General features: G+C 68.2%; 41 protein-coding genes. 21 read left to right on the forward strand and 20 right to left on the reverse strand.

Annotated elements, in window-relative coordinates; all coding sequences use genetic code 11:
- The first annotated feature begins 101 nt into the window (after positions 1-101).
- Positions 102-338 carry a chaperonin gene (locus tag D7X55_RS02340; RefSeq protein WP_120547079.1) on the forward strand — a complete coding sequence of 79 codons (237 nt, stop codon included), beginning with the start codon at positions 102-104 and terminating at the stop codon, positions 336-338.
- A 52-nt stretch (positions 339-390) separates the two neighbouring features.
- Complete coding sequence (locus D7X55_RS02345; RefSeq protein WP_120547078.1) at positions 391-2,013, forward strand: phospholipase D-like domain-containing protein; 1,623 nt, start codon at positions 391-393, stop codon at positions 2,011-2,013.
- Here the strand turns inward: D7X55_RS02345 and D7X55_RS02350 are convergent.
- The 3 genes from D7X55_RS02350 to D7X55_RS02360 all read right to left on the reverse strand — a co-directional run bounded on the left by D7X55_RS02350 (position 2,010) and on the right by D7X55_RS02360 (position 5,203).
- A complete protein-coding gene (locus D7X55_RS02350) occupies positions 2,010-3,374 on the reverse strand; it encodes a hypothetical protein (RefSeq protein ID WP_120547077.1) in 1,365 nt (454 codons plus the stop codon). The genes D7X55_RS02345 and D7X55_RS02350 overlap by 4 nt on opposite strands.
- A 106-nt stretch (positions 3,375-3,480) precedes the next feature.
- Complete coding sequence (locus D7X55_RS02355; protein WP_120547076.1) at positions 3,481-4,095, reverse strand: hypothetical protein; 615 nt, start codon at positions 4,093-4,095, stop codon at positions 3,481-3,483.
- A gap of 148 nt (positions 4,096-4,243) precedes the next feature.
- Entirely contained in the window at positions 4,244-5,203 is a 960-nt protein-coding gene (locus D7X55_RS02360) for a hypothetical protein (protein WP_120547075.1), read from the reverse strand.
- Positions 5,204-5,430: 227 nt separating this feature from the next.
- On the opposite strand from D7X55_RS02360, the gene D7X55_RS02365 reads away from it, so the two are divergent.
- The 5 genes from D7X55_RS02365 (at position 5,431) to D7X55_RS02385 (ending at position 11,671) form a co-directional block, all read left to right on the forward strand.
- Entirely contained in the window at positions 5,431-5,811 is a 381-nt protein-coding gene (locus D7X55_RS02365) for a BlaI/MecI/CopY family transcriptional regulator (protein ID WP_120547074.1), read from the forward strand.
- Between the two features lie 5 nt (positions 5,812-5,816).
- The gene (locus D7X55_RS02370; RefSeq protein WP_121722093.1) at positions 5,817-8,033 is read left to right on the forward strand and encodes a M56 family metallopeptidase; all 2,217 of its coding nucleotides are present in this window, start codon (positions 5,817-5,819) and stop codon (positions 8,031-8,033) included.
- A gap of 86 nt (positions 8,034-8,119) precedes the next feature.
- The gene (locus D7X55_RS02375; RefSeq protein WP_120547072.1) at positions 8,120-9,835 is read left to right on the forward strand and encodes an aldehyde dehydrogenase; all 1,716 of its coding nucleotides are present in this window, start codon (positions 8,120-8,122) and stop codon (positions 9,833-9,835) included.
- 50 nt (positions 9,836-9,885) lie between these two features.
- Positions 9,886-11,058 (forward strand): tetratricopeptide repeat protein, encoded by a 1,173-nt coding sequence (locus D7X55_RS02380; protein ID WP_121722094.1) that lies wholly within the window; start codon positions 9,886-9,888, stop codon positions 11,056-11,058.
- 64 nt (positions 11,059-11,122) lie between these two features.
- The gene (locus D7X55_RS02385; protein ID WP_121722095.1) at positions 11,123-11,671 is read left to right on the forward strand and encodes a hypothetical protein; all 549 of its coding nucleotides are present in this window, start codon (positions 11,123-11,125) and stop codon (positions 11,669-11,671) included.
- Here the strand turns inward: D7X55_RS02385 and D7X55_RS02390 are convergent.
- From D7X55_RS02390 to D7X55_RS02405, 5 genes are all read right to left on the reverse strand, one after another.
- Positions 11,658-12,719 carry an SDR family oxidoreductase gene (locus D7X55_RS02390; RefSeq protein ID WP_121722096.1) on the reverse strand — a complete coding sequence of 354 codons (1,062 nt, stop codon included), beginning with the start codon at positions 12,717-12,719 and terminating at the stop codon, positions 11,658-11,660. The two genes, D7X55_RS02385 and D7X55_RS02390, sit on opposite strands and share 14 nt — an antisense overlap.
- Positions 12,720-12,742: 23 nt before the next feature.
- Positions 12,743-13,270: a hypothetical protein gene (locus tag D7X55_RS02395; protein ID WP_121722097.1), complete on the reverse strand. Its 528-nt coding sequence runs from the start codon at positions 13,268-13,270 to the stop codon at positions 12,743-12,745.
- 427 nt (positions 13,271-13,697) lie between these two features.
- Complete coding sequence (locus D7X55_RS42800) at positions 13,698-16,625, reverse strand: hypothetical protein (protein ID WP_147470006.1); 2,928 nt, start codon at positions 16,623-16,625, stop codon at positions 13,698-13,700.
- Positions 16,626-16,849: 224 nt separating this feature from the next.
- A complete protein-coding gene (locus D7X55_RS02400; protein WP_120547068.1) occupies positions 16,850-17,986 on the reverse strand; it encodes a cyclic nucleotide-binding domain-containing protein in 1,137 nt (378 codons plus the stop codon).
- On the reverse strand, positions 17,983-19,572 hold the full coding sequence (locus tag D7X55_RS02405; RefSeq protein ID WP_120547114.1) for a sodium:proton antiporter: 1,590 nt from the start codon (positions 19,570-19,572) through the stop codon (positions 17,983-17,985). The genes D7X55_RS02400 and D7X55_RS02405 overlap by 4 nt, the downstream gene beginning before the upstream one ends.
- Before the next feature lie 115 nt (positions 19,573-19,687).
- Here D7X55_RS02405 and D7X55_RS02410 point away from each other — a divergent pair, with 115 nt between their 5' ends.
- Positions 19,688-20,458 carry an ABC transporter ATP-binding protein gene (locus D7X55_RS02410; RefSeq protein WP_121722098.1) on the forward strand — a complete coding sequence of 257 codons (771 nt, stop codon included), beginning with the start codon at positions 19,688-19,690 and terminating at the stop codon, positions 20,456-20,458.
- Entirely contained in the window at positions 20,455-21,258 is an 804-nt protein-coding gene (locus D7X55_RS02415) for an ABC transporter permease (RefSeq protein ID WP_121722099.1), read from the forward strand. Before D7X55_RS02410 ends, D7X55_RS02415 begins: the two co-directional genes overlap by 4 nt.
- Here D7X55_RS02415 and D7X55_RS02420 read toward each other — a convergent pair.
- Positions 21,255-22,436, reverse strand: coding sequence for a sorbosone dehydrogenase family protein (locus D7X55_RS02420; RefSeq protein WP_121722100.1), 1,182 nt, complete (start codon positions 22,434-22,436; stop codon positions 21,255-21,257). The two genes, D7X55_RS02415 and D7X55_RS02420, sit on opposite strands and share 4 nt — an antisense overlap.
- Before the next feature lie 166 nt (positions 22,437-22,602).
- Between D7X55_RS02420 and D7X55_RS02425 the strand changes: the two genes are divergently transcribed.
- Together D7X55_RS02425 and D7X55_RS44430 are read left to right on the forward strand one after the other, a co-directional pair.
- The gene (locus D7X55_RS02425; protein ID WP_120547064.1) at positions 22,603-23,181 is read left to right on the forward strand and encodes a type 1 glutamine amidotransferase domain-containing protein; all 579 of its coding nucleotides are present in this window, start codon (positions 22,603-22,605) and stop codon (positions 23,179-23,181) included.
- Positions 23,182-23,593: 412 nt separating this feature from the next.
- Positions 23,594-24,493, forward strand: coding sequence for a hypothetical protein (locus D7X55_RS44430; protein WP_121722101.1), 900 nt, complete (start codon positions 23,594-23,596; stop codon positions 24,491-24,493).
- An 8-nt stretch (positions 24,494-24,501) separates the two neighbouring features.
- Here the strand turns inward: D7X55_RS44430 and D7X55_RS02435 are convergent, their stop codons facing one another.
- A complete protein-coding gene (locus D7X55_RS02435; protein WP_121722102.1) occupies positions 24,502-25,428 on the reverse strand; it encodes a DUF1684 domain-containing protein in 927 nt (308 codons plus the stop codon).
- 75 nt (positions 25,429-25,503) lie between these two features.
- Here D7X55_RS02435 and D7X55_RS02440 point away from each other — a divergent pair, with 75 nt between their 5' ends.
- Complete coding sequence (locus D7X55_RS02440; protein ID WP_121722103.1) at positions 25,504-26,346, forward strand: 2-oxo acid dehydrogenase subunit E2; 843 nt, start codon at positions 25,504-25,506, stop codon at positions 26,344-26,346.
- Positions 26,347-26,375: 29 nt separating this feature from the next.
- Positions 26,376-26,606, forward strand: coding sequence for a hypothetical protein (locus D7X55_RS02445; protein ID WP_120547061.1), 231 nt, complete (start codon positions 26,376-26,378; stop codon positions 26,604-26,606).
- A gap of 15 nt (positions 26,607-26,621) precedes the next feature.
- On the opposite strand, the gene D7X55_RS02450 is transcribed toward D7X55_RS02445, so the two are convergent.
- Positions 26,622-27,371 (reverse strand): SDR family NAD(P)-dependent oxidoreductase, encoded by a 750-nt coding sequence (locus D7X55_RS02450; protein ID WP_121722104.1) that lies wholly within the window; start codon positions 27,369-27,371, stop codon positions 26,622-26,624.
- Between the two features lie 106 nt (positions 27,372-27,477).
- Here D7X55_RS02450 and D7X55_RS02455 point away from each other — a divergent pair, with 106 nt between their 5' ends.
- Together D7X55_RS02455 and D7X55_RS02460 are read left to right on the forward strand one after the other, a co-directional pair.
- The gene (locus D7X55_RS02455) at positions 27,478-28,083 is read left to right on the forward strand and encodes a TetR/AcrR family transcriptional regulator (protein ID WP_233609492.1); all 606 of its coding nucleotides are present in this window, start codon (positions 27,478-27,480) and stop codon (positions 28,081-28,083) included.
- A 90-nt stretch (positions 28,084-28,173) separates the two neighbouring features.
- A complete protein-coding gene (locus D7X55_RS02460) occupies positions 28,174-28,722 on the forward strand; it encodes a hypothetical protein (protein ID WP_121722105.1) in 549 nt (182 codons plus the stop codon).
- Between the two features lie 52 nt (positions 28,723-28,774).
- On the opposite strand, the gene rsgA is transcribed toward D7X55_RS02460, so the two are convergent.
- A complete protein-coding gene (gene rsgA / locus D7X55_RS02465; protein ID WP_121722106.1) occupies positions 28,775-29,866 on the reverse strand; it encodes a ribosome small subunit-dependent GTPase A in 1,092 nt (363 codons plus the stop codon).
- Between the two features lie 345 nt (positions 29,867-30,211).
- Here rsgA and D7X55_RS02470 point away from each other — a divergent pair, with 345 nt between their 5' ends.
- Positions 30,212-30,949, forward strand: a complete 738-nt coding sequence (locus tag D7X55_RS02470; protein ID WP_120547056.1) for a MerR family transcriptional regulator — start codon at positions 30,212-30,214, stop codon at positions 30,947-30,949.
- A gap of 67 nt (positions 30,950-31,016) precedes the next feature.
- Here D7X55_RS02470 and D7X55_RS02475 read toward each other — a convergent pair whose 3' ends face one another.
- Positions 31,017-31,760: a hypothetical protein gene (locus tag D7X55_RS02475; RefSeq protein WP_147442657.1), complete on the reverse strand. Its 744-nt coding sequence runs from the start codon at positions 31,758-31,760 to the stop codon at positions 31,017-31,019.
- Positions 31,761-31,841: 81 nt separating this feature from the next.
- Between D7X55_RS02475 and D7X55_RS42805 the strand changes: the two genes are divergently transcribed.
- The 4 genes from D7X55_RS42805 to D7X55_RS02495 all read left to right on the forward strand — a co-directional run bounded on the left by D7X55_RS42805 (position 31,842) and on the right by D7X55_RS02495 (position 42,946).
- Complete coding sequence (locus D7X55_RS42805; protein WP_147470007.1) at positions 31,842-32,204, forward strand: hypothetical protein; 363 nt, start codon at positions 31,842-31,844, stop codon at positions 32,202-32,204.
- A gap of 130 nt (positions 32,205-32,334) precedes the next feature.
- Positions 32,335-33,210, forward strand: a complete 876-nt coding sequence (locus D7X55_RS02485) for a hypothetical protein (protein ID WP_120547053.1) — start codon at positions 32,335-32,337, stop codon at positions 33,208-33,210.
- A gap of 224 nt (positions 33,211-33,434) precedes the next feature.
- Complete coding sequence (locus tag D7X55_RS02490) at positions 33,435-40,853, forward strand: HAMP domain-containing protein (RefSeq protein WP_121722107.1); 7,419 nt, start codon at positions 33,435-33,437, stop codon at positions 40,851-40,853.
- Between the two features lie 119 nt (positions 40,854-40,972).
- A complete protein-coding gene (locus D7X55_RS02495) occupies positions 40,973-42,946 on the forward strand; it encodes an ATP-binding protein (RefSeq protein ID WP_120547051.1) in 1,974 nt (657 codons plus the stop codon).
- Here the strand turns inward: D7X55_RS02495 and D7X55_RS02500 are convergent.
- The 6 genes from D7X55_RS02500 to D7X55_RS02525 all read right to left on the reverse strand — a co-directional run bounded on the left by D7X55_RS02500 (position 42,943) and on the right by D7X55_RS02525 (position 47,878).
- Positions 42,943-43,869 carry a type VI immunity family protein gene (locus D7X55_RS02500; RefSeq protein WP_120547050.1) on the reverse strand — a complete coding sequence of 309 codons (927 nt, stop codon included), beginning with the start codon at positions 43,867-43,869 and terminating at the stop codon, positions 42,943-42,945. The two genes, D7X55_RS02495 and D7X55_RS02500, sit on opposite strands and share 4 nt — an antisense overlap.
- Positions 43,866-44,585 (reverse strand): hypothetical protein, encoded by a 720-nt coding sequence (locus D7X55_RS02505; protein ID WP_120547049.1) that lies wholly within the window; start codon positions 44,583-44,585, stop codon positions 43,866-43,868. Before D7X55_RS02505 ends, D7X55_RS02500 begins: the two co-directional genes overlap by 4 nt.
- Positions 44,586-44,683: 98 nt before the next feature.
- Positions 44,684-45,607 carry a DUF3396 domain-containing protein gene (locus D7X55_RS02510; RefSeq protein ID WP_233609493.1) on the reverse strand — a complete coding sequence of 308 codons (924 nt, stop codon included), beginning with the start codon at positions 45,605-45,607 and terminating at the stop codon, positions 44,684-44,686.
- On the reverse strand, positions 45,604-46,326 hold the full coding sequence (locus tag D7X55_RS02515) for a hypothetical protein (RefSeq protein ID WP_121722108.1): 723 nt from the start codon (positions 46,324-46,326) through the stop codon (positions 45,604-45,606). Before D7X55_RS02515 ends, D7X55_RS02510 begins: the two co-directional genes overlap by 4 nt.
- Positions 46,327-46,424: 98 nt before the next feature.
- The gene (locus D7X55_RS02520) at positions 46,425-47,363 is read right to left on the reverse strand and encodes a type VI immunity family protein (protein ID WP_233609494.1); all 939 of its coding nucleotides are present in this window, start codon (positions 47,361-47,363) and stop codon (positions 46,425-46,427) included.
- A complete protein-coding gene (locus D7X55_RS02525; protein WP_233609495.1) occupies positions 47,360-47,878 on the reverse strand; it encodes a hypothetical protein in 519 nt (172 codons plus the stop codon). The genes D7X55_RS02520 and D7X55_RS02525 overlap by 4 nt, the downstream gene beginning before the upstream one ends.
- A gap of 444 nt (positions 47,879-48,322) precedes the next feature.
- Here D7X55_RS02525 and D7X55_RS02530 point away from each other — a divergent pair, with 444 nt between their 5' ends.
- Positions 48,323-50,110, forward strand: a complete 1,788-nt coding sequence (locus D7X55_RS02530) for a DUF4157 domain-containing protein (RefSeq protein WP_158626301.1) — start codon at positions 48,323-48,325, stop codon at positions 50,108-50,110.
- 7 nt (positions 50,111-50,117) lie between these two features.
- On the opposite strand, the gene D7X55_RS02535 is transcribed toward D7X55_RS02530, so the two are convergent.
- The coding region (locus tag D7X55_RS02535) for an EamA family transporter (protein ID WP_147470008.1) at positions 50,118-50,510 on the reverse strand (393 nt) is incomplete at its 5' end.

Below are 50,510 nucleotides of genomic sequence, written 5' to 3' on the forward strand. Positions count from 1 at the left end.
AGATGTGTAAAAGAGACAGGGCAGGGGCAGCACGGCAGGACGGGCGGTACGGGGCGGTACGGCACACCACACAGACACTTCATCCTCGGAGAACGAAGACCATGGCGACCAAGACCCAGAAGCAGACCATCCAGCGCAAGGCCCGTCAGGTGAAGGCGAAGACGGTCAAGGCCGTGTCCAACGCGGGCAAGCAGGCCAGGCGCGTGCAGGTGACGCTCGGCGACCTGATCGCCGCGGCCTTCGACACCGTGGGCGGCGAGGCTCGCAAGGTGGCCAAGGTTGTTTCGTCCACCGACATGACGCTGGCGACCGGCAAGCACATTGTCTTCGTGGGGTGATGCTTCCGCCGGCCGGGCGCGGACGACATCAGGGAATCCACTCCAGGGCCAGGTGAGCGACGTGAAATCCATTCTCATCCCCGGACGCAACTGCTGGACGCGTTCGGAAACGCATGACGCGGGCGTGCTGGTGGACGCCCGGGCTTATTACCGGGAGCTGTACAGGGCCATCCGGAAGGCCCGCCGCTCCATCGTCATCACCGGTTGGCAGTTCGACAGCGACGTGACGTTGCTGCGCGGTGAGGACCTGGAGGAGGCGAACGGCGGCGAAGTCCGGCTGCTGCCGCTGCTGGATCAGATGTGCCGGGAGAACCCGGAGCTGCACGTCTACATCCTCGCGTGGGACTTCAGCATGCTGCTCGCCATGGAGCGCGAGTGGATGCAGAACGTGCTCTTCAACTGGACGACGAACGAACGGCTGCGCTTCCGCTTCGATTCCTCCAGTCCGCTGTACGGCGCGCATCACCAGAAGCTCGTCGTCATCGACGGCGTGATGGCGTTCACCGGCGGCATGGACGTGTGTGACTGCCGCTGGGACGACCGGGACCACCCCGCGCGCTCGAAGCTGCGCTGCGACTCCGGCCGCGACCCGCACGGGCCGTACCACGACGTGCAGACGGTGCTGACAGGCCCCGCGGTGAAGCCGCTCGCGGAGCTGTTCGAGGCGCGCTGGGCGCACTCGGGTGGAGGGGAGATCCACCTGGAGCCCGTGCACCGCGACGACCTGACTTTCGAAGCGACGATGCCCGCGCCTCCGGGCCCGGTGGCCATCAGCCGCACGTTTGGAAAAACCATCCTGCCGCCTCAGGACGAGGTGCAGGAGATCCGCGCGCTGTACGTGGACGCCATCGCCGCGGCCGAACGCTTCATCTACATCGAGAACCAGTACTTCTCCTCACGCGCCATCTACGGCGCGCTCGTCAAACGCATGCGCGCGGCCGGACGGCCCCGGCTCCAGGTGATGCTGGTGCTGCCCCGTCAGCCAGAGGCGCTGCGCGAGCAGATCGCCATGGGCGTGGCCCAGGTGCGCCTGCTGCGCGCGCTGCGCGAGGTGGCCTCCGAAACGGGCCACGGCTTCGCGGTGTACGGCTCGGCGGCCACGGACGAGGACGGCTCGGACGTGTTCACGTACATCCACTCGAAGGTCCTCATCGTGGATGACACGTTCATGACCATCGGGTCCGCGAACACCACCAACCGCAGCCTGGGGTTGGACTCGGAACTCAACCTGAGCTGGGAGGCTCGGGCGCCCGGGGACGAGGTGTCGCGCGCCATCCGCCGCGTGCGCGTGTCGCTGATGGCGGAGCACGTGGGCCTGGCCGGCGTGGCCGCGCTGCGCCCGCTGGTGACCGCGACGCACCTGGTGGAGACGCTGGACGCGCTGGCCCAGGCGGGACAGCACCGGCTGCGGCCGCACCCGCTGGAGACGGTGTTCGACCAGAACCCCCTCTTCAAGCCGCTGGAGCCGGAGGAGTTCCTCATCGACCCGGAGGAGTCGGTGCTGGACGAGTCCCTCTTCGAGGCCCTGCACAAGGGCGACGACGGCCTCTTCGCCTCGGGCGTGCGCCTCTTGTCCCGGCTGCTCGTGGGCAAGTCGTGCGAGGCCGCGCGGCGGCACAGCGCCATCCTGCCCTGCGCTCCGGTGCAGGAGGAGGAGGGCGGGGCCTTGAGCTAGCGGCGGGCGAAGTCCACGCCCACGCCAGCACCCGCGCTCACGCCGCGCACCAGCGTGCCGTCCGGCTGCGGGAAGGTCACCGTGCTGCCGGCACCCCAGACGTACATGGCGGGCAGCACGCGCTGGCGGAACTCCGCCGCCACCGAGTAGCGGGGCTTGTCTCCCAGGCCCACCACCACCACGCGCGCGATGCCTCGCGACTCGCCGCCCGGGCTGCTGAAGCTCAGGGACAGGTCGCCGTCCGCGCGGCCGAAGGCGGAGTACTCCACGGCGCCGCTGGCCACGACCTCCGCGGAGTCCGGCCCGTCGCCTCGCGCCACGGACAGCTCCAGGTAGCCGGAGAAGTCCTTGGGCACGCGCTGGTCGGACTGGGGCTCCTCGGAGAGGCCCACGGCGGAGAAGCGCGCCAGCTCATAGCCCGCGCCGAAGTAGCCGAAGCGGAAGCCGCCGCCCTGCCGGCGCCCCTGCGCGGTGACGCTGATCTGCGTGCCCTTGAAGTTGCCCTCGAACGCGACGCCCAGCAGGGCGCCCAGGTCCTGCGCACCGTCGTTGAGCCGCGCGCCGCCGGCGACCAGGGCCCACGAGCGCAGCCGCTCACCCTTGTACATGGCGAACTCGCCGCCCACCGACGCCACCGTGGCCGCTGGCGTGACGCCGCCGGCCTCGCCGAAGTCGTGCGCCGCGGACGCGCGCACCAGGTAGCGGTCGAAGTTGCCCTCGCTGTCGCTGGCGATGCGGCCGATGTCCAGCAGCAGCTCGCCGGAGAACACGCGCGCCGCGAGCACGTCGCTGGCCAGGAGCTGCACGCGCGCGGGCCCCGCGGTGAACGACAGCGTGCCGCCCGCCGGGTGGTAGTTCGGGTTGAGCTGGTTGTCGTAGCGGTTCACCAGGTAGCCGCGCCCCAGCGACTCCTCCAGGAACGGCTGCACGCGCAGGCCGAAGCGGCCGGACTCGTCGCCAATGCGCAGCAGGCGCACCACCTGTCCGTAGTCGCTGCGCTCGTCCCAGTCCTCGCGCCGCAGCCACGCGCCATAGTCCTGGTCCTTCTGCTTCGGCGCGTTGTCCAGCAGCCGGAAGCGCAGCGGCGCGCCCAGCATGAACGCGAAGTCCTCGCCGCCATCCACGCCCAGGGACGGGTACGCGTAGCCGAACAGGTCCTGCTCTCCGCCCCGCGTCCCGGACGGGAAGCTCAGCGGCCCCACCTCCAGGAGCGCCCGGAACCCGATGCCGCCCTCCGACGAACCCCCCGAACTCCCCGGCGCGGAGTACGACTCCTGCGGCGGATCATTGGGGACCTCCTCGATGGTGGAGGACTGGGAGTGAAGCAGTGCGAGGAGGGCCGCGAAGGGAGCACCAGTCATTGGTGCTCACTCTAGTTGGCGAGCCGCGCAGTGGACAGACGAATACCCGGGACGGCCCGCGCGGAGCGGGCTTTCCCGGGTATCCGCCCTCGCGTGGGGGCGATGACTAGTTCGTGGGATCCGGCGTGGCGCCCGACTCCACCTTGGAGCTGTCCGTGCTGGAGTCGTCCGTGTCGGCGTTGAGGGCGCCGGACCCGGTCTCGCCGCTCACGTCCTTCACGTCGCTCTTGCCCTCGGTGGCGGTGCTGCCGGAGCCGCCGGTGCCGCCGAGGTTGCCCTCGGTGCCCAGGTTGCCCTTCTCATTGGAGTCGCGGTTCTGGTTCACCGCGCCGGACGGGGACTGGGTGTCACCCAGCTCCGTGGGCGTGTTCTGCTGCACGTCCCACTTCTGGCCGTCCTTGGTCTTCACGGCCTCGTCCGGGGCGCCGGAGCCGCCGGTGGCCTCGCCCTCGTAGACGGTGGGCGCGTTCATGCGGTCGCGCTTCTCCAGGTCGCTGACGTTGCCCGTCTCACCGGGCAGCTCCTGGTTGGCGGAGTCAGAAGACGAGGAGTCGATGGACGAGGAGTCGAGGCTCCCGCTGGTGTCCGTGGTGCTGCCGGCGCTGCCGGAGCCGCCGATGGCGCCTGCCTCGGGCGACGAGGCCTCGCGGGTGTTGGCGTTGTGGCTGGCGCAACCGTACAGCGACAGGGCGGCGATCGCCGCGAACAGAGGGAGCTTCATGGGAAATCTCCGTGTGTGTCGGGTTTGAAGTCGGCTTCCAGAAATCTGGTTGCCCTTCCGACAGAGACAAGGACACACACGGTCCGCTGCCCCCCGACCCTTACCTGAGCGGCCGGGCAGCCGGGCGCTCAGGTGCCGGTCAGGTGACTCAGCCCTTCCGCTTCTTCTTCACCGAGGAGGTCCCGGTGTCGAGCGCGTCCGCCTTGCGCTTGTCGCCCGCCACCGCCGCCTCCTTGCTGGAGGACATGGCCTCGCCCTTGTCGTTCTTCGTGAAGAGGCGGTCCTCCTTGAGCAGCCGGTCCGGGCCGAAGGTCTGGTGCGCGTCGAAGAGGCGCTCGGCGCGCTTCGTGGGCTTGCCGTTCGCGTCCAGCGGCGTGTCGAAGCCGGTGCTGATCTTCGTGTTCTGCGTCCGGTTGCCCAGGCGCAGGTTGCCCGGCGCGTCGAAGGTGTCCTTCAGCACGTTCTTGTAGGCCCCGAAGCGCTTGTCCTGATCAGGCCCCTGCATGGCGGTGAGGGTGTTCTTGAGCGTCTCGTTGCGCTTGCCGGTGACCTGCGCCGGGGTCAGCTCTCCGTGGCGCTCCTCGAGCGTGGCGCGCGAGTAGCCCTGCATGCGGCCCGCGCCGGCGGCCTGCTGCGCCAGCCCCTTGCGCAGCTGCTTCTGGGCGTCGGCCACCTCCGCGGGGTCGGTGGCCGTCTTCAGCTTCTGCTGCGCGGCCTGGGTGTTCTTCACGCCCTCCTGGAACTGGAGCGTCTCGTGGTTGAAGACGTTCTGGCCGGTGCCGGAGGCGATGACGTGGTTGATGCTGGAGGCGGGCGCCTTGTTCTTCGGGCTCGTGGAGACCAGGGCCTCCTGCTCCGTCAGGGGCCGCCCGGACTTCTTCGCCGCGTTCGTGTACGTGGTGTGGGAGTCGCTGTACTGGGTCAGGCGCTCCAGCGCGTTCTGCGGCGTCTTCTCCGTGCCGTGCTTGCCGTAGTGCTGGAGCAACTGCTGCTTCTGCTTGTCGTTCAGGTCCGCGGTGGGGCCGTACTTCACCTGCTCGCCCACCTTCGTGGAGTTGTTGCCGACCTTGAACTGCGTCTGTCCCAGCTTGGGGCCAATGCCTCGCATGCGTCGCCTGCCTTCTATCGACGGGGCCCGGCCGGAGGGTGCGGCGGGTACACGTCATGGGGGAAGGGGCAGACTAGGGAAGCCGGGAGCGCCTGTCTTTGAGGAAGATCCCTGACGCCTCCAGGTGCCATCTCTTGAATTCTGAGCTGCTGGCACCCGCTTGACTACGGCTGTAGTCAGTCGTACCTTGCTTCTGACTACAGCTGTCGTCACGAAGGGCAGGGCGCATGAAGAAGCCGGTGGGAGAGCAGGAGCTGGCGGTGCTGCGGTACGTGGCCGAGCACGGGCCGGCGACGGTGGGCGAGGTGGCGGAGCGCTTCGGTGAGGCTCAAGGGCTGGCACGCTCCACCATCCTGACGGTGATGGAGCGGCTGCGGCTGAAGGGGCACCTGACGCGCTCGAAGGTGGACGGGGTGTTCCAGTACGCCTCGCCGGTGGCGCCGCAAGAGTTGTTGCGCGACGTCGTAGGGAACTTCGTGCAGCGCACGCTGAGCGGTTCGCTGTCGCCGTTCGTGACCTACCTGTCGGAGACGGAGGACGTGTCCGACGAAGAGCTCAAGCAGCTCCAGGACGTCGTGGCGCGCCTGCGCCAGAAGCGGAAGGAGTGAGTCCCGTGACGCCTCTCGTGACCTCGCCGTGGTGGTCGTCGTGGCCGGAGTCGGTGTGGCGCGCCTCGTGGCAGGGGGCGCTGTGCGCGCTGGCCGTGTGGCTGCTGGCCCGGACGCTGCCGCGCCTGCCCGCGGCCCTGCGCGCCGGCCTGTGGTGGCTGGTGGCGCTCAAGTTCGTGCTCACGCTGGGCTGGCCCAGGCCCATGCCGCTGGCGCTGTTGCCCGTGGATGCTGCCCCCGTGCAATTCCAGACGGTGCGTGCTCAATCCCAGACGCCGGAGACGGTGGTCGTGATGCGCACGGCGCCGGATGCGGTCGTGCGGACGCGGCTGTCTCCGCAAGGACAGACACCGGCCCCGTCGATGGGGGCGCGGGTGGCCTCCCTCCGCTCGCACCCGTGGACGGTGGGCGGTGTCTGGGCGCTGCTCGTCCTGTGGGGCGCGGGCGTGGCGTGGAAGGTGCGGGGGCACGTGATGGCATGGCGCCAGGTGCGGGGCATGCGGGAGCGCGCGCGGCCCCTGCGTCACCCGGTGCTGGAGGAGGAGGCGGAGTTCCTGGCGAACGAGGCGGGTTTGAGCCGTCCTCCCACGCTGCTCGTGTCGGACGAGGTCGTGAGCCCGCTGGCCGCGGGGCTGGTGTCGCCCGTCGTCGTGCTGCCCGCGAAGGCGCTGCGCGAGCTGCCGGAGGACTCGCTGCGCATGGCGCTGGCGCATGAGATCGCGCACCTGCGGCGCGGGGACCTGTGGCTGGGCTGGGTGCCGGCGCTGGCGGAGACGGTCCTCTTCTTCCACCCGCTCGCGCGCCAGGCGGCCCGGGAGTACGCGCTCGCTCGAGAAGAGGCGTGTGACGCGGAGGCGCTGCGCCTCACCGGCGCGGAGCCCGCGGACTACGGCGAGCTGCTCATCGCCTTTGGCATCACCCGGCCCCCGGGCAGCGCAGCGGCGCTCGGGGCGTCGGCCCACCTTCACGCGCTGCACAGGAGGCTCCGCATGCTGGAACATGTCGACGTCGTCCCCACCCAACCCCGCCGGTGGCTGAAGGGGGCGCTGTTCGCCCTCGGCGCGGTGGTCCTGATGCCCTTCCAGGTCGTCGCCAAGGCGCCCGCGGAGAGCACCGCCCCGGCCACGAAGGATGCGGCCCCCGCGTCCAAGCCCACCGTGACGGAGCACACCGCGCAGGCCTCCAACGCGAAGCCGTCGCCCGCGTCGAAGCCCACCGTGACGGAGCACACCGCGAAGGCGCCCGGCACGCCCGCGAATGCGCCGCCGCTGCCCGCGCTCCCCGCGCTGCCCCCTCCCACGCCGGGGAAGGCGACCACGCAGAGCACCACCCTGCACGTCGCGCCGCCTGCGGCGCCCGTGCCGCCCGCGCCTCCGACGCGTGGCGCGCTGCCTCCGGTGCCTACCGCGCCGCCCGCGCCTCCGACGCGTGGCGCACTGGCTCCGGTGGCGCCCGTGCCTCCGGTGGGTGGCCGGGTGGCTCCGGCGCCCATGGCCCCCATGCTCGCGGCCGCGCCGCGTCCCCCCGCGCCTCCCGCTCCGCCGGACCTGGACATCGAGGACGGCGACTCCTTCGCGTACCTCTCCGACGGCCGCACGATGATGGCCGGCTCCACGGACGACCTGTTCCTGGCGCGCACCTTCAAGCAGACGGGCAAGGACCTGCTCTTCGTGCGCCGCGACAACAAGCCCCTGATCATCCGCGACGCGAAGACGCTGGAGCAGGTGCGCAAGCTGATGGAGGACGACCGCAAGCTGGGCGACGCGCAGGGCGCGCTCGGTGAGAAGCAGTCGGCCCTGGGCGAGCAGCAGGCGGCGCTGGGCCAGAAGCAGGCGGACCTCGCCTACCCCATGTCGCAGATCGCCGCGAAGCACGCCGCCATCGCGTCCAAGCGCGCGGAGATCGCCATGGAGCGCGCCCGGCTCCACTCGCTCGCGGACGGCCCGGAGCGCGACCGCAAGGAAGCGGAGCTCGACAAGCGCGACGCCTCCTTCGACCAGGAGCTGGAGGGCCTGGACAAGCAGCAGGAGGAGCTCAGCAAGAAGATGGAGGCGCTCGGCGAGGAGCAGGAGAAGCTGGGGGAGAAGCAGGCCGAGCTCGGCGAGCAGCAGGCGAAGCTGGGCGAGCAGCAGGCGGCCAGGAGCCGCGAGAACATGAAGAAGGTCATGGCCGTCATCGACGAGGCCATCCGCAAGGGCCTGGCCGAGCCCCTGCCCACCTGAGGACGGAGGGCGCGGCCCACCGGTGACGGCGCACGCGGGGGTTCCCTATACCGGGACCCGGTGTGAAGCCTGTCTCGGAGGTCGCCATGTCCGCCGCCGTCCCGCAGCACACGTCACGCACCACCATCGACATCCTGGTGCGCCGGGTCCGTCAGGGCTCGAGCGCGTGGGCGAAGCTTTCCCTGCCGGAGCGCATCCGGCTGCTGGAGGACCTGCGCCAGGCGTATGTCGGCATCGCGGAGCCCAGCGTCCGGGCGGCCTGCGAGGCGAAGGGAATCGACCCCGGCGGGCCACTCGCGGGTGAGGAGTGGCTCGGCGGGCCCATGGTGGTGGTGCGCAACCTGCGGCTGCTGTCGGAGTCGCTGAAGGACATCCAGAAGCACGGCGTGCCCGTCATCCCGCGCAAGCACCTGCGCACGCTGGAGGACGGGCGGCTCGCCGCGAGGCTGTTTCCCCGCGACCGGCTGGAGGGGATGCTGCTGCCCGCCACCACGGGCGAGGTCTACTTCCAGCCCGGCGTCACCGCGGACAACCTGCGCGACCACCAGGCGTCCTTCTACAAGAAGCCCCACAAGGGCCGGGTCTGCGCGGTGCTGGGCGGCGGCAACGTCAACTCCATCCCGCCGCTGGACTGCCTCTACAAGCTCTTCGTCGAGGGCACCGCCTGCGTGCTCAAGATGAACCCCGTCAACGCGTACCTGGGCCCGTTCCTGGAGCAGGCCTTCGCTCCGCTCATCGCGCGCGACGCGCTGGCCATCATGTACGGTGGCGCGGAGGAGGGCGCGCAGCTGGTCCACCACGACGCGGTGGACGAGGTGCACATCACCGGCAGCGACAAGACGCACGACGCGCTGGTGTGGGGCCCGCCCGGCCCGGAGTCCGACGAGCGCCGCCGGAAGAACGAACCACTGCTCGCGAAGCGCGTCTCCAGCGAGCTGGGCAACATCTCCCCGGTGGTGGTGGTGCCGGGGCCGTACTCGGACGGCGAGCTGCGCTTCCAGGCGGATGACATCGCCGGCATGGTCGCCAACAACGCGTCCTTCAACTGCAACGCGGCGAAGCTGCTGGTGCAGCCCAAGGACTGGGCCCAACGCGGCCCGCTGATGGACCGCATCCAGATGAGCCTGGGCCAGGCGCCCGTGCGCCGCGCGTACTACCCGGGCGCGCAGGAGCGCTGGCGCCAGTTCACCGACGCGCGCGCGAACCTGCGCCTCGTCGGCAACCCCGGCGAGGGCGACCTGGCCTACGCGCTGATTCCAGACGTGGATCCGTCCAAGACGGACGACCGCGTGTTCCACCACGAGCCCTGGTGCACGGTGCTGTCGGAGACGGGCCTGCCGGGCTCCGACGAACCGGTGGCCTTCCTGGAGGCGGCGGTCGCGTTCCTCAACGAGAAGGTGTGGGGCACCCTCAACGCGATGCTCATCGTCCACCCGAAGACGATGCGCGACCCGAGGGTGCGTGAGGCGGTGGAGAAGGCGGTGCGGGACCTGCGCTACGGCACGGTCGCCCTCAACACCTGGCCCGCGGCGGGCTACGCGCTGGGCAGCATGCCCTGGGGCGGCCATCCGTCCGCGTCGCCCCGGGACATCCAGAGCGGGCAGGGCTGGGTGCACAACACGTTCATGCTGGAGTCCATCGAGAAGTCCGTCCTGCGCGCTCCGCTCACCTCCCTCATCCCGCCCCCGTGGGTGCCAGGTCATAAGAGCATGGCGACGCTGTCCCGCCGGTTGATGGAATTCGAGCAGTCCCCGTCCTGGTGGAAGCTGCCCGGTGTCGCCCTGGCCGCGCTGCGCCGCTAGGGGCAGGCGGGGAGGCGGGGAATCGGGAGGCTCGTGGTAGGTAGGGGGCCATGGCATCCAGGTACGCGCAAGAGGGTGGGCAGTCGCTCCAGCAGGGTCAGCCCGCGGAGGCGGTGAAGGCCTTCCAGAAGGGCCTCTCCATTGATCCGAAGGACGTGGACTGTCTGATGGGCCTGGTGCGCACCCACCTGAGCACCGGCGCCGCGAAGGAGGCGGAGAGCGCCGTGACGCGCCTGTTGCAGGTGCAGCCGGACAACACGGAGGCGCAGGCGCACCTGGCCATGCTCAAGGCGCAGGCCGGGGACCCGGTGGCGCTGGTGACGCTCAAGGCGCTGGCCGCCGCGCCCACCGCCGGCTACTTCGAGCGCTTCAACCTGGGCACGCTGCTGGCCGAGCGCGGCGACCTGGCGGGCGCGAAGGCCGCCTTCGAGGCCGCGCAGGTGGTGGCGCCCCACAGCGTCTACCCGCACTTCGAGCTGGGCCGCATCGCGATGCTGCGCAAGGACTCCGCCGCGGCGGCGGTGCACTTCCAGCAGGCCGCGGCGCTGGCGCCCCAGGAGGCGCTGCCGCACCTGATGCTGTCGCGCGCGCACGCGGCGAACGGCGCCATCGGGGCGGCCATCGCGGCGTCCACGCGGGCCCTGGAGCACGCGCAGGGCCGCACGCGCGTGGCGGTGTTGCAGGACCTCTTCCGCCTCTACCTCCAGGCCAGCAGCAAGGACGCGGCCCGCCGCACCATCCTGGAGCTGCGCGAGCTGGACCCCTCGCAGGTCCGCTACGTCCACCTGCACGGCCTGGCCTGCATGCTGGCCGGTGAGCTGGAGGAGGCGAAGGCGCTCTTCGCGGAAGCGCTCCAGCGCGCGCCGAACCAGTGGGACATCCGCCACTCGCTGGCGCAGGCGCACGAGGCGCTGGGCGAGCGCGCCGAGGCCCGCAAGCTGTTGGAGGAGATTGTCGCGGTGGTGCCCCAGGAGCCCGGCCCCACCAACGACCTGGTGCGCCTGTTGATGGGAGACCAGGACCACGCGCGCGCCCGCGTGCTGCTGGAGCGGGTGCTGGAGGCGAACCCCCAGGACGCGCTCACGCACCTGAACCTGGCGCGCGCTACCCAGCCGTTCGACCGGGCGGAAGCCACCAGGCACGCCCGGCAGGCGCAGTCGCTGGGCGCGGACGCCGCCGTGAAGGACCAGGCGGCGCAGCTGCTGACGGAGCTGAGCGGCTGACGCACCCCGTCTTCCCCCAGCCCGGGGCCGTGCCTACCTTCAGGCCCGGTCCAAGGGGGGCGTGATGCGCAAGGCGGAGCAGGCACTCATTGAACAGCTGGAAGCGCGCTTCCGGGAAGTGACGCGGCTGCTCTACACGACGTCCATCCCCGCGCCGGTGCTGGACGCGGAGCTGATGCCGATGATCGCGGAGGACGTCACCTTCACGGACCCCTGGCAGAAGGGGGGCGGCAAGGAGACGTACCGCAAGGGCGCGGCGGGCTTCCACTGCATGTTCCGCTTCGACTTCGACATCTACCAGCTCAACGTCCAGCTGGAGCCGGACGGCAAGAGCGGGCGGGCCATCGTGGACGGGGTGATGAACCTCAAGCAGTTCGCGTGGCTCTACACGTACCCGCTGCGCACCATCCTCGTTTACGACTTCACGCTCCAGCGCGGCGAGGACGGCGGCGAGGTGCTGCCGCTCATCCACGCGCACGAGGAGATGTGGAGCTTCGGCGACATGATCGCCAACGTGCCCGGCGTGGGCGCGCTCTACGAACGGTTCCGCAACGCCTTCAGCGTGGGCTTCCTGGCGGCATCCGCGGTGTGCGGGCGCCTCAAGCGGGGATGAGCCTTTCCGCCTGAAGCTGCTTCATCAGCGCGACCATGGCCTCCGTGCTGTCCAGGTGCATCTCCTGGAAGCCGAAGCGGCGGGCCTTGTTCACGTCGAAGAACGCGTCGTTCTCCACGCCGAAGATGAAGTCGCCGAAGGCCCAGTTGGCCAGCTTCTTCAGGCCGTGCGGATGCAGGCCATGGCGCTGCGTCAGCGCCTCCCAGACGGGGGATTTGTCCCGCATCGCCTCCGTGAGGGAGAAGGGCTGCGGATCCGCGCACGGGATGCCGAACGCGTCCGCGATGCGCGGGAAGACCTGGCTCCAGCGGAAGACGTCGCCGTTGGTGATGTTGAAGATTTCGCCCGCGCAGGCCTCGTTGAGGGCGGACCACTCCATGGCCTTGGCCAGCACGGTGGCGTCCGTCACGTTGGCCAGGATGGAGTACGCGCGAGGCGTGGAGGGGAAGCGCAGCGGGACGCGCAACGCCTTGCACAGCGACGCATACACGCCAATGAGGTTGCCCAGGTTCATGGGGTTGCCCACGGCCAGGCCCATCATCATGTCGGGCCGCAGGGCGGTCCAGCTCCAGCGCCGGCCCTGGGACGCGTCGCGCAGGAAGTCCTCCTGGTCGTAATAGAAGTTGGGAGGGAAGTGACGAGGGTCCGTCTCCTTCGCGGGCGTCTTGTAGAGGCCGAACTGCGCGCCGTACGCCTTGCCGCCCTGGATGAAGGACACGTGGCGGAAGCCCGGAGCGTGCCGCTCCAGCGCCTCCACGGTGTTGCGCAGCAGCGACACGTTGATGCGCGTGAGGTCCGAGGCGTCCGGGTGCTCCTGGTAGGCCGCGAAGAAGACGTGGGTCACGTCGCGCAGCCACTCCGACGCGCTGGCGAGCGAGTCCGGCGACATCAAGTCCAGCGACTTCACCTCCGCGCGCGTGGCGAAGTCCGGCGCGCGGCGCGACACGGCCTTCACCTTCCAGTCCGGCCGCGTGTCCAGGTACGTGAGCAGGTTGCGGCCAATGATGCCGGTGGCGCCCAGCACCAGCGCCGTGTACTTCGTCGTCATGTGAAGACCCTCAATTCAATCGCTCAGCGCTTGATGCGAGTTTTGCGCCCCTTCGCCGGCGTTGTGGGCCGTTGCTTCTCGACGATGGCTGACTTGGCGTAGATGCCGCGTCCCTCACTGCTACCCTGGAACTCGATCGTATCGGTGAGCACAACAGTGCCGTGCTTGTTCAACAGGGTGAGTTCTTTTGAGATTGCTTCGTCGATGAGGTGCTTCTGGACGATACGAAGGCGCTTCTTCTTGGCTTTGGCGTTGCTTACGAGATAGCCGTAATGGAAGTAGCGAGCGCCTTGAGCGATACGTGCATGCTTGGGGTTTTCAATGCCGCGGAGCACATCCGAAATTCGTGCGGAATCAAGGTGGTTCTTTAGTCGATTCCGTAGGTTGAGCGTTTCGCCGATGTAGAAGGGGGTGGAGCTTTCGCCAAACCTCCGAGCGAAGTAGTAGACGCCTGCCCTCTCCTCAATGCTCTCAAGGTCGGTAGCCGTGTACTTCTCAAGCTTGTTCTTGGAGAGCAGGATGGGTTTCTGCCAGTCGATAATGATGTTCATTTCTGTCCTGGGCGGGATGGTGAGCTTGCGTTGTGAGTGTTGGTTTTGTCGCTGTCGGCTGAACTGTCCGCGTCCCTCTCTAGCTGTGCTTGTCTATCCACGCGGGACAGTCGTTGATCAGGATACGGGTTACCTCTAGCGCTACAGCAAGAGTGGCCATCCTCAGGCTGCGGAAGTCCTTGCGTCCCAACGTAGCCACTTCGCGCAAAGTGGCGCTAAAATTGCGCAGTTCGCTCGTGAGCAGGGCCAATTCTCCCGAAAGTCGCCTGCTTCACCGCAGCCACCGTCTGTCTGACGCCGTCCTTCATCACCATCTCGAAGGTGGCTTCGCACTCGTGCGCGTCTCAGTCGCCAATAGGCTGGCGAAGTATTGCCTTGAAACGCGGCTCCAATCCAGCCGGTTCGGGCCCTTGAGCGCTGAGTCAAACTAGCAAGTGAATGGATCCTCATGCGCGCTGTCTTCATTCCAGTAGCCAGTGCGCACAGAGAGGAATTGCTCAATGGCATTCATGTCCTGCATGCCAGGTGCGAGTTGGAGACCCATGGCGTCAAGTATCGCAGTCATATTGAGCTTTCGGTGCTCCTCAAGTTCTTCGTATGAGCAGAGGAGTTGAAGCGGGACCTCGGGGGCGTCTTCAGGCTCAGGGCTGTTGAGCATGGCGGAAGCGAATTGCCGTAGTTGCTGACCCGTTAAGAGGGCAATTTCTTCAGTCTGTGTACGCCGATAGTTATGGGTGATAGAAAAGACTGCCGCAAGAATGTGCCAGTCGAGCCATCCGCGACGCCTCAGTTCCTCGATAACGCGCACGAATGTCGGCTCGCGTCGCAGTCTTGGAAGCGTCCTGCTAAGGACCCTCGTATATGTAGTGTATCTGCTATGGAGACGGTCTTGCAGGGTCTCACCTCTAATCTTCTCGATTCTTGCGCTCCGCCAACTCAGTTCAACCGAGGATGTGGGAGGAACATCCAATCGTGCGTCTGGAGCGCAGAAGGAGCGTCGCTCCTCTTCCGCGAAGATATCTGGCGTGTACAGGGATAAAAACAGGTTGCTAAAGGGACTTGCTACGAACACTTTCCCGGTAATGCCGTCGCGGAAGGATGAGTCGAGTAACTTCAGGAAATCGGCGCGGGGAAGGAGAGCTAGTTCTCCAAGTATTTGCACTGCCAAGGCGAAAACATCAGAAGCCAAGTATCCTTCGGGCCTTGAAGGCGTTACCTTTGGGATTTGGACCCGCCAGTGGTTCGCATCAGTGCCCGAAAGTCGCTCCACTTCGGGAGTTTCTGTCCCAGCCAACTCAGCAAAGATGGTCGCAGTGGTAGGCAAAATGTACATCTCGTAGTCCGAGAACTCTGCGAGGACCATTTGAAGCGTGCTCGCCAAACCCTCCGCTGCACATGAAGCTTCACGTGTGTTACTGAATTGAAGACTCCACGTCACGCCGAGGGCTGCCCACTTGATCGTCCGTGTGTGCCCCGTGTCGCCGAATGCCCCTGAAGTCAAATCCTCTTGCAGCGACTTGCGCAGCGCATCGTCGGACTTTCCGTTCCACTCGTTCATATATCTAGCGAGAGAACCCTTGATGTAGCTTGCGAGCCCCGCCGCTTCGGCGAATTCCCAAAGAGCCTTGCTGCAACGTGAGTCGGCCCCAACGCTACACGCAATAATCGTTGCGAAGCGCTGGACGCAGGCGGCCATGTCGCCATGAATGTCCAGATCTCCGGGCTCGTGCCGGAGCGCGGTGTGAGTCGATACGACCAGAGGCATAAGCGCTCCGTGAGAGAACCAAGCGCCTTGCGCGTAGTCGGCTTCGGTCACCTTCAAGAGCGATGCTGGAAGCAGTTGGGCGACGGCATCATCCTTTGCGGTCGCTGCCAAAATTGTAGCAGCGAGCGCGTAGTACTTTGCGGCCGCAGGAAGTCGTAGCTGCAAATAGCAGTCGGCGATCAGTCGCATCGCGAGAACAGACGCGCCGAGCGTTCCATGGGCGAACCAGTCAATTTTCGCCCGGTGCAAATCACGCAGAGCCATCCGGATGCGTCCTGCCTTCGCCGACACCAGTGCGCGCTGATAGCAACGGTTTGCACCAACGGCCTTGCCGTGTCGTAGGCTGACCTCACGGTCGATAATTTCCGTCAGCTTCGAGTAGGCGTTGAGGTCGGACACGTGCTCTGCGCAGGCCGTGAGAACTTCTGAAAAGCGGTCCAAGGGAAAGAGCGGCGCCTTGGGCAGGTGCGCTGCAAACTGGAGCCACCATCGGACCGCCTCATCGAACTTGGCGGGGAGGTCCATGCCGTGCGTGACTCGCAGGCACAAATCGCCTCGGTTCTGGAGGAGAAGACACCGGTCATTCTCGGAGCGTGTACTTGCTAGTCGCCGCTCAATCTCAGATTGGAGGCTGGCCGCCCAGGTGGACAGCTTAATCTCATCGATATGCAGTGCTCCTGCGAGAACACCGCCGTGGCAATAAGCGAGAAGGAGGACTGCGTCGTCAATGTCGACGAGGTCGGCGGATGATGTGGCCGCTGTGAAGAATGCTTCGATATGGCCGACACAGTCATCGGCGGCGCCAAGTCCTCGGATACTTGCCACGGAGAGCTCGTACCTCACCTTCCGCTGCAAAGAGGCCGGCTGGTCGGCAGACAGGTACCGCTCCAGGCGGGCTCGCCAAATGAGAATGTCCGCGCGGACCTCCTCATTATAAGTGGCGTAGCGTGCCGCCTGCTTCAGTTCGATGAAGTTCGCGAAGGTCAGCGCCTCTGACTCCTCTGTTTCGTGCTTAAGGAGCTTCCGATACCAGTCAGGGGCGTCGCTGGAGACCTCGGGCAGAATCTCCGACGGAATGCTCAAGTAGCGAGCGGCAATCCAAAAGTGCTTCCGTTGTGCGAGCAGTTCGGAAATGGCTTGGCCATCGAAAATTTCCAAATCGATGCCGAAATTCTCTGCTGCGGTTGTCTTCAGCTTGTTACGCTTCGCGACCGGGAGATCATGCGGAGAGAAGCAATAAACTAGACTGCCTGGGAATCCAGAGTCTCGGATCCGCTTTAGATCAGACTTCACCTTCAATGGAAGTTCGCGCTCCAAAGTACAGATAAATGCGATCCTGATATTCCCGTCGGTGCCGAGAAATCCTGTCGCATGTTTCCCGGCTGATTGCAGGAAGGTACGAAAAGTCTCGAAGTCTCGGCCTTGGTCTCCACCCGAAGACACTGGGCCCGTCGCTGGAAGAATATGAGGACAGATAGCGCCTCGTGCCAAATGTCGGCACAAGTGCTCGAATTCATGGTGGCCGTTCTTTGCCGATAGCTGGGCTAACTGGAACCGCACGTAATCAGCGATTTGGTCTGGAGTGGCCATCTTGGAGTTTTAGACCATAGGACAAACAGGGGTTCTATGGAGAGTGAGGCGTGGTTGAGATCTAGAGCCGACGGGAGAGGACCGCTTGCAGGTCTCCCGGCTGTGCGCCTTGCTGGACTAGGGACCGTGCTGACTGTTGGTACGAATTGGTCACTTCGGATCTTCCACGAGGAAGTCTTCCCTTGGGATGCAGCTGGAGATCGGAGGGAAATGACCAAGTATTATTACCGGCCGAACAGGCCGCGCTTCTTCGCCGGCTGCGCCTGTCCGCCCAGTCGTGACAGCCGCTGGCCCAGGATGCGGCTCATCTCCAGCGCGACGGCGGGATTGGCCATCATCACGCCGCGGAAGTCCTCGCGGCCCACGGCGGCCAGCTCGCACGGCGTGGACGTGACGGCGGTGGCGTTGCGAGGCTCGCCCGTGAGCAGGGCCAGCTCTCCGAAGAAGCCGCCCTGCTTCACCGTGGCCATCGTCTGCCGCGAGGCGTCCTTCATCGCCACCTCGCCGGAGATGACCACGTAGAACGTCTCGCCCGCGTCGCCCTGGCGGAACAGCTCCGTGCCCGCGGGCGTCTGGAGCAGCTCCGCGCCGCGCGCCACCGCCTCCAGCTCTCCGTCACTCAGGGGTGCCAGGAAGTCCAGCTTGCGCAGGGTCGTCGCCAGCGACGACGCCACGCCCGCGCCCAGCGGCGGCTCCGACGTGAGGAACTCCACCGCCTTCGCCACCTGCGTGCGGCGCGCCACGAGGATGACGTTGTGGCCGGCCTTCAGCTGCGTGTTGCCCTCCGGCAGCGCGGTGTGGCCCTGCGGATCCACCATCGCGATGAAGATGCACTCGCGAGGAAAGCCCTCCATGCCGCGCACCTGCGCCACCGTCTGCCCCGCCACCCGGGCGCGCACGGGAATGGCCAGCTCGAACAGGAGCGCATCACCGCTGCTGAGCGGCAGCGACCCGGACACCTGCGGGAAGTCGATGGCGGTGGTCATCTTGGAGACCACCACGTCCGCCTCCGCGACCAGCTCCTTCACGCCGGCCAGCCGGTACGCGTCGCGGTAGCTCGTGTCCAGCATCCGCACCATCAGGCGCGCGCTGGACGTGGAGCGCACCAGCATGGCGAACGCCAGGTTCGCCGGGTCGTGCGCCAGCACCGCCGCCGCCACGTCCGCGGTCCCGATGCCCGCCGCCTCCAGCACGCGCGGGTTGGTGGCATCCCCGCACACCGTCACCACGCCCACCTCGTCGAAGAGGCGCGCGCAGATGCCCGCGTCGCGTTCGATGACCGTCACCGTGTGCTGCTCCGACACGAGCCGCGCCGCCAGCGCGCCGCCCACCCGTCCTCCCCCCGCGATGACGATCCTCATGACGCCTTCTGCTCCTTGCCTTCCATGTTCGCGTGGCCGCCGTGCAGCACCTTCTCCAGGTCCAACATCCGCGCGTCCAGGTGCGCCAGCATCTCCTCCGCCGTCGCCTCCGGAATCAGCCCGTTGCGCCGGGCGCCCTGCAACGCCGTGCGCTCCGCGTCGATGAGCCGCCTGCGCGTGCTCAAGAGGTCCTTCGCCCCTTCCGCCAGGTGCTGCTCGCTGATGCGCCGCAGCTCCCGCTCCGCCCGGGCGATGTTCACCTGGTACTCGCTGCGCAGGTGCTCATAGGCCGCGCGCGGCAACAGCCCCTGCGTATGCAGGGCCTCCAGCTCCACGTGCGCCGCGCGGCTGGCGATGAGCTTGCCGCGCTGCTCCGCCATCTCCAGCGCCACCGCGTCCTGCTGGAACAGCCCCAGCGCCTTGAGCGCGCCCGTGAGCATCAACCCCTGGCCCACCATGGACACCAGCGTGACGCCGAACGCGATGGAGACAATCTGTTCGCGCGCGGGCGTGGACTCCGGAAGACCCAGCGCCAGACCAATGGACAGCGCGCCCTTGATGTTGCCCAGCAGGAACACGTGCTGCCAGCGCAGCGGGATGGACTCCGCGGGCTTGAACATGCGCAACAGCAGGAAGGGCAGGTAGATGGCCACCGCGCGCCCCACCACCACCGCGACCACCGCCATGCCCACGCCCGGCAGGTGCCCCTGGAGCGCCTCCGGCCGCGTGTCCAGGCCCACGGAGAGGAAGAGGAACGTGTTGACGCCGAAGGTGGCGTACTCCCAGAAGGAGTGGATGGCCACCTGGCTCTGCGGCGGCACCTCCCGCCGCAGCGTCACGCCCACCGCCAGGCCCGCCACCACCGCGGAGATGGCGCCCGACAGGTGCACCTCTTCCGCCATCACGTAGGACGCCAGCGCCACCGCCGTCGTCACCATGATCTCCGCGAGCGGATCCTCCGCGCGCCGGATGATGAAGCCGCCCAGCAGGCCCAGCGCCAGGCCCACCACCGCGCCGCCTATCGACGCGAGCAGCACGTGGCCGCTCAAGGAGCCCAGCGAGGGCGCCGCGCCGCCCGCCACCACCGCCGCGATGGCCGTGTACGCCACCAGCGCGGTGCCGTCGTTGAAGAGGCTCTCGCCCTGGATGATGCCCGCCAGCCGCCCGGGCACCGGCGCGCGGCGGAACGCGTAGAGGATGGACACCGTGTCCGTCACCGCGAGGATGGAGCCGAGCAGCAGCGCGGGCCCCCACGCCAGGTGCAGCATCCAGTGCAGCGAGGCGCCGGTGGCGCCAATGGCCAGCACCATCCCCAGCGTGGACAGCAGGCCAATGGGGACCGCGTTCGCGCGGATGCCATTGAGGTCCGCCATGATGCCGCCCTCGAAGAGCAGCAGGGGAAGGCAGATGAGGAAGACCACCTGCGGGTTGAGCGGGGGCACGCCCGGCAGCAGGTGTGCGACGGAGATGAGCAAGCCACCAAGCACCAGCGCGACGTTGTACGGCACGCTGGCCCGCTTGGCGGCGATGGCAAGCGCGATGGCCGCCACCATCAAGCCAATTAAAATAGGTACTTCCAGCAGCACGGCGACTCCACTGGGACCAAGGGAGGGCGCGAAGTTTTCCAGATTCATGCGGACCGTGCACGGCCACCGTCCGCTTTTCGTCGCCGGAGGTCCGCGTGGTACAGCAGCGGCCCTGATGAAATCCGGCTCGCTGGACACCCTGGTGCTCTCCGTCACGGCCCTGCGCAAGACGTACGGCGGCCGGGCGGCCGTGGATGGCATCTCCTTCCATGTGCGCCGAAACGAAATCGTGGGGCTGTTGGGACCCAACGGCGCGGGCAAGAGCACCACCATCAACATGCTCCTGGGCGTGCTCCAGCCCACCTCCGGCACCATCGCCATCGAGGGCACGGACCTGGAGACCCAGCGGGTCAAGGCCCTGTCCCGCACCAACTTCGCCGCCGTCTACTCGCCCCTGCCCGGCAACCTCACCGTGGCGCAGAACCTGCGCGTCTTCGGCCTCATCTACGGCGTGAAGGGGCTGTCCGCCCGCATCGAGTCCCTGCTGGAGCAGTACGACCTGAAGCGCTTCCGCGACACCAAGTGCGGCGTGCTGTCCTCTGGCGAGCAGACGCGCGTGTCCCTGGCCAAGGCCATGCTCAACGAGCCCCGCCTGCTCCTGCTGGACGAGCCCACCGCGTCGCTGGACCCGGCCACCGCGCTGGACATCCGCACCCGCATCAAGGCCTTCGCCGCGCAGGGCGACAGCAGCGTGCTGTGGACGTCCCACAACATGTACGAGGTGGAGTCCGTCTGCGACCGCGTCCTCTTCCTGGCGCGCGGCCGGGTGCTGCTGGAGGGAGACCCCAGGACGCTGCCCCGAGAGCACGGCAAGGCCACGCTGGAGGAGCTGTTCATCGCCGTGGCCAACGAACCGCTGTCGCTGGAGAGGAGCGAAGCGCCATGAACCTGGACCACGTCGCGGGCATCGCGCTGCGCCAGTTCTATCTCTACAGGGGCAACTTCGCGCGCGTGGTTCCGCTGTTCGCCTGGGTGGCCGTGGACATGGTGCTGTGGGGCTTCATGACCCGGTACCTCAACGAGGTGGCCTCCTCCGGCTACGACTTCGTGCCGGCGCTGCTGGGCGCGGTGCTGCTCTGGGACTTCTTCGCGCGCGTGATGCAGGGGCTCACCACGGGCTTCTTCGAGGACGTCTGGTCGCGCAACTTCCTCAACGTCTTCGCCACGCCGCTCACGCTGCCGGAGTACGTGGGCGGCCTGGTGGTGACGAGCATCGCCACCAGCGCCATTGGCCTCGTCGTCATGCTGCTGTTGTCCACCACGGTGTTCGGCCTGTCCTTCGCCGCGTACGGAGCGCTGTTCATCCCCTTCGTGATGGTGCTGTTCCTCTTCGGCATCGCGCTGGGCATCCTGAGCAGCGCGATGGTCTTGAGGTTGGGGCCCGCGTCGGAGTGGTTCGTCTGGCCCATCCCCAGCCTGCTGTCCCCGTTCGTGGGCGTCTTCTATCCGCTGTCCACGCTGCCGGAGTGGATGCAGTGGGTGGCGAAGCTGTTGCCCCCGTCCTACGTCTTCGAGGGCGTGCGCACGCTGGTGGCCGGCGGCGAGTTCTCCGGCGCCACGCTCGGGTGGGGCTTCGCGCTGGCGCTCCTGGACATCGTGCTGGCGGCCTGGGTCTTCCAGCGCGTCTACCGCTACGCGGTGCGCACGGGCCTGCTGGCCCGCTACAGCGCGGAGAGCGTGAGTTAGCGCCGCACGCGCAGGAGCAGGTCCTTTTTCGGGCCGCACTCGCCCCGGCCGTCGCAGTTGCTGGTGGTGACGTACAGGTGGCCGTCGGGGCCCATCAGCACGTCGCGCAGGCGGCCCCAGGTGTCGCGCAGGTACACCTCGTGCTTCGCCACGCGCCGGGGCTCGTTCGCATCGAACTCCACCCGGTGCAGGTGCTTGGACTTGAGCGTCCCCACCAGCAGCGACCCCGTCCACTCCGGGATGGCGCTGCCCGTGTAGACTGCGGCGCCGCCCGGGGGGGCCGCGTCGTCGAAGGTGAGCGACGGGGTGATGCGCCCGGCCTGCGTCTCGCACGAATAGATGCCGGGCCAGCCCAGGTTGTCGCCCGCCTTCACCACGTTCACCTCGTCGTGGCCAAAGCGCATCGTCTCACCGCTGGGGCCGTGGTCGGTGACGTACAGCGTGGTGGCGTCCTTCCAGTCAAAGCCTTGCGTGTTGCGCACGCCCGTGAGGAACGCGGGTGAGTTGGGAAAGGGGTTGTCCTGGGGCACCGCGCCGTCCGGCGTCAGGCGCAGCAGCTTGCCCGCGGGGTTCATCACGTCCTGGGACAGGTCCGGGTCGCGCGAATCGCCCGTGCCCACGTACAGCATGCCGTCCGGCCCGAAGCGCAGCCGCCCGCCGTCGTGGTACTTCGCGGACGGGATGCCGCCGTAGATGACGCGCTCGAAGGTCGCGCTCGTGCCGTCCGGCGACAGCGTCCATCGCTCCACCCGGTTCTGCGCCTTCCCGTCCGCCTGGGTGGTGACGTACAGGTAGAACCAGCGGTTCGTCGCGAAGTCCGGGTGCGCGGCGATGCCCAGGAGGCCTCCTTCCCCGTTGGCCGTCAGGGGCAGCGTGGCCACGGCGCCCGGCTGCAGCTGGCCTCCACGCAGCAGGCGCACGCGGCCGGGCCGCTCGGTGATGAGCGCGTCGGCGGCCGAGCCTGGCGTGCCCGGCAGGAAGGCCACGCCCCAGGGGACCTCCAGCCCTTCGGCCACCACGTCCACGGTGACGGGCGCGCTGCCGTCCTGGCCCCAGCCGTCCTCCATCAGGACGCAGTCCGCGGCGGAGGCCGTGCCCTGCGCCTGGCTCCTGCGGCAGCCGGAGGCGGAGGCGGTGAGCACCACGAGGGCGGACAGGAGCAGGCGGCGGGAGCGCATGCGGACAATCTAGCGTTGGTGAACGGGGCCTACCGACCCGGAAGGGGGGCAGGCGAGCGCATTCCCGACCGGGAGACGGTGCCGGACGGCGTTGTCGCGGCCCCTGTCGTGGGCACCTTGCTCGGGCGGGTTCAACGACACCAACGCCCAGGCGGGAGGCAGTTCCATGGCGCGCATCGCATTCATCGTGGCCAACGACTTCGAGGACTCCGAGTTCCAGGTCCCCTACGACAAGCTCAAGCAGGCGGGCCACGAGCCCGTCGTCATCGGCGTGGAGGCGGGCAAGACGCTCAAGGGGAAGAAGGGCGCCGAAATCCGCACGGAGAAGGCCGTGAAGGAGCTGAAGGCCGCGGACTTCGCCGCGCTGGTCATCCCCGGCGGCTATTCGCCGGACCACCTGCGCATGGACATCTCCATGGTCGGCTTCGTGCGCGACTTCTTCAAGGCGGACAAGCCCATCGCCGCCGTCTGCCACGCACCGTGGATGCTGGTGGAGGCGGACATCGCGGACGAGCGCACCGTCACGTCGTTCCCCTCCATCAAGACGGACCTCATCAACGCTGGCGCACGCTGGGTGGATCGCCAGGTGGTGGAGGACGGCAACCTCATCACGTCCCGCAAGCCGGACGACCTGGACGCCTTCTGCGCCGCCCTCCTGCGCCAGCTGAAGGACGGCATCGCCCCACGTCTGGAGTCACCTCTGGCCCCCGAAGCGGCCGCGGACCGCGCACCGCCAGTGCACTGAGCCAACACCCAGGCGAAACATGGTCCAACAGGACCCAGGCCCCAGGGTGCTCCAGGCGCCCTGGGGCCTCTACGTGCGCCGCGTCAGAACGGATTTCCGCCGCCTGGCGGCGCCTGCCTGCCCCCGTCCCCAGAGGGAAACTGTTGGCGAGCGGACCCGTCATCCGTCCGCCGCATTGCGTTGTCTGGAGCATGCGTCGGGTTTTTGCTCCTCTGGAATTGTTCCGTTGTCTTTGGGCCTCCGGTACAAGACACTCAGACGTCTGTACGGGGTTTCACCAACCCCAGGGGAGTCATTCATTCCCTGAATTTTACAGCTGAGTTGCTATTATGCAGCTCCATTGCTTATCATCAGGAGCGCAACGCCCCCTTGACGGACTGCGCTATCACGGACGGTCTCTGTGGACTCCCCCATGAATCCGGCCCCCCGTACCGTGGTGTCCCCGCCCCGTCAGGTCGTCCGGGCCGTGCTGAACGAAGCGCTGGAAAGCAAGATGGGCGGCGAGGTGGTGGTGAAGTCCGCCACGGTCTCCGGCCGCATCTTCGTGGTGGAGCACAAGGTGGCGTGGACGGTGCTCACCGGCCCGGGCGCGCGCAGCTTCTCCACGGCGCTCATCGACGCGAAGCTGGTGAGCCGCGAGGACGTCGAGCAGGTGATGGCGGAGTGCCGCAAGAGCGGCGGCAACTTCTGCGAGACGCTGGTGTCGTGGGGCCTGGTGCCGCGCGACACGCTGCGCGACCTGCTCTGCCACCACGTGCGCGGGCAGCTGGACACGCTCTTCGGGCTGACGGAGGCGCAGGCCCTCTTCGTCCCGCAGCCCCGCTCCTACTCCAGCCAGCTGACGTTCGAGCTGGCGGAGCTCACCGCCGACACGATGCAACCGCAGCCTGCCCTTACGCAGTCGCAGTCCCCCTCGGGTCCCCCCGTCCTACTGGAAGGTGAAGTCATGGCGAACGTGAAGCAGGCGCTGGAAGAGGCGATGAAGATTGAGGGAGCGTTCGCGGTCTGTCTCGCGGATGCCAACAGCGGGATGACCCTGGGCAGCGTGGGCGGCAACGCGACGTTCAACGTCGAGGCGGCGGCCGCGGGCAACACCGAGGTGATGCGCGCCAAGCTGAAGACGATGAAGGCCCTGGGCATCAAGGACCGCATCGAGGACATGCTCATCACCCTGGGCGAGCAGTACCACATCATCCGCCCGCTCGCGGCGCGCGAGGGCCTGTTCCTCTACATCGCGCTGCACCGCGCGAACTCGAACCTGGCCATGGCGCGCTTCCGCATGGCGGACGTGGAGAAGACCATCCAGCTCTGAGGCCGGGCTCAGTGGTCTCCCGCGCGCTTCTCACCGGCCTCCACGCGCACGGCCAGGCGGTTGCCGCGCGGAGGCAGCGGGCAGGTGGCGAAGCGCGTGAAGGCGCACGGCGGATTGTAGGCGCGGTTGAAGTCCAGCACGACGCGCCCGTCCTTGTCCGGCAGCGGCGCTTCGAGGAAGCGGCCCGCGCCATAGGTGGCGTCGCGGTTCGTCTCATCGCCGAAGATGATGAACAGCTCGTCCGAGCCGTCCTCCGCCACGGGCATCAGCCGGTACTCCTTGCCCGCCACCGTGAAGACGAGCGTGCCGGCGGACTTCATCTCCTCCGAGTAGCCCAGCACCGTGGGCACGCTGAGCATGCGCGGCTTTTCATCCGGCACCAGCCGCGCCTCCACCTTCCAGTCCGCGCTGGCGGGATACAGCGGGATGCCGTGGAACTGCTTGCGCGCGGCGGCCTCTGAATCCTTCACGCGCACGCCCAGCCGTTCCTGGCGGCGGATGACCTGGAAGTTCACGCTGCCCAGGCGCAGCACGTCCGGCGCGCCTTTTTCGTCTGTCTTCAGCGCCCCCCCCGTGAAGGGCTTGCCCTCCAGCGTGAAGGCCGCTCCGGGCGCGGGCTGGAAGCTCACGCTGTCACCCTTGCGCACGAAGGTGCCCGCCCTGGACGGCGCCGGCGCGGGCAGGACCACCGCGCTGCCGGGCGCGGAGCCGGCCGTCTGCTCGCCCTCCTTCAGCCAGGTGAGCCCCACCAGCGTGAGCCAGCCGTCCGGCGACGTCAGGCGCTGCAGCCGCTCGGCGTGCCACGCCTGGGTGGCGGCGGCGACGTCCTCCGCGGGGGCCTTCCTGGGCGCGGCCTGCGCGGCGGGTTTCGGCAGCGGCTTCGCGGGCGGCGAGGCCTGCAGGGCCAGGGACAGGACCAGGGCGAGGGTGCTCATGCGGCCAATGTCTAGCAGGAGCCCGGCCGGGTTGCGCGCGGCCGGCCCTCCGTGCAAAGGCTTGAGAAACCTTCCATGAACCTGGACCTCCACTCCGCGCCCCCGGCCAGTGCCCTGCGCAAGCTCGCGCTGGGGACGTGGCGCGCGCCCAGGGACCCCACCGCCTATGCGTCGCTGGAGGTCCGCATGGAGCCGGCGCTCGCCTTCATGGCCACGCACCGCACGCGCACCGGCCGCCGGCTGACGGTGACGCACCTGGTGGCGAAGGCCGCGGCGGACGCGCTCGGCCGCTACCCGGAGGCCAATGTCGTGCTGCGCGGCCAGCGTCCCTGGCTGCGCGAGGACGTGGGCGTCTGCGTGCTGGTGGTGCAGCCGGCGAGCGGCGCGTCGCGCGTGGACCTGACCACCGCCACCGTGCACCGCGCGGACCAGAGGTCGCTGGAGGACCTGGCGGACGCCATGGAGTCGCGGGTGTCGCGGGTCCGCGCGCGCGAGGACGTGGAGATTGAACGGGGCAAGCGCCGCTCGTCGCTGTTGCCCGGATGGTTGATGGGCCCCGCGCTGCGGCTGTTGTCCTTCGTCTGGTACGGCCTGAACGTGGACCTGCGCAAGGTGGGGATGCCGTTCGACCCGTTCGGCTCCGTGGCGGTGACGAACCTGGGCTCGCTGGGGTTGGAGCGGGGCTTCGTGGCGATGGTGCCCTACACGCGCGTGCCGCTCTTGCTGGCGCCCGGGCTGGTGCGGGACGTCCCGGTGGTGGAGGGCGGCGCGCTGGTGCCGGGCAAGGCCATGACGCTGACCTGCACGTGGGACGCGCGCCTCATCGACGTGGACCTGGCCGCCCGGGTGCTGCGGCACATCGGCGGCGCGCTGGAGGACCCCAGCGGGTGGGATGCACCCGGGGCCGAAGCGCGGTAGAACCGGGGTGTCATCCGGAGGTCGGCACCATGTCCGTGGATCCCTTTCGTCGCGTCGGTGGTTCGCGTCCCGTGGGGCGCGTGCTGAGCGGCCAGGACCGCTTCGAGAAGGAAGCCCTGGAGGGCCCCCCTGAAGGCCCCCTCGCCATGGACCGCCGTCAGCGCATGGCCGGTGGCCCGCTGCCGGTGAACGGCGAGAGCCCCTTCGCCGCGAAGCTGCGCAAGCTGGCCGCGTCCAACCCGGACGGCAAGGCGGACTGAGACACCCGCGCCGCTTCAGACCTGCCCGGCGCCACCATCCACGAAGAGCTCCGCGCCGTTGACGAAGCTGCTGTCGTCCGAGGCGAGGAACAGCGCCGCCTTCGCCACCTCGTCCGGCTGCCCCATGCGGCCCAGCGGGATGAGGCTGGTGAGGTCGTCCTTGATCTGCTTCTCCCCCAACGCGCCGGCCACCAGCCCGTTGAGTCCCGGCGTGTCGATGGGGCCCGGGCTGAGCGTGTTCACCCGGATGCGCCGCCCCTTCAGGTCCGTGGCCCAGGTGCGCGCGAACGAGCGCACGGCCGCCTTCGTCGCCGCGTAGACGCTGAACGCCGCCGAGCCGTCCGAGCCCGCCGTGGAGCCCGTCAGGATGACCGAGCCGCCGTCCTTCAAGAGCGGCAGCGCCTTCTGCACCGTGAACAGCGTGCCCTTCACGTTGACGTTGAACGTCTTGTCGAAGTGCGCCTCCGTGATGGCGTCCAGCGCCACGAACTCGCCCAGGCCCGCGTTGGCGAACACCACGTCCACGTGCCCCGCGTCCTCCTTCACCCGCGCGTAGAACCGGTCCAGGTCCGCCATCACGGACACGTCCCCGCGCACGCCCACCACGCCGTGGCCAATCTCCTGCACCGCCCGGTCCACCTCCGCCTGCCGGCGGCTCATGAGGAACACCTTCGCCCCCTCCTGCGCGAAGCGCTTCGCCGTCGCGAAGCCGATGCCCGTGGTTCCACCCGTGACGACCGCGACCTTCCCGTCGAGCCTGCCCATGGTGCCGCTCCCTTGGTCCGCCCCCGCCCTGGCGAGGAGTTATGGACTTTATGGTCCATATCTAAGAATGGTGGACCGAGCGGTCAATAACTTTTATTTTCCGGGTATGGCTCGGCCTCGGACATTCGATGAAGCGCAGGTGCTGCGGGCGGCGCGCGACCAGTTCTGGAACAAGGGGTACGCGGCGACGTCCATGGATGACCTGATGCAGGCCACGGGGCTGGGCAAGGGCAGCCTCTACGGCGCCTTTGGCGACAAGCATCAGCTCTTCCTGAAGGTGTTCGACGCGTACTGCGTGGGCTCCGTGGAGTCGGTGAAGAAGGCGCTGGAGGGGCCGGACGCCGGGGCGCTGGAGCGGCTGCGTCAGCACCTGCTGGGCATCGCCACCGGGTCCGCGGCGCCCGCGAACCGGCGGGGGTGTCTGCTGTCGCGCGGCACGTCGGAGCTGGCGGCGCAGGACGCCCAGGTGGCGGACCGGGCCCTGGAGACCTTCCGGGCGCTGGAGGACGCGTTCGTGCGCTGCCTGGAGCAGGCCCGGGCGCACGGGGACCTCGCGCCCCACGCGGATCCGCGCAAGCTGGGCGCCATGCTGCTCGCCGTCCAGCGGGGGCTGGAGGCCGTGGGCAAGGCAGGCATGGATGAAGCCACGCTGCGAGGCATGGTGGAGACCGCGTTCGAAGGGCTGCCTGTCGCGGCGAAGCGCCGCCGTTAGCGCCGCCCTCTTCCGGTGACCCCCGCGTTCAGGCTAGGCACGGGGCCTGAACGCGGGTGCGCGCGGTCACTCACCGGGATGGGGGCATCAATGCGGAAGGCACATGCGGTGGCGGCGTCCCTGGCGGCGCTGCTGCTGGGGCAGACGGGCTGCTATCGGACGAGCATCGTCACGAACCTGCGGCCGGAGCCCAAGGTCCATCAGGACCGGCAGTGGTTCACGGCGGCGGGCCTGGTGCCCGTGTCCAGCCCCCCGGGCAGCGAGTGCAAGAACGGCATCGCGTGGGCCCAGAGCCGGGCGACGCCGAGCGACTTCCTCATCCAGGCGGGCCTCGCGGTGGCGGGAGCCTTCATCGGGTCCGCGGTGTGCGGGGGCAGCAACCGGACCGACGAGGAGCTGGGCAACTGCGCCGCCATTGGCCTGCTGGTGCCCACGCTGCTGGTGGGCTCGCGCACCGTGGCCTACTCCTGCGCGTCGGGGTCCCAGAACGTCAATCCGCGCCACGATTTGGGTGAGGGCCCGGGCTCGGAGACGCCGGTCCGCGCGCCGGAGGAGGGCGAGGTCCCGATGCCCGAGACCCCGACCCCGCCGCCACTGCCGCCGCCCGGCTCCGTCCCGGAGTCGAGCCCCGGTCTCTGAAATACGCCCGGACGCGGCGCGGCCCTTCACGCGCCGCGCCCGGGATGTCTGTCTATTCGCCGCGCTTCAAGCGCGCCCGCGCCGGCCCCTCCTTGGACCGGTTCCGCTCCAGCCGCTTGTGCTCCCGCTGCGCGACGGCGTCCGTCTGACGGCGCTGGAAGGCCTGCTCGCGCTGGAGCTTCTCGAAGCTCGCGCGCCGCTCCTCGGAGAGCGTGCCGTCCTCCACCGCCGCCCGCACCGCGCAGCCCGGTTCACGCTGGTGGCCGCAGTCGTTGAAGCGGCACCCGGCGGCCAGCGTGAGCACGTCCGCGAAGGCCTGGGCCAATCCCTCGTCATCGTCGCCCCACAGGCCCAGCTCGCGCATGCCGGGCCCGTCGATGATGAGGCCGCCGTGCTCCAGCACGAACAGCTCACGGTGCGTGGTGGTGTGCTGGCCCCGGTCGCCCTCCGCCAGCACGGGCTGGGTGGCGAGCCGTGCGTCGTCCAACAGCCGGTTGGTGAGCGTGGACTTGCCCACGCCGGACGAGCCCAGCAGCACGCCCGTCTTGCCGGGAGGAAGCCGCGCGCGCACCTCCTCCACGCCCAGGCCCGTGCGTGCGCTCACCGCGAGCACGTCCACGCCGGGGGACAGGGCCTCCACCTCCAGGACGCGTGCGGCCGCGTCGTCCGCGAGGTCCGCCTTGCTGAGGAGCACGACGGGCGTGGCGCCGCTGTTCCAGGCGACCGTGAGGGCGCGCTCGATGCGGCGGGGGTTGAAGTTGCCATCCAGTCCGGTGACGAGGAACACCACGTCCACGTTCGCGGCGATGAGCTGGGCGTCGTGTTCGCTGCCCGCCTCGCGCCGCTTCAGGAGGCTGCGGCGGGGGAGCACGGCGTGCATCAGCGCCTCGCCGTCACCGGACGCGGGCGGTTGCAAGAGGACCCAGTCGCCCACGGTGGGCAGGGCTTCCACGCCCTGGGCCTGATGGAGGAGGCGTCCCGAGGCGCGCGCGAGGAAGGCCGCGCCAGCGGTCTGCACGGTGAGCAGTCCCCGCTGCTGACGCACGACGCGCCCGGGGACGAGGTTGTTGGATGACGACTGCGAGACGAGTGACGACAGGGAGACGTCGAGGTCGGGACCCCAACCGAGGATTTCGAGTGACACTTGAGGAACTCCGGGCAGAGCGATGCCACGGGCGCGCGGGAGGGTACTCCGGGGCGCCGGGCGGAAAAGGAAGCAGGGCTCGCGCTGCGACGGACGACGGTGCTGCTACGACCGGCTCAGCGGATGAGCGCCCGCGTGGCGGACAGGGCCGCGACGACAAGGGGCGGAGTCATCAGGACAGGTCTCCTCAAGGGTGCGCGTCACCACCGGCGGTCATCGCCGTTCGCGTACCCAAGGACCCTAGCAACTCCTGCGTGCGTTTTCCCACTTGAACCTCACGCAACGTGAGGTTGTACCCATCACATCCAGTCACGCGGAAGACACGTGGCTGGAAAGGGGTGAGGCATGCAGCACACGGAGCTGAAGGTGGGAGAGCTGGCCCGGCGCACGGGGCTGTCCATCCGCGCGCTGCACCACTACGACGAGATTGGACTGCTCAAGCCCTCGGCGCACACGGAGTCGGGGCACCGGCTGTACACGGCGGCGGACATCGCCCGCCTGAGTCACATCCTGTCGCTCAAGCAGCTCGGGTTCTCGCTGGAGGAGATTTCCGAGACGCTGGGCCGGGCGGACTTCTCCGCCCTGCGCGTGGTGGAGCTGCGGCTCCAGCGGGCCCGGGAGCAGCTGGCGGAACAGCGTCAGCTCTGCGACCGCCTGGATTCCCTCGCACGGCAGCTGAGAGCGGCGGAGCCCGTCTCCGCCGACGACTTCCTACAGACCATCGAGGCCATGACCATGTTCGAGAAGTACTACACCCCGGAGCAGCTGAAGGAACTGGAGGCCCGCCGCCAGGCGATGGGCGACGACGCCATCAAGGAAGTGGAGGCCGAGTGGCCCCGCCTCATCGCGAGCATGCGCGAGCAGATGGAGCAGGGCGCCGACCCCGCGTCCGAGCCGGTGCGAGCCCTGGCCACGCGCTGGCGCGAGCTGGTCCGCGCCTTCACGGGCGGCAACCCCGGCATCGAGAGGTCGCTCCAGACGCTGCACCAGCAGGAGCCGCAGGTGGCGCAGCGCCAGGGCCGTGACCCCCAGCTCATGGAGTACGTGGGCCGGGCCATGGCCTGTCTGGACGCGCCGAAGTAAAGCCAGACACGGCGACGGCCGCCAGTGAAGGACTGGCGGCCGTGGCTGTCATCGGAAGGCATCCAGGCTACTGGCCGATGGTGCCCGCGGACGACCCATTGGAGCCGCTGGTGCCGGTGCCGCCGACGCCGCCCATGGTGCCGCCGGAGCCGCTGGTGCCGGTGCCGCCGACGCCGCCCGTGCCGGTCGTGCCGCTGGTGCCGCCCGTGCCGGTGCCGCCCGGGTTGATGACGGTCGAGCCGTTGGACTCGGTGCCGGGAGCGGTGGAGCCCGTGGTGCCGGTGCCCGAGCCGCCAATGGTACCGGTGCTGCCCGAGCCGCCAATCGTGCCGGAGCTACCGGAGTTGTCACCGTCCACGGTGCCCGTGTTGGTGCCGGACCCACCGTAGGTGCCGGTGCTCGTGCCGGTGGACGGCGCGGTGCTCCCGGTGCCGAAGGTGTCCGAGCTGGAGCCGGTGGTGCCGGAGCCCGTGCCGATGCCGCTGGTCCCGGTGCCGCCGGTGCCGGAAGTGCTGCCGCCGGTGGTGCCGGTGCCGGTGGTGCCCGGGGTCGTCGTCACGCCGGAGCCAGATCCGCCCGTGCCGGTGGCGGTGTTACCCGTCTCCACGCCCGTGGAGTTGGTGGTGCCAGGAGAGACCGTGCCGGTGGAGTTGGCGGAGCCCGTCTGCCCGCTGTTGATCATCTCGGGCGAGCCGCCCGAGGAGCCAGGGGTCGTCCCGGGGCTCGACCCGTCGCCTACCTGCTGGGCAAACGCGCTGGTGGAGAGGAGGAAGCTGAAAGCCAGTGCCGCAGTGCCGATGGAGCGTCGCATGTCTGGAACCCTTTCCCGTCGCTGGAGGCCTAAAGCTGTGTGCTTCAGCGGACAGGGCAACCCTTTGGATCCACCCGGCACATGGCAGGCCGGCAGCTCGCAGGTCATTCATGGGACGAAGCACCCGGGGCAGGGGTTGCACGCACGCGCGCCGGCTTCACGCATGCGGCGCAGCAAACCGTCCCGGCGCGGCTGGAGTTGATCCACGAAGCACTCGGGATGTTCGCGCCGAGCGTCCATCCAGAACGCCATTGTCTGTCGCCAGGCTTCGACGTGAGGACGCGTGCGACGGTCGTCACGGCGGTCCAGGGCCACACGGGCTCCACCGTCATGGAGGCGTCCGGCTCGAACACGCTCCAGCGCGGCCAGGAGCCCCACGAACATGAGGCCGGGCACGCACAGTCCGAGGCCCACGAGCCGCATCCGCCGACGGAAACGCCATGAGAAAGGCATGCCCTCCACGGATTGCAGGGCATGGGCCAGCTGCGGGGTGTCCAGCAGGCGGGCATTCGTGACGCGCCGAGCGGTCTTCGCGCCATTTCTGTGCTGTCCTCCGGTCCAGGGAGGCGCGTGCGTGAGCGGACGGGAAGGGCATCTGGCCGCGGGCCGCAAGAGCATGCGCCTGGCGCGAAGCGTGAGCGCCCGTGCCTGGCCGCTCACGCTCGTCATCGCCGCGGGCCTGGGCCTGCTGCTCTACGTCTCCACCACCAGCCTGCCGTACCTCATCGCCTCACCCGCCGGGGACGCGCACCTGGGCGCGCTCAATGACTGTCTGGCGCGGCAGCTGGAAGGGGCCACGCGGCTGGGCTGGGCCGTGGCGCCGGATGCTTCGCGCGCCGCGGTGTTCGGGCCCCGCGTCATTGCCATCTGCGGCGAGGACGGTTCGCACTCGCGCCTGGAGATCGCCGGCGCCACCGCGCTCGCCTTCGACGGCGAGCGCCGCCTGTGGGCCGCCGCCGGAGGCCACCTGCTGCGCGAGCGCGACGGCGCGCTCCAGCCGGTGGGCGACATCGCTCCGCCGGAGTGGCTGATCGGCCACGCGGGCGGGGTCCTCGCCCTGGATGCCACCGGGCTGCTCGTCTCCATCGCGCCGGACGGCAAGGTGCTGGCCCAGACCCAGCTGCCAGGGCCTGGAGGCCGTCTGTCCATCGGCCCCGGCGGCGTGCTGGCGGCGGTGGAGTGGGGCGGCGGCGTCATCGTCTACGACGCCCGCACCCTGGAGCTCGTGCGCGCGGAAGCCCCGTGCACCGTGGAGTTCCTGTGGTGGCTCGACACCGCGGATCAGGTCCTGCTGGCCTGTGGCGGGCCGTCCTCGCTGCGCTTCGATGTCCGCACCGGCGCCCGTGAGACCGTGCCTGCTCGCACGCGCACGCCTGCCCGAAGGCTCTCGGGGCGGGCGCTGTACGTGCAGGGGTGTGATGGCTTCCCGTGCACCGCCTCACCCCCTTGAACCTGTTATGGGGAGGTTCCGCCCTGGGCCGGTGACTCGCTGAACCGGGGCTTCCGGGGTTGGTGGGGTTCACGTGCGGGCACGACGTTCAGTGCCTGACACCCAGGGCCTCTCCACCCCGGCTTTACATTCGACAAACCCGCGAACTCATTGGACGTTCCTGGGATCGCGGGCCGGTTTCGCAGTACCGGTCGCAACGCTTTCGCCGATCAGGGGTTTCACTCGTGGACGACACCAAGGCTTCCAGCTCCTCCGCTCCCCGCAAGCGCGCCAATGGCCGAAAGACGGCCGGGGCCGCCGCAGGCCAGGACGCTGGCCTTCCAGCCACCCGGTCGCAGGGCAATGTCGCGGCCAACCGGCTGAGCGACGTGGAGGCGACGCGCGCCGAACCCGCCCGCCGAACTCCTGCTCGTGGCCGCAACGGCAACAGCCGCTCCTCCTCGGACGACCTGCGCCCCGGCGGTCCTCCTCCGCTCCAGCAGCTGCTGGCGGCGCTCCGGGCCGTGCAGGGCGGTGACTTCTCCGTGCGGCTGCCCTCGGGCGCGCAGGACGTGGTCATGGATGAGATCGCCCGCGCGTTCAACGCGGTGGTGACGCTCAACTCCACGCTCACCCACGAAATCGTCCGCGTGGAGCGCGTCGTCGGCCGCGAGGGCCGCATGGGCGAGCGCGTGGGCCTGGGCGACGTGCGCGGCGACTGGGCCACCAGCGTCCAGTCCATCAACGCCCTCATCGGCGACCTGGTGCAGCCCACCACGGAAGTCGCGCGCGTGCTGGTGGCGGTGGCCGAAGGCGACCTCACCCAGAAGATGGCCCTCGAAATCGACGGCCAGCCCGTGAAGGGCGAGTTCCTCCGCATCGGCACCACCGTGAACGCGATGGTGGATCAGCTCAACAGCTTCGCCGCGGAAGTGACGCGCGTCGCGAAGGAGGTGGGCACCGAAGGAAAGCTGGGCGGCCAGGCCGACGTGAAGGGCGTGTCCGGCGTGTGGAAGGACCTCACGGACAACGTGAACGTCCTCGCCGGCAACCTCACCGCGCAGGTGCGTAACATCGCGGAGGTCACGACGGCGGTGGCCCGCGGCGACCTGTCCCGCAAGATCACCGTGGACGTGAAGGGCGAGGTTCTGGAGCTCAAGAGCACCATCAACACGATGGTGGATCAGCTCAACAGCTTCGCCTCCGAAGTGACCCGCGTCGCGCGCGAAGTGGGTACGGAAGGAAAGCTGGGCGGTCAGGCCGCGGTGTCCGGCGTGTCCGGCACGTGGAAGGACCTCACGGACAACGTGAACTTCATGGCGTCCAACCTCACGACGCAGGTGCGCGGCATCGTGAAGGTGGTGACGGCGGTCGCCAACGGCGACCTCACCCAGAAGCTGATGGTGCCGTCGCAGGGTGAAATCGCCGCGCTGGGCGCCACGCTGAACAACATGACGGACACGCTCAACGTGTTCGCGCAGCAGGTGACCAGCGTCGCGCGCACGGTGGGCGTGGAGGGCAAGCTGGGCGCCCAGGCCCAGGTGCCCGGCGCCGCGGGGACGTGGAAGGACCTCACGGACAACGTGAACCTGATGGCGTCCAACCTCACCAGCCAGGTGCGCAACATCGCGGAGGTCTCCACCGCGGTCGCGAACGGTGACCTGTCCCGCAAGATCACCGTGGACGTGAAGGGTGAGGTCCTGGAGCTCAAGAGCACCATCAACACGATGGTGGACCAGCTCCGCGCCTTCGCAGCGGAAGTGACCCGCGTCGCGAAGGAAGTGGGTACGGACGGCAAGCTGGGCGGTCAGGCCGCGGTGCCGGGGGTCGGCGGCACGTGGAAGGACCTCACGGACAACGTGAACAGCATGGCCTCCAACCTCACCACCCAGGTGCGCAACATCGCCCTGGTGACGACGGCGGTGGCCACCGGTGACCTGTCCAAGAAGATCACCGTCGACGCTCGCGGCGAAATCCTGGAGCTGAAGAACACCATCAACACGATGGTGGACCAGCTCAACAGCTTCGCCTCGGAAGTGACCCGTGTGGCCCGCGAGGTGGGCACGCACGGCAAGCTGGGCGGTCAGGCGGAAGTGAAGGGCGTGTCCGGCACGTGGAAGGACCTCACGGACAACGTGAACTTCATGGCGTCCAACCTCACGACGCAGGTGCGAGGCATCGCCAAGGTGGTGACGGCGGTCGCGAACGGCGACCTCACCCAGCGCCTGAAGATGGAGGCCAAGGGCGAGGTCGCGGAGCTCGCGGACACCATCAACGCGATGACCCAGACGCTCTCCATCTTCGCGCAGCAGGTGACGGACGTCGCGCGCACGGTGGGCGTGGAGGGCAAGCTGGGCGCCCAGGCCGTGGTGCCGGGCGTCGCGGGCACCTGGAAGGACCTCACGAACAACGTGAACCTCCTGGCGAACAACCTGACGGACCAGGTCCGTAACATCGCCGAGGTGACGACGGCGGTCGCGAAGGGCGACCTGTCCCGCAAGATCACCGTCGACGCGAAGGGCGAAGTCCTGGAGCTCAAGAGCACCATCAACACGATGGTGGACCAGCTCCGCGCGTTCGCCGCGGAAGTGACGCGCGTCGCGAAGGAAGTGGGCACGGACGGCAAGCTGGGCGGTCAGGCCGACGTGAAGGGCGTGTCCGGCGTGTGGAAGGACCTCACGGACAACGTGAACAGCATGGCCTTCAACCTCACCACCCAGGTGCGCGGCATCGTCAAGGTGGTGACGGCGGTGGCCGACGGCGACCTGTCCCAGAAGCTGGTGATGGAGGCCAAGGGCGAGATCGCCGCGCTCGCGGACACCATCAACGCGATGACCCAGACGCTGTCCGTCTTCGCGCAGCAGGTGACGGACGTCGCGCGCACGGTGGGCGTGGAGGGCAAGCTGGGCGCCCAGGCGGAAGTGCCTGGAGTGGCCGGCACGTGGAAGGACCTCACGAACAACGTGAACCTCCTGGCCAACAACCTCACGGCCCAGGTGCGAAACATCGCGGAGGTCACGACGGCGGTCGCGAACGGCGACCTGTCCAAGAAGATCACCGTCGACGCGAAGGGCGAAGTCCTCGAGCTGAAGAGCACCATCAACACGATGGTGGACCAGCTCCGCGCGTTCGCCGCGGAAGTGACGCGCGTCGCGAAGGAAGTGGGTACGGAAGGCAAGCTGGGCGGTCAGGCCGACGTGAAGGGCGTGTCCGGCGTGTGGAAGGACCTCACGGACAACGTGAACGTCCTCGCCGGCAACCTCACGGACCAGGTGCGCAACATCGCCAAGGTCACGACGGCCGTCGCGAACGGCGACCTGTCCCAGAAGATCACCGTGAGCGTGAAGGGCGAGGTGCTGGAGCTGAAGAACACCATCAACACGATGGTGGACCAGCTGCGCGCCTTCGCTTCGGAAGTCACCCGCGTCGGTAAGGAAGTGGGTACGGAGGGCAAGCTGGGCGGCCAGGCCGCGGTGCCCGGCGTCGCGGGCGTGTGGAAGGACCTCACGGACAACGTGAACGTCCTGGCCGCGAACCTCACGGACCAGGTGCGCAACATCGCCAAGGTGACCACGGCGGTGGCCTACGGCGACCTGTCGCAGAAGATCTCCGTGGAGGCGAAGGGCGAAATCCTGGAGCTCAAGAGCACCATCAACACGATGGTGGACCAGCTCCGCGCGTTCGCCTCCGAAGTGACCCGCGTCGCGAAGGAAGTGGGTACGGACGGCAAGCTGGGGGGGCAGGCCGCGGTGCCCGGCGTCGCCGGCACGTGGAAGGACCTCACGGACAACGTGAACAGCATGGCGTCCAACCTCACCAGCCAGGTGCGCAACATCGCGCTGGTGACGACGGCCGTCGCGAACGGTGACCTGTCCAAGAAGATCACCGTCGACGCGAAGGGCGAAATCCTGGAGCTGAAGAACACCATCAACACGATGGTGGACCAGCTGAACAGCTTCGCCTCCGAAGTGACCCGCGTGGCCCGTGAAGTGGGCGCGGAGGGCAAGCTGGGCGGTCAGGCGGAGGTGAAGGGCGTGTCCGGCACGTGGAAGGACCTCACGGACAACGTGAACTTCATGGCCCGCAACCTCACGACGCAGGTGCGCGGCATCGTGAAGGTGGTGACCGCGGTCGCCAACGGCGACCTCAAGCAGAAGCTGGTGGTGGACGCGAAGGGCGAAGTGGCCGCCCTGGCGGAGACCATCAACAACATGACCGACACGCTGGGCATCTTCGCGGAGCAGGTCTCCACGGTGGCCCGCGAGGTGGGCGTGGAAGGGAAGCTGGGCGGCCAGGCCCGCGTGCCCGGTGTGGCCGGCACGTGGAAGGACCTCACGGACAACGTGAACTTCATGGCCTCCAACCTCACCACCCAGGTGCGCGGCATCGTGCGCGTGGTGACGGCGGTGGCCAACGGCGACCTGACCCAGAAGCTCATCGTGGACGCGAAGGGCGAAGTGGCGGCGCTCGCGGACACCATCAACAACATGACCGACACGCTGGGCACCTTCGCGGAGCAGGTCTCCACGGTGGCCCGCGAGGTGGGTATCGAAGGAAAGCTGGGCGGCCAGGCCCGCGTGCCCGGCGCGCGCGGCACGTGGCGGCAGCTGACGGACAACGTGAACCAGCTGGCCGGTACGCTCACCAGCCAGCTGCGCGCCATCTCCGACGTGGCCACCGCCGTGACCAAGGGCGACCTGACCCGCAGCATCACGGTCGTCGCCGAAGGCGAGGTCGCGGCGCTGAAGGACAACATCAACCAGATGATCGTCAACCTGCGTGAGACCACGCAGAAGAACCAGGAGCAGGACTGGCTCAAGACGAACCTGGCGAAGTTCAGCGGCATGATGCAGGGCCAGAAGTCCCTGGACGCCGTCAGCCGCCTCATCATGAGCGAGCTGACCCCGCTGGTGTCCGCGCACCACGGCGCCTTCTTCCTCAGTGACCCCGAGGGCGGCATGCCGTCCCTCAAGCTCACCAGCACCTACGCGTACCGGGAGCGCAAGCACCTGGCGAACCGCTTCCGCCTGGGCGAGGGACTGGTGGGGCAGTGCGCGCTGGAGAAGAAGACCATCCTGCTGACGCGCGTGCCGTCGGACTACATCACCATCTCCTCCGGGCTGGGTGAGTCCGCGCCGCTCAACATCATCGTCTTGCCCGTCCTCTTCGAGGGCGAGGTGAAGGCCGTCATCGAGCTGGCCTCGTTCCACCCGTTCAGCGCCATCCATCAAATCTTCCTGGATCAGCTGACGGAGAGCATCGGCGTGGTGCTCAACATGATCATGGCGAACATGCGCACGGAGACGCTGCTCTCCGAGTCGCAGCGCCTGACCCAGGAGCTCCAGAGCCAGTCGCGCGAGCTGACCCAGCAGCAGGACGAGCTCAAGCGCACCAACATCGAGCTGGAGGACAAGGCGAAGGAGCTGGCGGACCAGAACACCCGCGTGGAGGAGAAGAACCGCGAGGTGGAGCTGGCGCGCGTCAGCCTGGAGGAGAAGGCGGAGCAGCTCACCATCATCTCCAAGTACAAGAGCGAGTTCCTGGCCAACATGAGCCACGAGCTGCGCACGCCGCTCAACTCGCTGCTCATCCTCGCGAAGCTCCTGTCGGACAACAAGGACGGCAACCTCTCCACCAAGCAGGTGGAGTACGCCAACACCATCTACGCGTCCGGCGGGGACCTGCTCAGCCTCATCAATGAAATCCTCGACCTGTCCAAGGTGGAGGCGGGCAAGATGCAGGTGGAGCCCCGGGACATCGTCCTCACGGAGCTCAACCAGTTCATCGAGCGCAGCTTCCGTCCGGTGGCGGACCAGAAGGGCCTCACCTTCCAGGTGGAGGTGCTCCCGGGCACGCCGCGCCACGTGCGCACGGACCCGCAGCGGCTGCAGCAGGTGCTCAAGAACCTGCTCTCCAACGCCTTCAAGTTCACGGACGAGGGCGGCGTGAAGCTCACCGTGCGCCAGGCGGACAAGGGCATCCGCTTCGACCACGAGACGCTGCGCCGCTCGCGCAACGTGCTGGCCTTCGCGGTGAAGGACACCGGCATCGGCATCGCCAAGGACAAGCAGCGCATCATCTTCGAGGCGTTCCAGCAGGCGGACGGCTCCACCGCGCGCAAGTACGGCGGCACCGGCCTGGGCCTGTCCATCAGCCGCGAAATCGCCAAGCTGCTGGGCGGCGAAATCCGCCTGGAGAGCGAGCCGGGCAAGGGCAGCACGTTCACCCTCTACCTGCCGCCGGAGTACCAGGGCGCGGATGACGATGTGTCCCAGGGCTCGGAGACCTCCAGCCGCGCGCTGGGGGCCCTGCCGGAGCCGCTCATCACCTCGCCCGTCTCCAGCACCGCCACGCCGCCGCCGCTGGCCCCGCCTCCCGCCATCCTGGAGCCGCAGGCCCACGTGCTGGACGCCGCGCTGCCCCCGCAGGTGGAGGGGGCGCACACGCCCGTCGTGGTGGAGGACGACCGCGACCTCATCCGCGACGGTGACCGCACCCTGCTCATCATCGAGGACGACCTGAAGTTCGCCCGCATCATGGTCCAGATGGCGCGCGAGAAGGGCTTCAAGGCCCTGGTCGCCACGCGCGGGGACAGCGGCCTGTCCATGGCGCACGAGTACCAGCCGGACGCCATCACCCTGGACATCCAGCTGCCCGTGGTGGACGGCTGGAGCGTGCTGGACCGCCTCAAGCGCAACCCGCGCACGCGCCACATCCCCGTCCACATCATCAGCGTGATGGACAAGCACCTGGGCAACACCCAGGGCGCGTTCGGCTACCTGACCAAGCCCGTGAGCAAGGAGGGCCTGGAGCGCGTCTTCGGCCAGCTGTCGCGCTTCCTGGAGCGCCGCGAGCGCCGCCTGCTCGTCATTGAAGACGACGACGTGCAGCGCAGCAGCCTCACCCAGCTGCTCAGCGATGGCGGCGACGTCGTCGTCACCGCGGTGGCGTCCGGCCAGGAGGCCCTCCAGAAGCTGGAGGAGAACGAGTACGACTGCCTCGTCATCGACCTGCTGTTGCCCGACATGGACGGCATCAAGCTGGTGGAGGAGGTGAAGACGCAGCAGCGCTTCCGCGACCTGCCCATCGTCGTCTACACCGGCCGTGAATTGACGCCCAAGGACGAGTCCCGCCTGCGGCGCTACACCGGCAGCGTCATCCTGAAGAGCGGCGCGAAGAGCCCGGACCAGCTGCTCAGCGACACGGCGCTCTTCCTGCACCGCCTGGATGAGAACCTCCCGGCGCGCGCACGGGCGGCCCTGGCGCAGCGCAACGACCAGGACGCACCGCTGGCCGGCAAGAAGGTGCTGCTGGTGGATGACGACATGCGAAACATCTTCGCGCTCACCAGCGTGCTGGAAAATCACAGCATGCAGGTCGTCTTCGCGGAGAACGGGCGGGCCGCCATTGAAATGCTCGGCCAGCACCCCGACGTGGACGTCGTGTTGATGGACGTGATGATGCCGGAGATGGATGGCTATGAGACCATGCGTGCCATCCGCAAGGACCCCAAGTACGCCAGCCTGCCCATCATCGCCGTCACCGCGAAGGCGCTGAAGGACGACCGGGAGAAGTGCATGGCCGCCGGCGCGAGTGACTACCTGCCCAAGCCGGTGGACACCGACAAGCTGTTGGAACTGGTCCGGCTCTGGGTGAGTGCTTGATACTCAACGAGGGCGATCCACCCTCCCGCCCCCTTTGCACTTCCGTCTGGAAGGGGGCGGACCTAGCCTTGTTCGCCGTGTCTCGGGTCCCCTGACCCACGCGCTCCCCCACTGCGCACATGAACTCCACTGAGCACACTCCGGAACGTCCCCAGGAAGCCGCCGCGTCGCCGCGCGCGGCCATCCTGATGGTGGACGACCATCCGGCCAACCTCCTGGCGCTGGAGGCCATCCTCGAGCCCCTGGGCCAGGACCTGGTGAAGGCCACCAGCGGCGAGGAGGCGCTCAAGCAGCTGTTGCAGCGCGACTTCGCGGTCATCCTGATGGACGTGCAGATGCCGGGGCTGGACGGGTTCCAGACGGCGGCGCTCATCAAGCAGCGCGAGCGCACGCGCACCATCCCCATCATCTTCCTCACCGCGCTCAGCCGTGACGCGGCGCATGTCTTCAAGGGCTACGCGCACGGCGCGGTGGACTACCTGCTCAAGCCCTTCGACCCGGAAATCCTCCGCTCGAAGGTCAGCGTCTTCGTGGACCTGTTCCTCAAGGAGCAGCAGCTCCAGCGCCAGGCGGCCCTCCTGCGCCAGCGCGACCGAGAGGCCCTGGAGCGCCAGAGCGCGCTGCGCTACCGCCGGCTCACGGAGGCCCTGCCGGAGCCCATGTGGGCGGCCCGCGCGGACGGAGCGCTGACGTACGCCAACCGGGCCTGGCGGGAGTACACCGGCCACCAGGAGGGGTATGAGCTGTCGCTCTCCTCCTTCCTCCAGGACGTGCACCCGGCGGACCGCGAGCGCATGCGCGTGGTGTGGAGCGACGGGCTGGAGCAGGTGCATGGCAGCACGCAGGAGTTCCGGCTGCGGCGCAAGGACGGCGTCTACCGCTGGCACCTGGCGCGCGCGGTGCCCGAGCACGACGAGCACGGGGCGCTGGTGGGCTGGCTGGCCATCGCCACGGACATCGACGACAAGCGGCGCGCGGAGGAGGCGCTGGCCCGCTTCAAGACGACGCTGGACGCCACGCTGGACTGCGTCCTGATGTTCACCCCGGACACGCTCACGCTCGCGTACGCGAACGCGGGCGCGGCCAAGCAGCTGTCCTCCTCCGTGGAGGAGCTGGTCGGCCTGTCGGTGCTGGAGGTGGAGGGCGCCTTCGACGAGACGGGCTTCCGCAAGCTGCTGGCGCCGCTGATGTCCGGCACGCTGCCGTCGCAGACGTACTCCACCAACCACCGCCGCCGCGACGGCACGGAGGTGCCGGTGGAGGTGGTGCTCCAGTACGTGGCGGAAAAGGAGGGCCCCGGCCGCTTCATCTCCGTGGCGCGCGACATCACCGAGCGCCAGCGCGCGGAGACGGCGCTGCGGCTGGCGAGCGAGGCGAAGGACGCGTTCCTCGCCGCCGCGAGCCACGAGTTGCGCACGCCGCTGGCCGCGGCGAAGGGCCACGCGCACCTGGCGCTCCTGAAGCTGGGCGGGCAGACGGAGGCCGGCCCGGGCAAGTCGCTGCAGATCATCAACCGGCAGATCGACCGCATGGCGAAGCTGGTGGAGGACCTGCTGGACATCAGCCGGCTGCAGGCGGGCCGCCTGTCCCTGGAGCTGGAGCCGTTTGATTTGTCGCAGCTGGTGCTGGAGACGCGGGACCGCATGGCGGTGCTGTCGCAGACGCACGAGCTGAAGGTGGAGGTCCCCGAGCACCTGGAAGGCACGTGGGACCGGGGGCGGTTGGACCAGGTGCTGACGAACCTGTTGTCCAACGCCATCCGCTATTCGCCGGAGGGTGGCCAGGTGCTGGTGCGCCTGGCGGCCGAGGGCGACAGCGGCGTGCACCTGTCCGTGAAGGACCAGGGCGTGGGCATCCCCAGCGAGAAGCAGCGGCTCATCTTCGAGCGCTTCGGCCGCGCGCACGGCAGCAAGTACGGAGGCCTGGGGCTGGGGCTCACCATCAGCCAGGGCATCGTGGAGCAGCACGGCGGCCGCATCTGGGCGGAGTCCACGGGGAAGGTGGGTCAGGGCTCCACCTTCAACGTCTGGCTGCCCCGGCGCACGGAGGCCCAGGCGGCGACGCCGACGGAGTCCTCGCGCACGCCGAGCTAGAGGAACCGGCGGATCCACCGGTTCGTGTCGCTCTCATGGAGGGACAGTCCCTCCGCTTCGTGCTGGAAGAGGAAGGGCTCCATCAGGCGGGCCAGCGCGCGGTACTGGGGAGGGATGGCCTTTTCCTGCGTGTCGATGGGGTCTGGCCATTCGTCCAGCGTGACGAGCACGCGGTCTCCGTCCATGGGAAGCAGGGAGACCTCGGGGAAGGGGAGCGCGTTGCGGAGCGCTTCAATGCCGCCGAGTTGTCCCAGCAGGGGCTGACCGAGGAACGTGAGCCAGTAGGGGCCCAGGGCTCGGGTTCCAAGGATGGTGCCGAAGTCCTCGATGTTGTGAAGGTCCAGACCTGGGAAGCGCGCGAGGAGCGCTTCGATAAGATCTACCCTTGCGGAGCTCCAGAGGCCTGCCGGAGAAATGATGGCGAAGCTGGCGTAGCCGAAGCTGAACGGCAGCTCTTGAGCCAGCTCCAGCGCCAGGGCACGAAACGAGGCTGCTCCGTTCTCCTGGAGGTATTCGGTGGGAAACGTGAATGACGCCGAGCCGAAGGGAGCGTTGCCGAAAGGATTGTTGCTGGACCAGCCTGCGTATTCGAAGGTGTAGCCGCTGGAGACATCACCTCCCCCTGGGCTTTCCATCAGCAGTGCACGTCCGCTGTAGCCCGAGGGACGCTCGATCATCTGCTGGCGAGCGATCTCCCAGCCCCTGTCGTCGAGCTCCAGGATGTCGCCATCGTCCGCTCCGTACCAACCCAGCGAGCCCGGGGGAATGACCTGACGGTAGTGCTGCAATGCACGCCATGCCGCCAGCGCGACCTCCTTGTGCTCACGCTGAATGAAGAAGTGGAGGACGACGCCATCGCGGGCCGTGGGGACGGGAGGGCTGCCTTTCGACCACAGGCGGATGACTGGGTACTCCTTCGTCATGGCTTCACCTCTCGCAATCCATACCGGGGCGAAATGAGCAGTGCCTGTCCCCCCAATGCGTTCTGATAAAGGGTTCTCTGAGACATGTCTTCGTAGGGGCTGCCCCGGCCGTACTGTGTCCACTGTGGCAGGTTGCTGTCGGGGCACGGGAACTTGAAGTCCAGCGTGAGCACGGACTTCAGCAACTGGCTGCGGTTCTCGTGAAGCACGATGTCCGGCTTGATGGTGCCCCGGAGTTCGTCTGTGCAGCCATCGGCGAGGAGCCGCGCTTCCTTCTCCTGGCTGATGCTCTCCACCATCCGGGCGTGCGGGTAGTATCGGTAGCGCTGCTCGATGCTGAAGGGCGCGGGCCACAGCTTCTTCAGTACCTGCTCCGCGCATTGAAGAGCGAGCACGTGCTTCTGCTTGCCCAGGAACATGGCCCGGGTCACGGGATTGCCGCAGCGGTCCTGCTCCACCACCTCCGCGCACTCCTGACGCGTCGGAGGCCGGTCCTGGAAGAAGCGTGCGTTCCCCACCTGCTCGGCTTGCACCGCGCACGCGGTGAGCTGCTTTTCCAGCTCATCCGCGCCGTGGTCCTGCTGCATCAGCGCGAGCACTGCCGGAGGGATGGCCCGAACCAGCGGGGAGGCCATGGCCTGGGTCGCTGCCCGCGCGGACGCCTGCTCCGCCACGTAGGCCGCGTACCGTGCCTTCCCGGCCGTCTCTGAATCCACGAACCCCAGCTCTCCGTGCCGGGAATGCCGTGGCCCTCCGGCACATGCCGTCAGCAGGGCACAGGCGACCCAGAGACTCATGCGCTGTCGAACTGCCATCAGGGTTGGAGGAACCGGCGGATCCACCGGTTCATGTCCTGCTGGTAGAGAGGGAGCTCTTTCTCTTCGCCTTCGTACCTGAAGAGGAAGGGCTCCATCAGGCGGGCCAGCGCGCGGTACTGGGGAGGGATGGCCTTTTCCTGCGTGTCGATGGGGTCCGGCCAGTCGTCCAGTGTAACGAGCACGCGGTCACCGTCCATGGGGAGCAAGGAGGCTTCAGGGAACGGAAGCACGTTCCGGAGCGCGTCGATGCCGCCCAGCTGGCCCAGCAGGGGCTGGCCCAAGAACGTGAGCCAGTGGGGGCCCAGGGCTCGGGTTCCGAGGATGGAACTGAACCTCGTGACATGTGGCGCATCCAGGCCGGGATAGCGAGCGAGCAGCGCTTCGGTGCTGTTCCAATTGCCTGATGCCCAGGACCCCTGTGTCGACACAATGGCGGGGCTGGCGTACCCGAAGTTGAAGGGCAGCTCACGAGCCAGCTCGAATGCGAGGGTGCGTAAGTGCTCCGCACCGTGCCTCTGGAGGTATTCCGTGGGGAACGTGAACGCCAATGCCGTGACAGGGGCGTCGTGGAACGGGCTGTTGAGCAGCCGCCCGTAATACTCAACCTGGTAGCCACCTGTTTCGCTGGGGCTCTCCCGCAGCTCAGCGGTTCTTCCGCCGCCTCCAAGACAGTCAATCACTTCCTGGCGGTTGTGCTCCCAACCCGCATCGTCGAGCGGCACCATGTCGCCGTCATCGGAGGTGTACCAATTCAGTGCGCCAGCGGGGATGACTCGGCGGTAGGTCTCGATGGCTCTCCAGATGGCGGGAGCGACCTCTGTATGGTCACGATGGATGAAGAGGGCGACGACAACGCCATCGCGGCCCACGAGCCAGCCGCCTCGGTCGCGAAGCCGGATGAGGGGAAAAGCTTCGTTCATTGTCCTGATGTCCTCATTCCTCTTGGTGGGGAGATGAGGAACGCTCGTCCACCCAACGCTTGTTCATAGATGTCCCGCTGGGTTTGGTCGGCATAGGGACTGCTCCTCCCATATCGGGTCCATTGTGGCTCATTGGTATCCGGACACGGGAACTTGAAGTCCAGCGTGAGCACGGACTTCAGCAGGAGGCTGCGGTCCTTGTGAAGCACGATGTCCGGCTTGATGGTGCCCCGGAGTTCATCGGTGCAGCCATTGGCGAGGAGCCGCGCTTCCTTGTCCTTGCTGATGCTCTCCACCATCCGGGCGTTCGGGTAGTAGCGGTAGCGCTGCTCGATGCTGAAGGGCGCGGGCCACAGCTTCTTCAGCACCTGCTCCGCGCACTGAAGGGCGAGTACGTGCTTCTGCCTGCCCAGGAACATGGCTCGGGTCACGGGATTGCCGCAGCGGTCCTGCTCCACCACCTCGCCGCACTCCTGCCGCGTCGGAGGCCGGTCCTGGAAATAGCGCGCGTTCCCCAAGTGCTCCGCCTGGACGGCACACGCGGCGAGCTGCTTCTCGAGCTCATCCGCGTCGTGGTGGTCTTCCTGCATCAGTGCGAGCACGGCCGGAGGAATGGCCTTGAGCAGTGGAGAGGCCATGGCCTGGGTCGCGGCCCTCGTGGATGCCTGCTCCGCCACGTAGGCCGCGTACCGTGCCTTCCCGGCGGTCTCTGAATCCACGAACCCCAGCTCTCCGTGCCGGGAATGCCGTGAGCCACCGGCACATGCCGTCAGCAGGGCACAGGCGACCCAGAGACTCATGCGCTGTCGAACTGCCATCAGGGTTGGAGGAACCGGCGGATCCACCGGTTCGTGTCCTGCTGGTAGAGAGGGAGCTCTGTCTCTTCGCCTTCGTACCTGAAGAGGAAGGGCTCCATCAGGCGGGCCAGCGCGCGGTACTGGGGAGGGATGGCCTTTTCCTGCGTGTCGATGGGGTCCGGCCAGTCGTCCAGTGTAACGAGCACGCGGTCACCGTCCATGGGGAGCAAGGAGGCTTCAGGGAACGGAAGCACGTTCCGGAGCGCGTCGATGCCGCCCAGCTGTCCCAGCAGGGGCTGGCCCAAGAACGTGAGCCAGGCGGGGGCCAGGGCTCGGGCGCCGAGGATGGAGTGGAACCCGGTGCCGTGGTGGAGGTCCAGGCCCGGATAGCGAGTGAGGAGGTCCTCGACGTGGTCCCACTTCGCCGCGCCCGACATGCCATGGGACGAGGTGATGGCGAAGCTGGCGTATCCGAAGTTGAACGGAAGCTCGCGAGCGAGCTCCAGCGTCAGTGCGCGGAGATGGGCCGCACCATTTCCCAAGAGGTAGTCCGTGGGAAACGTGAATGACACCGAGTTGATGGGTGCCTTGCCGAACGGCGTATCAAGCGGATGGCCTTCGTACTCGAAGATGTAGCCGCTGGAGACTTCACCTCCGCCGGGGCTCTCCGACAGGCTCGCGTTCCCGCTGTATCCCCAGGGGCGCTCGAGCATCTGTTGGCGAACCACCTCCCAGCCCTTGTCATCAAGCTCCAGGATGTCGCCGTCATCCGTGCCGTACCAACCCAGCGAGCCCGGAGGAATGGCTCGAAGATAGGCCTGCAGCGCATGCCATACAGCGGGCGCGATCTCCGTGTGATCGCGGTGGATGAAGAAGCTGAGGCCAATGCCATCGCGAGCCGCGGGGAGCGGGGGCGAGCCTTTCGACCACAGGCGGATGACAGGGTATTCCCTGATCATGGTTTCACCTCCTTTACGCCTGTACGAGGCGAAATGAGCAAGGCCTGCCCTCCCAGGGCTTCCTCGTAGACGGTTCGCTGGGACCTGCCGGCGTAGGAGCCTGTGTCATACCTCGCCCAGGTGGGCCCGTTTGTGTCCGGGCACGGGAACTTGAAGCCCAGCGTGAGCACGGACTTCAGCAGGAGGCTGCGGTCCTCGTGGAGCACGATGTCCGGCTTGATGGTGCCCCGGAGTTCATCGGTGCAGCCATCGGCGATGAGCCGCGCTTCCTTGTCCTTGCTGATGCTCTCCACCATCCGGGCATGGGGGTAGTAGCGGTAGCGCTGCTCGATGCTGAAGGGCGCGGGCCACAGCTTCTTCAGCACCTGCTCCGCGCATGCCAGCGCGAGCACATGCTTCTGCTTGCCCAGGAACATGGCCCGGGTGACCGGGTTGCCACAGCGGTCCTGCTCCACCACTTCGGCGCACTCCTGCCGCGTCGGAGGCCGGCCATGGAAGTAGCGTGCGTTCCCCACCTGCTCGGCTTGCACCGCGCAGGCGGTGAGCTGCTTCTCCAGTTCATCGCGTCGTGGTCCTGTTGCATCAGCGCGAGCACGGCCGGCGGAATGGCCCGGACCAACGGGGAGGCCATGGCCAGGGTCGCGGCCCTCGTGGACGCCTGCTCCGCCACGTAGGCCGCGTGCCGTGCCTTGCCGGCCGTCTCCGAATCCACGAACCCCAGGTCTCCGTGCCGGGAATGCCGTGAACCCCCGGTACACGCCGTGAGCAACGCACCCACCACCCAGAGACTCGTCACGGGACGCACGCGCCGGACTCTATTGCCTCCTCCAGCTCCGGCGATGTCCATGCTTGAAGGAGTCGCCTGGATTCCAAGGACCGTGGCCGCGCTCGCGTGTGCTGTGCGCCCTGGTGTAACAAGACACTTCACGAGACACGCCTGATACATGGGAGCACGGACCTTGGACGCTCGGCACGGTTGGATCTCCCCCTCGCTCCTGGCGCAGGCCTGCGCTGGGGGACAGGCACTCCCACCGCGGCTGCGTGCCCGGTTCGAGCGCGCCTTCGGGGCCGACCTGAGCGCCGTGCGCCTGCACGAGCATCCCCTGGCCGCCAGGCTGGGAGCACAGGCCCTGTGCTGGGGCGAGCGGATCCTCTTCGCTCCGGGAACCCTGGAACACGACCTGGCTCGCGGCGGCCGGATCCTCGCGCACGAACTGGTGCATGTGCTGCAACAGCGCGCGGGGCGCGTCCCTCACGGAAACGGTGGGGCCGGGCTGCTCGTGGATGGAGCCCTCGAAGCAGAGGCCGAGGCCCTGGCGGCACGGGCCCTGTCGGGTGCGCGTGACTGCTGGACGGGCGCGGGCCGGGGGACCTCGCCCACTCCCGCGCTTCAGGCGTACCACGTCGTCCCGAACGCCCAGTTCGGCGCCCAGCACGTCAACCTCCACAACGCCACCTTCGAGACGCAGCGGGACGGCCTGCGGCCCCAGCCCTACCCGAAGACGAACCCCGACAGCTTCCTCATCGATGCCGGCACGGCGAACGTCATGGTGCGCGCCCACAACCAGGTCGCGCTCCGGTTCTCGGATGACAACGAGCTCGCCGTCGAGGACACCAATCCCCGCCACGAGCAGGCCAGGCACTTCTTCGCCACCGACCGCGCCATCGACCGGTGCAACCGCGCGCTGCGTTCCGCGGGCTCCAACTACCGGATCGCCAAGGTCCCCGGGCCCCGCTACCTCGAAGTCGGTCCCCCCGCGCAGCCAGGCTGCCTGCCCTTCCTGAGCGGTCCGGGACCCAAGCGGCTGTTCCAGGTGGCCATGTCCGAGGACGGGCTGTTCGATCCCCCCGTGTCGCAGAACTGCAACGAAATCTCCGGCAAGGTCATGGGGGAGCAGCAGGACTCGCGGCGCACCGTGAGGCTCAACCCGTCCGGCAATCAGCTCTTCCTCAACCTCCCGCGCTGGCAGCTCGGAGGCTGGGCCCACGCCTACCCGACCCATGGCGACATCCCCTTCCGGCTGGCGGTGCTCATCACCACGTTCCTCTTCCATGGACAGGGCGAGGGCCCCAACGCCGCCGCGGCCCGGCAGCGCGCGGTCAACGACTACCAGGTGGGATTGCAGAACGCGCTGGTGGGCGCCAACACCCCTCCGGCCCAGATGGCGGCGCTCGCGGGCTTCTATGGCCCCATTGGCCGCAACTACGGCCGGTTGGTGAACCGGGTCCGCGCCAACGCCGCCATGACCCTCAACGGCGTCAACCTCAACGCGGCCACGCTGGGCGCACGCTACGAGCAGCTGCTCTTCCGGCTGGGCCTCAACTCCCATGCGAACCCGCGCGTGGGCGACGCGTTCCAGACCTACTCCGTGGGCGCCATGGAGCGGTATCAGGATGCTCAGCACCGCAACTGGATGCGGATGCGGGACGAGGTCGCTCCCCGCCCGGCAGCGCCCATCCCTCCGCCCGTCTACTGCGAACCGGTGTGGGAGTATCACTGGGGCGGCGTGGTCGCGGAGAGCGGCGCGGACCGCATCACCTTCGAGAACTACGCCCGCAACTACGAGGACCGCGATGGTCCCCAGCTCCATGGCGGCGAGCAACGAGGCTTCTTCCAGATGACCCGCGTGCCCACCCAGGTCAATGATCCGCTCATCGCCCAGTCCTGGCACGAGAGCTGTTACGCCCACGGCTTCGCCAATGCCCTGACGTTGTGCGTCTCCAAGCTCGGCCGCTGCGGGCGCTAAAGCCGGCTCAACGCCTTCCTCGCGCCAGCAGCATCACCGCGACCAGGATGGCGCCCATCGCCGCCCAGGTCAGGGGGCCCAGCGTCTCTCCCGCGAACACCACGCCCAGGAGCACCGCCACCGCCGGGTTCACGTACGCGTAGCTCGTCGCGAGCGCCGGCCGTGCGTGCCTCAGCAGGTACCCGTACGCGCTGAACGCCACCAGCGAACCGAACACCACCAGATACACGAACGACGCCATCGCGCGCGCGGGCACCACGTCCGCCATCCGCTCCCCCAACCCGAAACTCACCCCCATCATCATCACGCCCGCGCTCAACATCTGCGTCGCCGGCGTCATCAACCCCGCGGCCATCGGCAGCCTCCGGCTCCACACCGACCCGAAGGCCCACGCCATGGG

It is taken from the genome of Corallococcus sp. AB049A, assembly GCF_003668885.1.
Taxonomy (GTDB): Bacteria; Myxococcota; Myxococcia; order Myxococcales; family Myxococcaceae; genus Corallococcus; species Corallococcus interemptor.

Excerpts from the sequence above, each read along its gene's own strand:
- D7X55_RS02455 (WP_233609492.1), top strand. The coding sequence starts at position 27,478 with ATGGCTCGGCCTCGGACATTCGATGAAGCGCAGGTGCTGCGGGCGGCG.
- D7X55_RS02365 (WP_120547074.1), top strand. The coding sequence starts at position 5,431 with ATGAAGAAGCCGGTGGGAGAGCAGGAGCTGGCGGTGCTGCGGTACGTG.
- D7X55_RS02360 (WP_120547075.1), bottom strand. The coding sequence starts at position 5,203 with ATGCGAGGCATTGGCCCCAAGCTGGGACAGACGCAGTTCAAGGTCGGC.
- D7X55_RS02425 (WP_120547064.1), top strand. The coding sequence starts at position 22,603 with ATGGCGCGCATCGCATTCATCGTGGCCAACGACTTCGAGGACTCCGAG.
- D7X55_RS02355 (WP_120547076.1), bottom strand. The coding sequence starts at position 4,095 with ATGAAGCTCCCTCTGTTCGCGGCGATCGCCGCCCTGTCGCTGTACGGT.
- D7X55_RS42805 (WP_147470007.1), top strand. The coding sequence starts at position 31,842 with ATGGCAGGCCGGCAGCTCGCAGGTCATTCATGGGACGAAGCACCCGGG.
- D7X55_RS02410 (WP_121722098.1), top strand. The coding sequence starts at position 19,688 with ATGAAATCCGGCTCGCTGGACACCCTGGTGCTCTCCGTCACGGCCCTG.
- D7X55_RS02520 (WP_233609494.1), bottom strand. The coding sequence starts at position 47,363 with ATGATCAGGGAATACCCTGTCATCCGCCTGTGGTCGAAAGGCTCGCCC.
- D7X55_RS02475 (WP_147442657.1), bottom strand. The coding sequence starts at position 31,760 with ATGCGACGCTCCATCGGCACTGCGGCACTGGCTTTCAGCTTCCTCCTC.
- D7X55_RS02495 (WP_120547051.1), top strand. The coding sequence starts at position 40,973 with ATGAACTCCACTGAGCACACTCCGGAACGTCCCCAGGAAGCCGCCGCG.
- D7X55_RS02400 (WP_120547068.1), bottom strand. The coding sequence starts at position 17,986 with ATGAGGATCGTCATCGCGGGGGGAGGACGGGTGGGCGGCGCGCTGGCG.
- D7X55_RS02350 (WP_120547077.1), bottom strand. The coding sequence starts at position 3,374 with ATGACTGGTGCTCCCTTCGCGGCCCTCCTCGCACTGCTTCACTCCCAG.
- D7X55_RS02510 (WP_233609493.1), bottom strand. The coding sequence starts at position 45,607 with ATGAACGAAGCTTTTCCCCTCATCCGGCTTCGCGACCGAGGCGGCTGG.
- D7X55_RS02415 (WP_121722099.1), top strand. The coding sequence starts at position 20,455 with ATGAACCTGGACCACGTCGCGGGCATCGCGCTGCGCCAGTTCTATCTC.
- D7X55_RS02390 (WP_121722096.1), bottom strand. The coding sequence starts at position 12,719 with ATGACGACGAAGTACACGGCGCTGGTGCTGGGCGCCACCGGCATCATT.
- D7X55_RS02420 (WP_121722100.1), bottom strand. The coding sequence starts at position 22,436 with ATGCGCTCCCGCCGCCTGCTCCTGTCCGCCCTCGTGGTGCTCACCGCC.
- D7X55_RS02445 (WP_120547061.1), top strand. The coding sequence starts at position 26,376 with ATGTCCGTGGATCCCTTTCGTCGCGTCGGTGGTTCGCGTCCCGTGGGG.
- D7X55_RS44430 (WP_121722101.1), top strand. The coding sequence starts at position 23,594 with ATGAATCCGGCCCCCCGTACCGTGGTGTCCCCGCCCCGTCAGGTCGTC.
- D7X55_RS02375 (WP_120547072.1), top strand. The coding sequence starts at position 8,120 with ATGTCCGCCGCCGTCCCGCAGCACACGTCACGCACCACCATCGACATC.
- D7X55_RS02500 (WP_120547050.1), bottom strand. The coding sequence starts at position 43,869 with ATGACGAAGGAGTACCCAGTCATCCGCCTGTGGTCGAAAGGCAGCCCT.
- D7X55_RS02440 (WP_121722103.1), top strand. The coding sequence starts at position 25,504 with ATGAACCTGGACCTCCACTCCGCGCCCCCGGCCAGTGCCCTGCGCAAG.
- D7X55_RS02450 (WP_121722104.1), bottom strand. The coding sequence starts at position 27,371 with ATGGGCAGGCTCGACGGGAAGGTCGCGGTCGTCACGGGTGGAACCACG.
- D7X55_RS02340 (WP_120547079.1), top strand. The coding sequence starts at position 102 with ATGGCGACCAAGACCCAGAAGCAGACCATCCAGCGCAAGGCCCGTCAG.
- D7X55_RS02385 (WP_121722095.1), top strand. The coding sequence starts at position 11,123 with ATGCGCAAGGCGGAGCAGGCACTCATTGAACAGCTGGAAGCGCGCTTC.
- D7X55_RS02460 (WP_121722105.1), top strand. The coding sequence starts at position 28,174 with ATGCGGAAGGCACATGCGGTGGCGGCGTCCCTGGCGGCGCTGCTGCTG.
- D7X55_RS02380 (WP_121722094.1), top strand. The coding sequence starts at position 9,886 with ATGGCATCCAGGTACGCGCAAGAGGGTGGGCAGTCGCTCCAGCAGGGT.
- D7X55_RS02395 (WP_121722097.1), bottom strand. The coding sequence starts at position 13,270 with ATGAACATCATTATCGACTGGCAGAAACCCATCCTGCTCTCCAAGAAC.
- D7X55_RS42800 (WP_147470006.1), bottom strand. The coding sequence starts at position 16,625 with ATGGCCACTCCAGACCAAATCGCTGATTACGTGCGGTTCCAGTTAGCC.
- D7X55_RS02435 (WP_121722102.1), bottom strand. The coding sequence starts at position 25,428 with ATGAGCACCCTCGCCCTGGTCCTGTCCCTGGCCCTGCAGGCCTCGCCG.
- D7X55_RS02470 (WP_120547056.1), top strand. The coding sequence starts at position 30,212 with ATGCAGCACACGGAGCTGAAGGTGGGAGAGCTGGCCCGGCGCACGGGG.